44 protein-coding genes, 2 tRNA genes, 3 rRNA genes and 1 pseudogene (2 of these 50 only partly in view) are annotated in these 57,671 nt (G+C 63.5%); 17 read left to right on the top strand and 33 right to left on the bottom strand.

Going from position 1 to position 57,671, the window contains the following annotated elements; genetic code table 11:
- The 6 genes from AC2CQI_RS23990 to radA form a co-directional block, all read right to left on the bottom strand.
- Positions 1–116: the 5' portion of a type I secretion system permease/ATPase gene (locus AC2CQI_RS23990; RefSeq protein ID WP_484578089.1), read on the bottom strand. It extends 1,648 nt beyond the left edge of the window; 116 of the gene's 1,764 nt are visible here — the first part of the coding sequence; it begins with the start codon at positions 114–116; the stop codon falls past the left edge of the window.
- Between the two features lie 169 nt (positions 117–285).
- On the bottom strand, positions 286–888 hold the full coding sequence (locus AC2CQI_RS23985; protein WP_484578088.1) for a heme acquisition protein HasA: 603 nt from the start codon (positions 886–888) through the stop codon (positions 286–288).
- A gap of 87 nt (positions 889–975) precedes the next feature.
- Complete coding sequence (locus AC2CQI_RS23980) at positions 976–3,651, bottom strand: TonB-dependent receptor (protein WP_484580660.1); 2,676 nt, start codon at positions 3,649–3,651, stop codon at positions 976–978.
- A gap of 312 nt (positions 3,652–3,963) precedes the next feature.
- On the bottom strand, positions 3,964–4,965 hold the full coding sequence (locus AC2CQI_RS23975) for a FecR family protein (protein WP_484578087.1): 1,002 nt from the start codon (positions 4,963–4,965) through the stop codon (positions 3,964–3,966).
- A gap of 68 nt (positions 4,966–5,033) precedes the next feature.
- Positions 5,034–5,537, bottom strand: coding sequence for an RNA polymerase sigma factor (locus tag AC2CQI_RS23970; RefSeq protein ID WP_075801526.1), 504 nt, complete (start codon positions 5,535–5,537; stop codon positions 5,034–5,036).
- Positions 5,538–5,620: 83 nt separating this feature from the next.
- Complete coding sequence (gene radA, locus AC2CQI_RS23965; RefSeq protein ID WP_075801527.1) at positions 5,621–6,991, bottom strand: DNA repair protein RadA; 1,371 nt, start codon at positions 6,989–6,991, stop codon at positions 5,621–5,623.
- Positions 6,992–7,161: 170 nt separating this feature from the next.
- Between radA and mscL the strand changes: the two genes are divergently transcribed.
- Positions 7,162–7,575, top strand: coding sequence for a large-conductance mechanosensitive channel protein MscL (mscL, locus tag AC2CQI_RS23960; protein ID WP_075801528.1), 414 nt, complete (start codon positions 7,162–7,164; stop codon positions 7,573–7,575).
- A gap of 106 nt (positions 7,576–7,681) precedes the next feature.
- On the opposite strand, the gene AC2CQI_RS23955 is transcribed toward mscL, so the two are convergent.
- Positions 7,682–8,458, bottom strand: a complete 777-nt coding sequence (locus AC2CQI_RS23955) for a ferredoxin--NADP reductase (protein ID WP_484578086.1) — start codon at positions 8,456–8,458, stop codon at positions 7,682–7,684.
- Between the two features lie 248 nt (positions 8,459–8,706).
- On the opposite strand from AC2CQI_RS23955, the gene AC2CQI_RS23950 reads away from it, so the two are divergent.
- Positions 8,707–9,411: an autoinducer binding domain-containing protein gene (locus AC2CQI_RS23950; protein WP_075801530.1), complete on the top strand. Its 705-nt coding sequence runs from the start codon at positions 8,707–8,709 to the stop codon at positions 9,409–9,411.
- An 84-nt stretch (positions 9,412–9,495) separates the two neighbouring features.
- On the top strand, positions 9,496–10,620 hold the full coding sequence (locus tag AC2CQI_RS23945; RefSeq protein WP_484578085.1) for a methyltransferase: 1,125 nt from the start codon (positions 9,496–9,498) through the stop codon (positions 10,618–10,620).
- Positions 10,621–10,735: 115 nt separating this feature from the next.
- On the opposite strand, the gene AC2CQI_RS23940 is transcribed toward AC2CQI_RS23945, so the two are convergent.
- The 3 genes from AC2CQI_RS23940 to AC2CQI_RS23930 are packed head-to-tail and all read right to left on the bottom strand — an operon-like array spanning position 10,736 to position 13,355.
- Positions 10,736–10,891, bottom strand: coding sequence for a DUF2474 domain-containing protein (locus tag AC2CQI_RS23940; RefSeq protein ID WP_484578084.1), 156 nt, complete (start codon positions 10,889–10,891; stop codon positions 10,736–10,738).
- Between the two features lie 13 nt (positions 10,892–10,904).
- The gene (gene cydB, locus AC2CQI_RS23935; RefSeq protein WP_484578083.1) at positions 10,905–11,912 is read right to left on the bottom strand and encodes a cytochrome d ubiquinol oxidase subunit II; all 1,008 of its coding nucleotides are present in this window, start codon (positions 11,910–11,912) and stop codon (positions 10,905–10,907) included.
- Positions 11,913–11,915: 3 nt separating this feature from the next.
- On the bottom strand, positions 11,916–13,355 hold the full coding sequence (locus AC2CQI_RS23930; RefSeq protein WP_484578082.1) for a cytochrome ubiquinol oxidase subunit I: 1,440 nt from the start codon (positions 13,353–13,355) through the stop codon (positions 11,916–11,918).
- Between the two features lie 379 nt (positions 13,356–13,734).
- Between AC2CQI_RS23930 and AC2CQI_RS23925 the strand changes: the two genes are divergently transcribed.
- The 3 genes from AC2CQI_RS23925 to trmA all read left to right on the top strand — a co-directional run bounded on the left by AC2CQI_RS23925 (position 13,735) and on the right by trmA (position 17,628).
- Complete coding sequence (locus AC2CQI_RS23925) at positions 13,735–14,967, top strand: MFS transporter (RefSeq protein WP_484578081.1); 1,233 nt, start codon at positions 13,735–13,737, stop codon at positions 14,965–14,967.
- 283 nt (positions 14,968–15,250) lie between these two features.
- Entirely contained in the window at positions 15,251–16,546 is a 1,296-nt protein-coding gene (locus AC2CQI_RS23920; protein WP_075801535.1) for an NCS2 family permease, read from the top strand.
- A complete protein-coding gene (trmA, locus tag AC2CQI_RS23915) occupies positions 16,543–17,628 on the top strand; it encodes a tRNA (uridine(54)-C5)-methyltransferase TrmA (protein WP_484578080.1) in 1,086 nt (361 codons plus the stop codon). The genes AC2CQI_RS23920 and trmA overlap by 4 nt, the downstream gene beginning before the upstream one ends.
- A 97-nt stretch (positions 17,629–17,725) precedes the next feature.
- Here trmA and AC2CQI_RS23910 read toward each other — a convergent pair whose 3' ends face one another.
- Positions 17,726–18,880 carry an alkaline phosphatase family protein gene (locus AC2CQI_RS23910; RefSeq protein ID WP_484578079.1) on the bottom strand — a complete coding sequence of 385 codons (1,155 nt, stop codon included), beginning with the start codon at positions 18,878–18,880 and terminating at the stop codon, positions 17,726–17,728.
- A gap of 157 nt (positions 18,881–19,037) precedes the next feature.
- On the opposite strand from AC2CQI_RS23910, the gene AC2CQI_RS23905 reads away from it, so the two are divergent.
- Entirely contained in the window at positions 19,038–19,898 is an 861-nt protein-coding gene (locus AC2CQI_RS23905; RefSeq protein WP_484578078.1) for a shikimate dehydrogenase, read from the top strand.
- A 36-nt stretch (positions 19,899–19,934) separates the two neighbouring features.
- Here AC2CQI_RS23905 and AC2CQI_RS23900 read toward each other — a convergent pair whose 3' ends face one another.
- Complete coding sequence (locus tag AC2CQI_RS23900; RefSeq protein ID WP_075801537.1) at positions 19,935–20,603, bottom strand: TetR/AcrR family transcriptional regulator; 669 nt, start codon at positions 20,601–20,603, stop codon at positions 19,935–19,937.
- Between the two features lie 248 nt (positions 20,604–20,851).
- Positions 20,852–22,768 (bottom strand): 3-dehydroshikimate dehydratase QuiC, encoded by a 1,917-nt coding sequence (gene quiC / locus AC2CQI_RS23895; protein ID WP_484578077.1) that lies wholly within the window; start codon positions 22,766–22,768, stop codon positions 20,852–20,854.
- A 286-nt stretch (positions 22,769–23,054) separates the two neighbouring features.
- Between quiC and AC2CQI_RS23890 the strand changes: the two genes are divergently transcribed.
- Positions 23,055–24,395: an MFS transporter gene (locus AC2CQI_RS23890; RefSeq protein WP_075801539.1), complete on the top strand. Its 1,341-nt coding sequence runs from the start codon at positions 23,055–23,057 to the stop codon at positions 24,393–24,395.
- A 60-nt stretch (positions 24,396–24,455) separates the two neighbouring features.
- Here AC2CQI_RS23890 and AC2CQI_RS23885 read toward each other — a convergent pair whose 3' ends face one another.
- The 3 genes from AC2CQI_RS23885 to AC2CQI_RS23875 all read right to left on the bottom strand — a co-directional run bounded on the left by AC2CQI_RS23885 (position 24,456) and on the right by AC2CQI_RS23875 (position 27,204).
- Complete coding sequence (locus AC2CQI_RS23885) at positions 24,456–25,316, bottom strand: DMT family transporter (RefSeq protein WP_075801540.1); 861 nt, start codon at positions 25,314–25,316, stop codon at positions 24,456–24,458.
- 16 nt (positions 25,317–25,332) lie between these two features.
- Positions 25,333–26,148: a sugar phosphate isomerase/epimerase family protein gene (locus tag AC2CQI_RS23880; RefSeq protein WP_484578076.1), complete on the bottom strand. Its 816-nt coding sequence runs from the start codon at positions 26,146–26,148 to the stop codon at positions 25,333–25,335.
- A 279-nt stretch (positions 26,149–26,427) separates the two neighbouring features.
- Positions 26,428–27,204, bottom strand: a complete 777-nt coding sequence (locus AC2CQI_RS23875; RefSeq protein WP_484578075.1) for an IclR family transcriptional regulator — start codon at positions 27,202–27,204, stop codon at positions 26,428–26,430.
- Between the two features lie 162 nt (positions 27,205–27,366).
- Here AC2CQI_RS23875 and AC2CQI_RS23870 point away from each other — a divergent pair, with 162 nt between their 5' ends.
- The gene (locus AC2CQI_RS23870) at positions 27,367–29,082 is read left to right on the top strand and encodes an FAD-dependent oxidoreductase (RefSeq protein ID WP_484578074.1); all 1,716 of its coding nucleotides are present in this window, start codon (positions 27,367–27,369) and stop codon (positions 29,080–29,082) included.
- On the opposite strand, the gene AC2CQI_RS23865 is transcribed toward AC2CQI_RS23870, so the two are convergent.
- Positions 29,083–29,487 carry a VOC family protein gene (locus AC2CQI_RS23865; protein ID WP_484578073.1) on the bottom strand — a complete coding sequence of 135 codons (405 nt, stop codon included), beginning with the start codon at positions 29,485–29,487 and terminating at the stop codon, positions 29,083–29,085.
- A gap of 60 nt (positions 29,488–29,547) precedes the next feature.
- Here AC2CQI_RS23865 and AC2CQI_RS23860 point away from each other — a divergent pair, with 60 nt between their 5' ends.
- The gene (locus AC2CQI_RS23860) at positions 29,548–29,856 is read left to right on the top strand and encodes a putative quinol monooxygenase (protein WP_075801545.1); all 309 of its coding nucleotides are present in this window, start codon (positions 29,548–29,550) and stop codon (positions 29,854–29,856) included.
- Positions 29,857–29,988: 132 nt separating this feature from the next.
- On the opposite strand, the gene pcaG is transcribed toward AC2CQI_RS23860, so the two are convergent.
- Positions 29,989–30,594 carry a protocatechuate 3,4-dioxygenase subunit alpha gene (gene pcaG / locus AC2CQI_RS23855; protein WP_075801546.1) on the bottom strand — a complete coding sequence of 202 codons (606 nt, stop codon included), beginning with the start codon at positions 30,592–30,594 and terminating at the stop codon, positions 29,989–29,991.
- 11 nt (positions 30,595–30,605) lie between these two features.
- Positions 30,606–31,325, bottom strand: coding sequence for a protocatechuate 3,4-dioxygenase subunit beta (gene pcaH / locus AC2CQI_RS23850; protein WP_075801547.1), 720 nt, complete (start codon positions 31,323–31,325; stop codon positions 30,606–30,608).
- A 197-nt stretch (positions 31,326–31,522) separates the two neighbouring features.
- Here pcaH and ypfJ point away from each other — a divergent pair, with 197 nt between their 5' ends.
- The 3 genes and pseudogenes from ypfJ (at position 31,523) to AC2CQI_RS23835 (ending at position 34,630) form a co-directional block, all read left to right on the top strand.
- Positions 31,523–32,401, top strand: a complete 879-nt coding sequence (gene ypfJ, locus AC2CQI_RS23845) for a KPN_02809 family neutral zinc metallopeptidase (RefSeq protein WP_484578072.1) — start codon at positions 31,523–31,525, stop codon at positions 32,399–32,401.
- Positions 32,402–32,710: 309 nt separating this feature from the next.
- Positions 32,711–33,727: pseudogene (locus tag AC2CQI_RS23840) on the top strand (methyl-accepting chemotaxis protein); the annotation flags it as partial.
- Between the two features lie 39 nt (positions 33,728–33,766).
- A complete protein-coding gene (locus AC2CQI_RS23835; RefSeq protein WP_484580659.1) occupies positions 33,767–34,630 on the top strand; it encodes a methyl-accepting chemotaxis protein in 864 nt (287 codons plus the stop codon).
- A 118-nt stretch (positions 34,631–34,748) separates the two neighbouring features.
- Here the strand turns inward: AC2CQI_RS23835 and ggt are convergent, their stop codons facing one another.
- From ggt to mdaB, 3 genes are all read right to left on the bottom strand, one after another.
- Positions 34,749–36,416, bottom strand: a complete 1,668-nt coding sequence (ggt, locus tag AC2CQI_RS23830; RefSeq protein ID WP_484578071.1) for a gamma-glutamyltransferase — start codon at positions 36,414–36,416, stop codon at positions 34,749–34,751.
- Positions 36,417–36,497: 81 nt separating this feature from the next.
- Positions 36,498–37,394 (bottom strand): LysR substrate-binding domain-containing protein, encoded by an 897-nt coding sequence (locus AC2CQI_RS23825; protein WP_484578070.1) that lies wholly within the window; start codon positions 37,392–37,394, stop codon positions 36,498–36,500.
- 66 nt (positions 37,395–37,460) lie between these two features.
- The gene (mdaB, locus tag AC2CQI_RS23820; protein WP_484578069.1) at positions 37,461–38,051 is read right to left on the bottom strand and encodes an NADPH:quinone oxidoreductase MdaB; all 591 of its coding nucleotides are present in this window, start codon (positions 38,049–38,051) and stop codon (positions 37,461–37,463) included.
- A gap of 187 nt (positions 38,052–38,238) precedes the next feature.
- Between mdaB and AC2CQI_RS23815 the strand changes: the two genes are divergently transcribed.
- Entirely contained in the window at positions 38,239–38,553 is a 315-nt protein-coding gene (locus AC2CQI_RS23815; protein WP_075801553.1) for a putative quinol monooxygenase, read from the top strand.
- Here the strand turns inward: AC2CQI_RS23815 and AC2CQI_RS23810 are convergent.
- The gene (locus tag AC2CQI_RS23810) at positions 38,543–39,307 is read right to left on the bottom strand and encodes a sulfite exporter TauE/SafE family protein (RefSeq protein ID WP_484578068.1); all 765 of its coding nucleotides are present in this window, start codon (positions 39,305–39,307) and stop codon (positions 38,543–38,545) included. The genes AC2CQI_RS23815 and AC2CQI_RS23810 overlap by 11 nt on opposite strands.
- 115 nt (positions 39,308–39,422) lie before the next feature.
- Between AC2CQI_RS23810 and AC2CQI_RS23805 the strand changes: the two genes are divergently transcribed.
- Positions 39,423–40,310: a LysR family transcriptional regulator gene (locus tag AC2CQI_RS23805; protein WP_075801556.1), complete on the top strand. Its 888-nt coding sequence runs from the start codon at positions 39,423–39,425 to the stop codon at positions 40,308–40,310.
- 84 nt (positions 40,311–40,394) lie between these two features.
- Complete coding sequence (locus AC2CQI_RS23800; RefSeq protein WP_009397672.1) at positions 40,395–40,739, top strand: cupin domain-containing protein; 345 nt, start codon at positions 40,395–40,397, stop codon at positions 40,737–40,739.
- A 106-nt stretch (positions 40,740–40,845) separates the two neighbouring features.
- On the opposite strand, the gene mmsB is transcribed toward AC2CQI_RS23800, so the two are convergent.
- Positions 40,846–41,733 carry a 3-hydroxyisobutyrate dehydrogenase gene (mmsB, locus tag AC2CQI_RS23795; protein ID WP_484578067.1) on the bottom strand — a complete coding sequence of 296 codons (888 nt, stop codon included), beginning with the start codon at positions 41,731–41,733 and terminating at the stop codon, positions 40,846–40,848.
- 10 nt (positions 41,734–41,743) lie between these two features.
- A complete protein-coding gene (locus AC2CQI_RS23790; RefSeq protein WP_075801558.1) occupies positions 41,744–43,270 on the bottom strand; it encodes a CoA-acylating methylmalonate-semialdehyde dehydrogenase in 1,527 nt (508 codons plus the stop codon).
- A 130-nt stretch (positions 43,271–43,400) separates the two neighbouring features.
- Between AC2CQI_RS23790 and AC2CQI_RS23785 the strand changes: the two genes are divergently transcribed.
- On the top strand, positions 43,401–44,348 hold the full coding sequence (locus AC2CQI_RS23785; protein ID WP_484578066.1) for a LysR family transcriptional regulator: 948 nt from the start codon (positions 43,401–43,403) through the stop codon (positions 44,346–44,348).
- Positions 44,349–44,402: 54 nt separating this feature from the next.
- Here the strand turns inward: AC2CQI_RS23785 and recD are convergent, their stop codons facing one another.
- From recD to AC2CQI_RS23745, 8 genes are all read right to left on the bottom strand, one after another.
- Positions 44,403–46,484: an exodeoxyribonuclease V subunit alpha gene (recD, locus tag AC2CQI_RS23780; protein WP_484578065.1), complete on the bottom strand. Its 2,082-nt coding sequence runs from the start codon at positions 46,482–46,484 to the stop codon at positions 44,403–44,405.
- Complete coding sequence (recB, locus tag AC2CQI_RS23775) at positions 46,481–50,170, bottom strand: exodeoxyribonuclease V subunit beta (protein WP_484578064.1); 3,690 nt, start codon at positions 50,168–50,170, stop codon at positions 46,481–46,483. The genes recD and recB overlap by 4 nt, the downstream gene beginning before the upstream one ends.
- The gene (gene recC / locus AC2CQI_RS23770; protein WP_484578063.1) at positions 50,167–53,643 is read right to left on the bottom strand and encodes an exodeoxyribonuclease V subunit gamma; all 3,477 of its coding nucleotides are present in this window, start codon (positions 53,641–53,643) and stop codon (positions 50,167–50,169) included. Before recC ends, recB begins: the two co-directional genes overlap by 4 nt.
- 157 nt (positions 53,644–53,800) lie before the next feature.
- Positions 53,801–53,916: ribosomal RNA gene (rrf, locus tag AC2CQI_RS23765) — 5S ribosomal RNA — on the bottom strand.
- Positions 53,917–54,050: 134 nt separating this feature from the next.
- Positions 54,051–56,941, bottom strand: a 23S ribosomal RNA gene (locus AC2CQI_RS23760).
- Positions 56,942–57,173: 232 nt separating this feature from the next.
- Positions 57,174–57,249 (bottom strand) — tRNA-Ala (locus tag AC2CQI_RS23755).
- Positions 57,250–57,275: 26 nt separating this feature from the next.
- A tRNA-Ile gene (locus AC2CQI_RS23750) sits at positions 57,276–57,352 on the bottom strand.
- A 77-nt stretch (positions 57,353–57,429) separates the two neighbouring features.
- Positions 57,430–57,671: ribosomal RNA gene (locus AC2CQI_RS23745) — 16S ribosomal RNA — on the bottom strand; it runs 1,295 nt beyond the window's last position.
- Together the 16S, 23S and 5S rRNA genes with 2 tRNA genes alongside form the textbook arrangement of a ribosomal RNA operon.

The following is a 57,671-nucleotide window of genomic DNA, read 5'->3' as shown; positions in this document are numbered from 1 at the left end:
GGCGCCAGCATCAGCAGGTTGATCACCGCGGTGAACAGGCCGACATTGGCAAAGCCGGCGCGGCAGGCCTTGAGCGCCTGGCGCACTTCGTTGCCCGAAACGGGAGCGGTTCCCATTGCTTGGATTCCTCGCAGACGACGACGGCAGGCGATTGCAATCAGCCCACCCTCGCCACAGAATTCGCACCACCGCAGCCTGGGCCCGGCAAAGACACGGGCTGCGGGGTAAATGCAGCAGATCAGCGAATGCCAGGGTGACCTGCCATTCGCTTTTTATTGCCTGCTATCAGGCCGCCAGGGCCAGATCGTCGACCTGGGCCTGGACGCCGACGGCGGTGGCCGAGGCAGCGTTGATGGCCGCGGTGATTTCGGCGAAGGTGTTGTTGGTGGACACCTGGTAAGTGGCCAGCAGGCTGTCGAGCACGCCTTCCAGGGCGGAGGTGTTGCCCTGCATCAGGCCGAAAATGGTCTGGTGGACTTCGTTGCCGGTACGGCCGGCACCCAGCACGGCATCCAGGTCCAGACCGGCGAAGGTCACCACGTCCTGCTGCAGGGTGAAATCACTGCCCTGACCACCGCCCAGACCGTAGCCCAGCGATACCTCGTCCAGCGCGCCCCACAGGTAGTGGTTGAAGTTGCTGCCGGCCGGAACCCCTGGGGTGAATACGTAGTGCAGGCCATTGGCGGTATCGCTGCCGGCGACGAAGGCATACTCGGAGCCGTTGGCACCATGGGTGGCGTACTCGCTGCCGTCGAAGGTGCCGGTGTTGAAGCCACCCGTGTTGCTGGTGCCATGACCCGCAGTGAAGAAACCGGTGGACCACTCGGACAGGTACTCGTCAACGGTGTAGTTGGCGAAGACGGCATCGTATGAAACGGAAAGGCTCATAACTGTTCCTCTGAACGTTTTGGTGGTTTGACGAAGGCTCCTGCCTTCGTTTTTGTCCTGAAGGACAAAATCGTTGACTGCAAGAAATCAGAACTTGTATTCCAGCATCCCGCTCAAGGTGCGACCGCGCGCCAGGGACAGGTTGTTGACGTCACCCATGGCCACGAAATAGGCCTGATCGGTGGCGTTTTCCAGAGCCAGCGTCAGGTTGATCTGCGGGGTCATCCAGTAGCTGGCAAAGAGGTCATAGACCTTGTATTTCGGCCACATCGCCTGATCGAGGGTGGCGTAGGTCGGGGTGTCCAGATTCGCGCCGTTGCCCTTGCTGTAACGCAGGCGACCGCCGACATCGAGGGTGTTGTCGAGGAAGCGCATGCCCAGGGTCAGCGAGCCGCGATCGGCCGGCATGTAGGTGGCGTTGCCCATGATGTTGCCGCAGCTGATCTGGTTGCTCATGGCATCGTTGGGAACTGCCTGGTTGACCGCGAACTGGCGCATCACGATACGGTTGCCCACCTGGACCGGGCGGGTCACGGTGCCGACGCGCACGGGGGTTTTCGCGCCGCCCATATAGAACTGCTGCGAACAGAAGTCGTTGGTCCCGATCATGTGGGTGTAGGAAAGGCGGCCGTAGTAACTGCCGGCGTCATAGTCCAGGGCGTATTCGACACCTCGAAAGCGCGTGGTCTCTTCGTTGTTCTGGTAGGCCATGCGCCCCAGCCCGATACCCGAAGCGGTTTCGTCCGGCAGGCTGACGTTGACGTCGAGGAACGAGAAGTTGTCGATCCGCGTGTCGAAGTAGGCGACTTTCAAGCCGAAGCGGTCGCCATCGCGCAACAACGACTCTTTGAAGATATTGAAGCCGAGCTCCCAATCGTGAGAGGTCTCCGGCTTGAGATACGGGTTGGGGTAGACCATCTCGGCGCCACCACCGGCGTGCGGGCGACCGGTCATGAACACCTCGGTGACCGCCGACGCACGCCAGCCACGTCCCCAGCGGGTGTAGAGCTGCAGCCAGTCCACTCCGGGCTTGACGGCGATGCCGAAGGTTGGCGAGAAGCGGCCCTGCTCGGTGGTCTCATCGAAGATCAGGTGCTGCTCGCTCTTGGCCGGCCCGCCTGTCTCATAAGGGCCTTCGGGATACATCCAGAGCGTCATGCCGCTTTCGCCACTGAGTCGATAACGGTCATAGCGCAGACCGGCATCAAGGGTCAGCCAGTCGTCGTGTTCATACTGGGCCTGGGCAAAGAGGCTGGCCGTCAGCTTCTTGCCTTCCGGGGTCGCCCCCTGCACATACGGGTAGGCCTGCTCGTTGGTCGACGGGATCCGGTCGGTCGCCGGCTTGAACTCGTCCTGGAACAGCTCGGTGCCGTAGGACAGGGTCAGCTTGTCTGCGGCCCCCATGTAAAAGCGCGAGGTGTTCTGCAGTTGCAGGCCCCAGGTGTCGGTCTGGAAGCGGTCATTGTAGGGGGCGTACCAGTTGCCGCTACCAATGCTCGCGGTGCTGCCGGCGTTCCAGCGGTCCATGCGGGTGCGCACGAAATACACTTTCGCCTTCACATCGATCAGGTCGTTGTCTGGGCTGAAGCTGTAGTCGAGCGAGGCATTTTTCGCATTGAGGTCGGTGGCACCACTACGCTGGTAATAGAACGAGTCGTTCTCGACATCGAACCAGGTCCAGGCGTCCTTGCTGTCGGTGTCGGTCTCGAGGTAGTTGAACTGCAGGCGCTGGTCCTGTGGCAGGTTGACCCCAACCTTGAACAGGCGCGAACGGGTCACGCTGCCCATGTCGCCGACTTCGTCCTCCACCCAGTCGTTCCAGGCGTTCGGCCAGACTTCGCGGGCACGGATCTGGGTACCCAGGTTGTCCTTGTCGTTGGTACCGGCGCGGTAATCGCCGAAGTGGCGCTCGCTGACGCCGAACAGCAGGTCGCCTTTCTCGTTACCGAAGGCGAACAGCGCACTGCCGTTGAAATAAGTGCCATTCCCCAGCTCGCCGATCCCGTGGCCGGCACGGATACGACCACCGTACTCCTTGTCCGGCCCGAGAAACTCGCTGGCCTGCACGGTGTTGAAGCTGGCGATGCCGCCGAGCACACCGGCGCCGCCCATGCCCGATTGCGAGCCCTTCTCGATCTCCACCGAGCTGATGAACTCCGGGTCCACCACCATGATGCCGTTGCGCTGCTGGTGGCCGTTGACGTTGAAGTTCTGGCGCATGCCATCGATGTTCATGTTGACCCGGCCGTAGTCCTGCACGCCGCGGATATTCACCGACAGACCCTGATCGCGCTGGTTGACCGCGGTGTAGACGCCGGCGGTTTCTTCCAGCATGTCGGCGGCATGGCGTGGTGGACGCTTGTCGATCTGCTCGCGGGTGATCACCGCCACCGAGCGCGGTTCGCTGTAGACCCAATCACCATCACCGCGGGACTGGATGCGGGTGGCGCCCAGCTCGATGGACTTGCCATCGTCGGCCAGGCGCTCCAGGCCGACCTGGTCGTTGCCGGTGAAGCGGTAGCGCACCGGGTTGCCGCCGAGCAGCAGGGCCAGGGCTTCGCGGGAGGTGTGCTCGCCATGCAGGCCATCGCTGCGCAGGCCGGCCAGCTTGCGGCTGTCGAAGAACACCTGGACCTTGGCCTGCTCGGCGAAGGCCAGCACGGCGCTGTCCAGGGACTGGGCCGGGATGTCGAAGCGGATCAGGGCCGTGCGCTGGGTCGCGCTCGAGGTCGGCTCGGCGGCCTGCACCGCGCCGATCCCCATCGGCAGGGTGCAGACGCCCAGCAGCAGATTGCAGGCCAGGGCAATCCGGTTGAGGCGCAATGGTCGTTGGTTTGGAGTGGTCACTTCATGTGGCTCGCTGTGTTGGCATTTTCTAGTAATGAAAATCAATCTCAACAATCAGACGAGCGGGGTAGGAAAAGTCAGTAAATAAATTTTCGGGAAAATTTCTGCAGGGGATTTTTGTGGGGTATTCGAGGGCCCTATCGCTGGCAAGCCAGCTCCCACAGGGTTCGCATAACCTGTGGGAGCTGGCTTGCCAGCGATGAGGCCCGGGAGAGCAACGAAGAAGAATCAGTAGATCAAGGTCAGCCCAGGCAAATCGACCCGCTTCACCTTCAGCTCATCGGTCAGCATCACCAGCGCCTGGTCCAGGTTGTCCAGGCGGAACATCCCGCTGACCTCGCGCCGCGCCAGCGCCGAATCAGTGATGAGTACATGACCGCCGCGATAGCGGTTGATCTGCTCCGCCACCTGCGCCAGCGGCTCGCGTTCGAAGATCAGCAGCCCGCGCTGCCAGGCACTGGCGCGCCGCGGGTCCTGCTCCGGCCAGGCACGAATACCGTGCTGCGGGTCATAGCGCAGGCTCTGCCCCTCCTCCAGCACCCGCTCGGCGACCCCGCTGGCCGGCGGCTCGATCAGGCTGACCCGGGTACTGTGCTCGAGCATCCCGACCCAGCCACCCTGCCCTTCACCGCCAACCACGAAACGCGTGCCCAGCGCCCGGGTGGTCGCCCCGGCGTATTCGACGACGAAAGGCCGCGTCTCCTTGCCAGCGACTGGCGCCGCATCAAACACCGCATCCCCGGACAACAGCCGCACACGCCGCTCGCTATCGCTGTAGGCAAGGCTGATGGCACTGCCACTGTCGAGCTCGACCTTGCTGCCGTCGGGCAGGATGACCTGGCGGATCTCCCCGCGGCTGGTGACATAGTCGGCATTCAGACGCTGGACGATTTCCGGCCCACGATCCACGGCGAATACCGCCACCAGCAACATGGCCGCCGTGCTCGCCACCCAGCGCAGGCGCGACCGCCGACGCCGACCGCCAATCGGTCTTGGCACTTCAGGCAACGCCACAGGCACCGGCTGCGGCTCATCCAGATACCCCAGGCGTCCAAGATCGGCCCAGGTCGCCCGGGCGAACGCCAACGCCCGTTCATGACGCGGATCGCACTCACGCCATTCAGCCAAGGCCTGCATCTGTCCGGGACTCAGGCACCCGGCATCCAGCAATACCGCCCACTCGGCGGCCTGCTCGCGAATTGCTTGCTCTGGCGGGATCTGGCTGCTCACACGGTTCTCTCGAATTCTGCTTATGTAAGGGCTGACGTCTGAAGGCGCATTTCCCAGTAAACCGTTCGTCATCCCGGTTCCTGCAGACACTGCATGACATAGGCCAGGGCCTTGGACAGATGCTTCTGCACCGAGCTGTCGGAGATTTCCAGGCGCCGGGCGACCTCGGCGTGGGTCAGCCCTTCGAGGCGGTTGAGTCGGAAGATCTCCCGGGTCCGCGGCGGCAGTTCGTTCATTGCCGCGCGCAGGCGGCGCATATGCTGCTCGGCGGCGGTGCTGTCTTCAAGGCCGGGGCTGTCTTCGACGATGCCTTCGAGGGCTTCATGCGGTACCAGATCGGTCTTGCGCCGCTGTTGCTGGCGCAAGTGGTCGATCATCAGGTTGTGCGCCGTGCGGTAAAGGTAGGCCGGCGTATTGTCGATACGCTCGACGGACTGCTGCTCCGCCAGGCGCAGGAAACTTTCCTGCACCAGGTCGGCCGCCAACTGCGGATCGCGCACCTTGCGCGTGAGCAGGCCCTGCAGGCTTTTCGCGTGCTTGAGGAACAGGCGCTTGAGGTCGGACTCCGCCACGCGAACTCCAGGAGGCTATCGGAAGGGAGGCGCCATGCTACTCGTTAGTGAGAATCACTTGCAAGAAGTCCGCGCCGCCCGTCCTATTCCTCGAAGAGTGCGTCGAGGGCCTGTTCCAGGCGGGTGACCGCGATCACCTGAAGGCCCGCCGGCGCTTCCTTCGGCGCATTGCCCTTGGGCACGATGGCGCGCTTGAAGCCGTGCTTGGCCGCTTCCTTCAGGCGCTCCTGGCCGCTCGGCACCGGACGCACCTCGCCCGACAGGCCGATCTCGCCGAACACCAGCAAGCCCTGGGACAGCGGCCTGTTGCGCAGGCTGGACATCACGGCCGCGATCAGCGCCAGGTCGGACGCGGTCTCCAGCACCTTGACCCCACCGACCACGTTGAGGAACACGTCCTGGTCGTGGGTAGGAATCCCGCCATGCCGGTGCAGGACCGCCAGCAGCATGGCCAGGCGGTTCTGGTCGAGGCCGAGGGTCACCCGGCGCGGGTTGGCGAGATGGCTGTCGTCCACCAGGGCCTGGACTTCCACCAGCATCGGCCGGGTGCCTTCCCAGGTCGCCATGACCACGCTACCCGGAACTTCGTCCTGGGTGCGGGTGAGAAAGATCGCCGAAGGGTTGGAGACTTCCTTCAGGCCACGGTCGGTCATGCCGAACACGCCCAGTTCGTTGACCGCGCCGAAGCGGTTCTTCACCGCCCGCAGCAGGCGCAGGCGGCCGTCGGATTCGCCCTCGAAATACAGCACGGTGTCGACCATATGCTCCAGCACCCGCGGGCCGGCCAGGGCGCCTTCCTTGGTCACGTGGCCGACCAGGAAGATCGCCGTGCCGCTCTGCTTGGCGTAGCGCACCAGCAGCGCCGCGCTTTCACGCACCTGGGCAACGCCGCCGGGCGCCGATTGCAGTTGCTCGGTGAAGATGGTCTGGATCGAGTCGATCACCATGACCTTGGGTTTTTCGCTGCGGGCGGTGGCAATGATGCTTTCGATGCAGGTCTCGGTCATCACCCGCAACTGGTCCAGCGGCAGGCCCAGACGCCGGCCGCGCATGGCCACCTGCTGCTGGGACTCTTCGCCGGTGACGTACAGCGCCGGCATGCGCGCGGCGATATGGCAAAGGGTCTGCAGGAGGATGGTCGACTTGCCGATCCCGGGGTCGCCGCCGATCAGCACCACCGAACCGTCCACCAGGCCGCCGCCGAGCACCCGGTCGAGTTCGGCGCTGGCGGTGGAGAAGCGCGGGATCTCCTCGATGGAGACTTCGGCCAGGGTCTTGATCTGCGCCTGTTGCCCGGCCCAGCCGGTGCGGCCGCTGGGCGCTGCAGCGCCGCCACTCTCGATCATGGTCTCGGTCAGGGTGTTCCAGGCGCCGCATTCACTGCATTGGCCGGCCCACTTCGGGAAGGTCGCACCGCACTCGGTGCAGCCGTACAAGCGCTTGGCCTTGGCCATGGGCAATCTCCTGGAAAAAGTCGCCATGATAGCCGCCGCGCCGGGACGGGTGCCAATCGCAAGCAAACCATTGGCTATCAGCGGGGTCATTTGTAATCGACGCAACGCATGAAGCGCTTCGCTGAATTACACTGCGTCGACCCACCTTCAATTGTTACAAGGAATAAACCATGGGCATGATCAGTGAATTCAAAGCCTTTGCGGTCAAGGGCAATGTCGTCGACATGGCCGTCGGTATCATCATCGGCGCCGCCTTCGGCAAAATCGTTTCATCTTTCGTCGGCGACGTGGTGATGCCACCCCTGGGCCTGTTGATTGGCGGAGTGGATTTCAGTGACCTGGCGATCACCCTGAAAGCGGCGCAAGGGGATACGCCGGCGGTGGTAATGGCCTACGGCAAGTTCATCCAGACGGTGGTGGACTTCCTGATCGTGGCGTTCGCGATCTTCATGGGGGTGAAGGCGATCAACCGGTTGAAGCGTGAAGAGGCGGTTGCGCCGTCGGTGCCGCCTGCGCCGACGCCGCAGGAGACCTTGCTGACCGAGATCCGGGATTTGCTCAAGGCTCAGAACAACAAGCCCTGAAGGCTTGCACGATACCTGTGGGAGCTGGCTTGCCAGCGATAGCGGTAGTGAATTCACCATTGCAATCGCTGGCAAGCCAGCTCCCACAGGGTCCTGCGCAAGGCAGTTACCAATAGGTTTCGACCGCCACCTGCCCCGGCCGCCGGCTCAGGCTCAGGTTCAGCCCCCGCGCCTTGAGCACCTGCCGGGTGTCGTCGATCATCTGCGGATTGCCACACAGCATCACCCGCGAATGCTCGGGAATCAGCTCCAGCCCTGCAGCCCGCTCCAGCTCGCCATTCTCGATCAGCGTAGTGATCCGTCCGTTCAGCGCCCCCGGATGCTCCTCGCGGGTCACCACCGGAATGAACTGCAACTTGCCGGCATATTCCGCCAGGTACTCGCGCTGCTCCAGCCCGGCAATCAAATCCAGGTAGGCCAGCTCACGGGCTTCACGCACCGAATACACCAGCTTGATCGTCTCGAACCGCTCCCAGGCTTCGAAGTCCTGGAGGATCGACAGGAACGGCGCGATCCCGGTCCCGGTGGCCAGCAACCACAGATCACGACCGTCGACAAAGCGATCGAGGGTCAGGTAGCCGAACGCCTGGCGGTCGATCAGCAATTCGTCGCCCTCGCGCAGGCGGCTCAGTTCGCTGGTGAACTCACCACCCGGAACGACGATGGAATAGAAATCCAGGTGTTCGTCGAACGGCGACGACACCATCGAATAAGCCCGCCAGACCACGCTGCCATCTGCCTTGCTCACGCCCAGGCGGGCGAACTGGCCGGCGCGGAAACGGAAACCGGCATCGCGGGTGGTGCGCAGGCTGAACAGGCTGGGGGTCAGCGGCTGGACGTCGAGCAGGGTTTGGCGGGTGTATTTCTCCGCGCTGGCAGTCATGGTTCGCTCCACAAATCAGGTGCGCCCAGTTTCGCCCAAAGCCGTGGGAATAAACACCACCGGTTTGTAGTGGCATGCCGTGTTTGCGGAGCGAAATGCATACACATCGCGTTTACCCGAACTGAGCGTTGCCGACCATGATCTGAGTCAAGTTATAGCGAAAAAAACCAAATACCGTGTAGGACAATTCCTATACTCAGCAGACGTCAATCGCTAACTTGGATCCATGTACAGGGAGCAACACGCAAATGCCGCATTGGAAGCAGGAGCAGCTCGAAAGCCTGATCGCCGAACAGGACCCCGAGCGCATCTTCGAATCCGCCCTGTCTTTGGCGCAGCAACTGGACATGGAGTACCTGAGCCTGGTGGTACAAAGCCAGGCCACGGGGATGACCCCGCAGATCATCATGTTCAACAACTACTCCGCCGAATGGAACGCCCATTACCAGGCCAGCAACTACCTCGCCCAGGACCCGACCTTCCAGCACTGCCGCCACTCGCTGATCCCCCTGCTCTGGGAGGACGCGGTGTTCAGCGAAACGCCGCAACTGCGCGAGGATGCCCGGGCCCACGGCCTGAGTCATGGCTGGAGCCAGGCGGCCCACGATATCCGCGGCAACAACAGCGTGCTGAGCCTGGTACGCAGCACCGGCAGCATCGACATCGGCGAGTTTTATGACAAGACCGGCCAGGCCCTGTGGTTGTGCAATGTCATGCACACGGTGATGGTCGAGCGGATCAACCCGCTGCAACCCAACGGCTTCGGTCTGTCCGACCGCGAGCGCGAGGTGCTGAAATGGTCGGCCGCCGGCAAGACGGCCTCCGATATCGCCTGCATCCTGACCCTGTCGCAGAGCACGGTGAACTTCCATATCCGCAGCGTGATCACCAAGATGCACGCCAACAACAAGGCCGGCGCCGTGGCCATCGCCGCCATGCACGGCCTGCTCTGACCCCGCGACGCGGCAAAGCCCTGTAGAATCGGCGCCTGTCTGTCACTGCCGCGCAGTGCCACCCATGCCCCAGAGCCTCGTACCATGCCTTTGCTGACCAGCCCCTTCGCCACACTCGACCTGATCCGCCAGCCCGAATACGCAAACGATCCACTGCAGGCCTTCGATGCTGCGGACGAATACCTGCTTGAGCATCTGGCCGCCCAGGGTCTGCCCGCCGGCGCGCGGGTATTGGTGCTCAACGACAGCTTCGGCGGCCTGGCGATCAGCCTGCGCGGGCAGTTCACGGTGACCAGCAGCGGCGACTCCTTCCTCGCCCGCCTCGGCCTGGAAAAGAACCTGCCGCGCAACGACCAACCCTGGGACGGCGTGACCTTCGTCCCGGCCAGCGAGGCCTGGCAAGGGCCGTTCGACCATGTGCTGGTGCGGGTGCCGAAGACCCTGGCGCTGCTGGAGGAACAACTGATCCGCCTGCACGGGCATCTGGCGCCCGGCGCCAAGGTGGTCGCCGGCGCGATGATCAAGCACCTGCCGCGGGCAGCCGGTGACTTGCTGGAGCAATACATCGGGCCGATGCAGGCGTCCCTGGCGCAGAAAAAGGCGCGCTTGCTGGTCGCCACCTTCGAGGACAAGCCTCTCGCCGTATCGCCTTACCCGACCCGTTACCGGCTGGACAAACCGGCGCTGGAGCTGGTCAACCATGCCAACGTGTTCTGCCGTGAAGGGCTGGATATCGGCACGCGCGCATTCCTCCCCCACCTGCCGCGCAACCTGGGCAGCGCACGGGTGGCGGACCTGGGTTGTGGCAACGGTGTGTTGGCGATCGCCAGTGCGCTGGACAATCCGCAGGCGCAATACACCCTGGTGGACGAGTCGTACATGGCGGTGCAGTCGGCGGCGGAGAACTGGCGGGCGGCGCTGGGCGAGCGCGAGGTCGAAGTGCGGGCTGCCGACGGGCTGGCCGGGCAGGCGGAGCAATCGCTGGACGTGGTGCTGTGCAACCCGCCGTTCCACCAGCAGCAGGTGGTCGGCGACTTCCTGGCCTGGCGCATGTTCCAGCAGGCGCGGGAGGCACTGGTGGTCGGTGGGGCGCTGTATATCGTCGGGAACCGGCACCTGGGTTATCACACCAAGCTGGCGCGACTGTTCCGGGGTGTGGAACAGGTGGCGGCGACGCCGAAGTTCGTGGTGCTGAAAGCCCGGAAATAGGCGGTGGTCTTACTGGCCCTATCGCTGGCAAGCCAGCTCCCACAAGGATCGCGTGCACCGCTAAACCTGTGGGAGCTGGCTTGCCAGCGATGAGGCCATCAGCAACAACACAAGGTCAGTGGGTACTCAGCCCCGCCGCACTCATGAACATCCGCATCAACCACGCCACCACCGCCAGGCTGGCCACGCTCAGCGCCCAGATCAGCGCCAGCCAGCCCAGCCGTTGCCACAGCGGCTTTTTCTCCGGCTCGAAAGTGTCCTTGCCCGTCATGCGCTGAACCCTCCTAGTGATAGCCATGTTCGTGGGTCACCTTGCCGCGGAACACGTAGTAGCTCCAGAAGGTGTAGCCAAGGATGAACGGCAGGATGAACAGCGTCCCCACCAGCATGAAGCCCTGGCTCTGCGGCGGCGCGGCGGCATCCCAGATCGAGATGGACGGCGGGATGATGTTCGGCCACAGGCTGATGCCCAAGCCGCTGTAGCCGAGGAAGATCAGCACCAGGGTCAGCAGGAACGGCGTGTAGTGGGCATTGCGTTTCACCGCCTGGAGCAACCCGTAGAAAGTCACCAGCACCAGCAGCGGGACCGGCATGAACCAGAACAGGTTGGGCATGCTGAACCAGCGTTCGCCGATCTGCGGGTAGGCCAGCGGCGTCCACAGGCTGACGATGCCGATCACCAGCAACAACACCAGCGCCAGCGGCCGGCCGAGGTTGTGCATCTGCTCCTGGAGCTTGCCCTCGGTCTTCATGATCAGCCAGGTGCAGCCAAGCAACGCGTAGGCGACGATCAGGCCCAGCCCGCTGAACAGACTGAACGGCGTGAGCCAGTCCAGCGTGCCGCCGGCGTACTGGCGGTCGACCACCTTGAAGCCCTCGATGAACGCGCCCAGGGCCACACCCTGGAAGAAGGTGGCGGTCAATGAGCCCCAGATGAACGCCTTGTCCCAGAGATGACGTTTGTCGGCCTTGGCCTTGAAGCGGAACTCGAAGGCCACGCCGCGGAAGATCAGCCCGATCAGCATCAGCATCAGCGGCAGGTACAGCGCCGAGAGCACCACCGAGTAGGCCAGCGGGAAGGCGCCGAACAGCCCCGCGCCGCCAAGCACCAGCCAGGTCTCGTTGCCGTCCCAGACCGGCGCCACGGTGTTCATCATCACGTCACGGTCCTGCTCGCCCTTGACGAAGGGGAAGAGGATGCCGATGCCCAGGTCGAAACCGTCCATGACCACGTACATCATCACCCCGAAGATGATGATCACGGCCCAGATCAGCGGAAGATCGATTCCCATGATTCAGTGTCCTTCTTTGTTCAGACTGACGTCGCCAGTGTCGTGATCGTCCTTGGCCGCGGACATGGGCCGTGCCGGAGTGCGTGGCTGGCCAGGACCACCCGGGTTGACCTCGTCGCCTTCGCCAGTCTTCGGCCCCTTGCGCACCAGGCGCATCATGTAGCCCAGGCCCGCGCCGAACAGGGCGAAGTACACCACCACGAACATGATCAAGGTGAAGCCGAGCTGGGCGTAGCTGTGGTTGGACGCGCCGTCTGCCGTACGCATCAGGCCGTAGACCACCCACGGCTGGCGTCCCACTTCGGTGGTGAACCAGCCGGCAAGAATGGCGATCAGCCCGGACGGCCCCATCCACAGGGCCAGGTGCAGGAACGGCCGCGAGCTGTACAGGGTGCCGCGCTTGCGCAGCCACAGGCTCCACAGGCCGACGAAGATCATCAGCATGCCCAGCCCGACCATGATGCGGAACGACCAGAACACCACGGTGGAATTGGGCCGGTCCTCGGGCGGGAAGTCCTTCATCGCCGGGACCTGCTTGTCCAGGCTGTGGGTCAGGATCAGGCTGCCGAGGGCCGGTATCTCCAGTTTGAAGTGCGTGGTCTCGGCCTTCATGTCGGGGATGCCGAAGAGGATCAGCGGGGTCGGTTCGTTGCCGACGTTTTCCCAGTGGCCTTCGATAGCGGCGATTTTCACCGGCTGGTGCTTGAGGGTGTTGAGGCCGTGGAAGTCACCGATCACCGCCTGGATCGGCGCAACGATCAGGGCCATCCACATGGCCATCGAGAGCATCTTGCGGATCGCCGGGTTGTCGCGCCCGCGCAGCAGGTGCCAGGCCGCCGAGGCGCCGACGAAGAAGGCGGTGGCGACGAAGGCCGCCGTGGCCATGTGCATCAGGCGATAGGGGAAGGACGGGTTGAAGATCACCGCCAGCCAGTCCGTCGGGATCACCCGGCCGTCGATGATCTCGAAGCCCTGGGGCGTCTGCATCCAGCTGTTGGAGGCGAGGATCCAGAAGGTCGAGACCAGCGTGCCGAGGGCCACCATCACCGTGGAGAAGAAGTGCAGGCCGCGGCCCACGCGGTTCCAGCCGAAGAGCATGACGCCGAGGAAGCCGGCTTCGAGGAAGAACGCGGTGAGCACCTCGTAGGTCAGCAAGGGGCCGGTCACCGCGCCGGCGAAATCGGAGAAGCGGCTCCAGTTGGTGCCGAACTGGTAGGCCATGACCAGCCCGGAGACCACCCCCATGCCGAAGTTCACGGCAAAGATCTTCGACCAGAAATGGTAGAGGTCGCGGTAGACCGCTTCGTTGGTTTTCAGCCACAGGCCTTCGAGCACCGCAAGATAGCTGGCGAGGCCGATGGTGATGGCAGGGAAAATGATGTGAAAGGAAATGGTGAACGCAAACTGCATTCGGGCGAGATCGAGTGCCTCTGATCCGAACATGGTGCTTCCTCTGTCAGGTAAACCGGCGTCAGGGTCCGTTGCCTTGACGCCAACTTGCCCCCTTGGTGGTGGAGTGCGACCCGTTGGAATTGTTCTGTTTGATTTCCCACCGCAGGGATTGGCGGCCTGATGGCCTGGCGCCGATGATCAATCGTTGCAAATACAAGTATTGATACAGATCAACGTCAGGGAGAAAGGATAGTCCCGAAAGTCCCACGCGGTTCTGTGGTTGTTTGCCGCGTGACCGGTTGCCCCACCCCCTTTACGAAAGCGGCAATCGGTGCGCTGACCGCACGGGTTTTCATGTTTCCTGCAACCTTTTGTTACAGCCTGGTGTTACGCTGCACCACCCCTCCCCAGAATGAAGACCCCGCCCTCGATGTCTGCCCAGGCTCCGTTGTTGTTGCGTCATCACCGTCCTTTCCTGTCCTTCTGGCTGGCCCGGGTGTTTACCGCCAGCGGCTTCCAGATGCTCACCGTGGCCATCGGCTGGCACCTCTATCAACTGACCGGCAACGTGCTCGACCTCGGCCTGGTCGGCCTGGTGGAGTTCGCCCCGCGGGTGCTGTTCATGCTGCACACCGGGCATGTCGCCGACCGCTATGACCGGCGCCGCGTGGCCGCGCTGTGCCAAAGCCTGCAGGCGTTGATCGCCCTGTCCCTGGCGGTGGCCAGCAGCACGGATGCGGTGACCCGTGAGCTGATCTTCATCCTCGCCTTCCTCCTTGGTGCGGCGCGCTCCTTCGAGATGCCGGCGACCCAGGCGCTGCTGCCCAACGTGGTGCCTTCGCAGCTGTTCCCCCGGGCAGTAGCGGCCTCGGCCTCGGCAATGCAGTCGGCGACCATCGTCGCGCCGGCACTGGGCGGGTTTCTCTATGCCTTCGGCAGTGTCTGGGTATACGGCCCGACCGTGTGCCTGTACGTGATCGCCTGCTGCCTGACCCTGAGCCTGACGTCGCGGCAGACCCCGCTGGCCCAGGGCCGCGCCAGCCTCGAGTCGTTGATGGCGGGGATCCGCTTTATCCGCAGCCGCCCGGACATCCTCGGGGCGATCTCCCTCGACCTGTTCGCCGTGCTGCTGGGCGGTGCCACCGCGCTGCTGCCGGTGTTCGCCAAGGACATCCTGCTCACCGGCGCCTGGGGCCTGGGCCTGCTGCGCTCGGCGCCGGCGGTGGGGGCGTTGCTGATGTCGCTGTGGCTGGCGCGCTTCCCGGTGGAGCGCAAGGTCGGGCGGGTGATGTTCACCGCGGTGGGGATATTCGGCGTGGCGACCATCGCCTTCGGCCTGTCCACCTCGTTCTGGTTCTCCCTGGCGGTACTGGCGGTGCTGGGCGCGGCGGACATGATCAGCATGGTGATCCGCGGCGCCTTTGTGCAACTGGAGACGCCGGACGAGATGCGCGGGCGGGTCAGTGCGGTGAACGGCTTGTTCATCGGGGCTTCGAACCAGTTGGGCGAATTCGAGTCCGGGGTGACGGCGCACTGGTTCGGCACGGTGCCAGCAGTGGTACTGGGCGGAGTCGGCACGCTGGTGGTGACCGGGGTGTGGATCAAGCTGTTCCCGACGCTGGCGGGGCGGGATCATATGCATAGCCGGCGGTCGGACAGCTGACTTAAGGACCCTGCAAAACCCTGTGGGAGCTGGCTTGCCAGCGATAGGGCCCGACCTGACAACATCATTGCCCTTGCCGGCCTCATCGCTGGCAAGCCAGCTCCCACAGGGGCCAAGGTGTTCTCTTCTGCCCTGCCCGTTGGACGCATTACCCTCTGCCAGCCATGCTGGTATGATGCGCGGCTTTTTTCCGGCCCGGTCGAAACAGCGCCAAGCGGTACGCTTTGTGCTTTCCTGACCGGACCGACAATTTTCGGCGCGGGCGCGCCACGGGGAGCAGGACATGCTGGAAAGGCTGTTTCAACTGAAAGCACACGACACCAATGTGCGGACCGAGATCCTGGCGGGCGTGACCACGTTCCTGGCCATGGCCTACATTCTCTTCGTCAACCCGAGCATCCTCGGCGAGACCGGCATGGACAAGGGCGCGCTGTTCGTCGCCACCTGCCTGGCGGCGGCCATCGGCTCCGTGACCATGGGCATCATCGCCAACTACCCGATCGCCCTGGCGCCGGGCATGGGCCTGAACGCCTTCTTCACCTACACCGTGGTCCTGCACATGGGCCACACCTGGCAAGTGGCGCTGGGGGCGGTATTCATTTCGGCGGTGCTGTTCTTCCTGTTGTCGATCTTCCGCATCCGCGAGTGGATCGTGAACAGCATCCCGCTGCCGCTGCGCTCGGCCATCGCTGCCGGTATCGGCCTGTTCCTGGCGCTGATCGCCCTGCATAACGCAGGCATCGTCGTCGATAACCCGGCGACCCTGGTGGGCCTGGGCGACCTCAAGCAACCCGCTCCGATCCTCGCCACCCTGGGCTTCTTCCTGATCGTCGCGCTGGAGGCCATGAAAGTTCGTGGCGCCGTGCTGATCGGCATCCTCGCCGTGACCATCGCCTCCATCGCCCTCGGCGTCACGCCGTTCGGCGGCCTGGTGTCGATGCCGCCATCGCTGGCTCCGACCTTCCTGCAACTGGACATCAAGGGTGCCCTGGACGTCGGCCTGGTCAGCGTGATCTTCGCCTTCCTGTTCGTCGACCTGTTCGACAACTCCGGCACCCTGATCGGCGTCGCCAAGCGCGCCGGCCTGATGCGCAAGGACGGCCACATGCCGAAGATGGGCCGCGCCCTGATCGCCGACAGCACCGCAGCCATGGCCGGTTCGCTGCTGGGTACCTCGACCACCACCAGCTACATCGAATCGGCAGCGGGCGTCAGCGCCGGCGGCCGCACCGGCCTGACCGCCATCGTGGTTGCGATCCTGTTCCTCCTGGCGCTGTTCTTCGCGCCGCTGGCCGGTAGCGTGCCGGCCTTCGCCACGGCGCCAGCGCTGCTGTTCGTCGCCGTGCTGATGGCTTCGGGCCTGGCTGAAATCAACTGGGAAGACATCACCGAGGCCGCACCGGTGATGATCACCGCCCTGGCCATGCCGCTGACCTATTCGATCGCCAACGGCATCGCCTTCGGCTTCATCTCCTGGACCGCGATCAAGCTGCTCTCCGGCCGTCGCCAGGACCTGAACCCGGCGCTGGTGATCCTCTCCATCCTGTTCGTCATCAAGCTGGGCTGGTTCAACGCATGAGTGCTGTCTTCGACCCTTCCACCTACGACCAGCAACTCGCGGCCAAGGTCGAGCGCCTGCGCGAGCTGCTGGCGCCGTTCGACGCGCCGGAGCCGGCGGTATTCGACTCGCCGCGCGAGCACTACCGCCTGCGCGCCGAGTTCCGCCTGTGGCGCCAGGACGGCCAGCGCCACTACGCGATGTTCGCTCCGGGGGAAAAGAACTCGCCGATCCTGATCGACGATTTCCCCATCGCCAGCCAGCGCATCAATGAGCTGATGCCGCGCATGAAAAGCGCCTGGCAGGCCAGCGAGGCGCTGAGCAACAAGCTGTTCCAGGTGGAGTTCCTGACCACCCTGGCCGGCGATGCGATGGTCACCCTGTGCTACCACCGTCCGCTGGACGAGCAGTGGGAAGCCGAGGCGCGGCTGCTGTCTGCCGAGCTGGGCGCAAGCATCATCGGCCGCTCCAAGGGCAAGCGCCTGGTGATCGGCCGGGATTACGCGGTGGAAGAGCTGCAGGTGGCGGGACGGACCTTCCGTTATCGCCAGCCGGAAGGCGCCTTCACCCAGCCCAACGGCCAGGTCAACCAGAAGATGCTCGGCTGGGCCTATGACGCCCTGGGCCAGCGCGAGGACGACCTGCTGGAGCTGTATTGCGGCAACGGCAACTTCACCCTGCCCCTGGCCACCCGGGTGCGCAAGGTGCTGGCGACCGAGATCAGCAAGACTTCGGTGAATGCGGCCCTGCACAACCTCGATGACAATGCCGTGGATAACGTGCGGCTGGTGCGGCTGTCGGCGGAAGAGCTGACCGAAGCGCTGAATGAAGTGCGGCCGTTCCGCCGGCTGGAAGAGATCGACCTGAAGAGCTACGGGTTCGGCAGCGTGTTCGTCGATCCGCCACGTGCGGGGATGGACCCGGATACCTGCGAGCTGACCCGGCGCTTCGACAATATCCTGTACATCTCCTGCAACCCGGAGACGCTGGCGGCGAACATTGCCCAATTGCATGACACCCACCGGGTGGAGCGCTGTGCGTTGTTTGACCAGTTCCCGTATACCCACCATATGGAGAGTGGGGTTCTGCTGGTTCGGCGCTAGCCTCTCGGGCCTCATCGCTGGCAAGCCAGCTCCCACAGGGTTCTGCAGCGCCGCGGACACTGTGGGAGCTGGCTTGCCAGCGATGAGGCCCGAAAGATCAACACATCAGCAAAGGCACCACCTGATCGGCATCGGTCAACGCCCCATGATGCCCCTGCCAGCGACTCGCTGCCGGCTCCACCACACTGCGAATGATCCCCCCGCCGCCATTCGGCACCACGATCAGGTCCCCGACCCGCCCTTCCGCCTGGCTCAGCATCACATCGCCGAACAACCCGCCAGCGATCGCCTCGGCCTTGCTCAGCACGGTATACGAATCCCCCAGCCGATCCCGCCAGCGTTCCAGCACCCGGTCATGCCGCGCAGCATCGATATACACATGCCGCGCCCGGATATCCCCGGCCACGGCCAGCACACTCTCCTGCAACCCCGGCTCACGGTCGAAATCCACGACCTCGGCGCTGTCCAGACCAAGCATGCCGTGGTCGGCAGTGACCAGCAGCCGCGCGCCTTGCGGCAGTTGCTGGAAGATCGCCTCGGCCAGCTTGTCCGCAACCCGCAACTGCGCCAGCCAGGCTTCGGAGCCGGGGCCGAACAGATGCCCGGCGAAGTCCAGGTCGGCAAAATAAGCGAAGCAGTAGGCAGGCGCATTGACGCTCAGCGCCTCGCGCACCAGCTCCGGATAGGCGTAGTAGGACGGCGCACCGAGAATCTGCGAGCCGCGATAGATCGCCCGGGTGTACGCCGAGTCGGCATAGCGTGCCGGCATCACCGTGCTGATTCGCAGGCCCTGCTCGCTGGCCTGCTCCCAGGCGGTCTGCGGCACGATGAAGCGTTCCGGCGGCGGCGCAGAGGTAAACGCCTTGTCCACCAGGAACGGCGCACAGCTCCAGGTCAGCGGCGAGAATTCGCTATCGGCATCCAGGGCGAAACTGCACCCGACGATCCCGTGCGCCCCACTGCCCAGCCCCGAGGACAGGGCCGCCAGGCTCGCTGCGGTCGTAGCGGGAAAGCCGACGCGAAACACGCCTTCCGGGCGCAGCAACGCCGCCAGGAACGGCGCCTGCCCGGCGTGCTCCAGCAGCAATTCATGCCCCAGGCCATCGATCAGCAACAGGCAGGTGGCCGACGAAGGCGCCAGGTCGAAGGCATTGCGCAAGCCCACCGCGCCCAGCGCGGCGAGAATCGACTGGCTCAGGTTGGCCAGTCCAGGCCAGGTGTGCTGCTGGGTAACGTCCATTTTCACCGCCATGTGCGGCCCTCCTCCGTGTTCGAAGCACAAGGTGTAGCACGACCCTGTTCGATCAGCGAACACTAAAAGTCGCCGGCAGTTGATTACTTTTAACCAAACGGTACATTTTGTCGTAACTCCTTTTCCAATCGCCAAGAACAACAACGGAGTCTTACCGATGAATCTGGCCAAACCGCCCGGCGTTCTCGCCGGCCTGATCGGCGCGGGCATCCAGGCCTCGCGCACCCCGGCGCTGCACGAACACGAAGGCGCCGCCCAGGGCCTGAACTACCTGTACCGGCTGATCGACCTCGACCAGCTCAAGCTCGACAGCACCGCCCTCGAAGAACTGCTGACCGCCGCCCAGTACATGGGCTTCACCGGCCTGAACATCACCTTCCCGTGCAAGCAGGCGATCCTGCCGTTGCTCGACGACCTGTCGCCGGAAGCCCGGGGCATCGGCGCGGTGAATACCGTGGTGCTCAAGGATGGCCGGCGTGTCGGCCACAACACCGATTGCCTGGGCTTTGCCGAAGGCTTCCGCCGCGGCCTGACCGACGCCTCGCGCCAGCGCGTGGTGCAGATGGGTGCCGGTGGTGCAGGTGCCGCCGTGGCCCATGCCCTGCTCAGCGAAGGTGTGGAACAGCTGACCATTTTCGATGTGGAAAGCGAACGGGCCCAGGCCCTTGTGGATAACCTCAACCAGCACTTCGACGGGACCCGCGCCAAGGTCGGCCATGACCTCGACAGCGCCATGCAAGCCGCCTGCGGCCTGGTCAACACCACGCCCATGGGCATGGCCAAGCTGCCGGGCATGCCGGTGCCGAAGGCGCTGCTGCGCGCAGAATTGTGGGTGGCGGAGATCGTCTATTTCCCGCTGGAAACCGAACTGCTCAAGGAAGCCCGCGCCCTGGGCTGCCGCACCCTGAACGGCGCGACCATGGCGGTGTACCAGGCGGTCAAGGCGTTCGAGCTGTTCAGCGGCATCAGCCCGGATCCATCGCGGATGACCGAACACTTCCACAGCCTGGGCAACTGACGCAAAGCGCACCGCGGGGCAAGCCCGCGGTGTGGATCAAGCCTGCAGGTAACGCAGGACCGACTCGCAGATCATTTCCTTGTGCCGGGCCTTGACGGCCTGGTCTTCGAAATCGATCTGGAATATTTCGCCGAAGGTGTGGCGGTTGGACACCCGGTAGAAACAGAACGAGCTGATCAGCAAATGCACGTCCAGTGCATCCAGCCCCTTGCGGAACAGACCTTCGTCGGCGCCCCGGCGGAGGATCTCGTCCAGCGCCCGCAATACCGTGTTGTTCATCGAACGGATCGCCGTGGACTGCTTGACGAATTCGCCGTGGTGCATGTTCTCGTTGCACACGATGCGCACGAAATCGACGTTGCGGTCATGGTGGTCGAAGGTGAACTCGATCAGCCGGCGGATGCCGGTGCGCGGTTCCAGCTCGTCCAGGTGCAGGTTGCTTTCAGTGCTGCGGATATCGCCGTAGAGCTTCTCCAGCACCTCGACGTACAACTGCTCCTTGCTGTTGAAGTAGTAGTAGATCATCCGCTTGGAGGTCTGGGTGCGCTCGGCGATGGCGTCGACCCGCGCACCGGCCAGGCCTTGATGGACGAACTCGGTGATCGCCGCCTGGAGAATGTTCTCGCGGGTCTTTTCCGGATTGTTCTTGCGACCTTTGCGCGGCGTGGTGGCCGTCGCCTCGGCGAGTGCGGGGGTAGTCGTCATACGGGACTCGGTGGCCTTCGATTAACGGCGCAATTATGGGCCCCGGTTGCACCAGAAGAAAGCCTTGGGGCTTGTAGGGGGATAGACCTTGAGTTGTGAGGTGTTGCTGAGGGCCCTATCGCTGGCAAGCCAGCTCCCACAGAGTCCGCGGTGATCACCAGATCCCTGGCAAGCGCTGACTGCCACAGGGTTAGCGGTGCACGCTATCCCTGTGGGAGCTGGCTTGCCAGCGATGAGGCCCTCAAGCCTTACAACTTGGCGTGTCTCAGGCCACCACTGCGCGCCTTGGCCATCGCCGCCAGGCGCACCGCCACGTTCGCCGCCCCGTACCCGGCATAGCCATTGCGCCGCTGGATCACCTCGAAGAAGAAGCGATCCTCGAACGGCTCGGTGTACACATGGAACAGCTCGCCACCATTGGCATCGCGGTCATACAGCACGTTGTAGTACGCCAGTTCGCTGAGGAACTCGTCGTCGAAATCGAAGCGCGCCGCCAGGTCGTCGTAGTAGTTCAGCGGGATGTCCAGCAGGGCCACGCCCGCCTCCTTGGCCTTCTTCACCGCGGTGAAGATGTCCTCGCAATCGAAGGCGATGTGATGCACGCCCGAGCCACGGTAGTGCGACAGGGCATGGGAGATCGCCGTATTGCGGTTCTCCGAGATGTTCAGCGGCAGGCGGATGCTGCTGCACTGGCTGCGCAGCGCGCGGCTTTTCACCAGGCCGTAAGGGTCCGGCAGCACCACTTCGTCGTCGGCCTTGAAGTCCAGCAGGCTCTTGTAGAACAGCACCCAGGTGTCCAGGCCATCGGCCGGCAGGGCCATGGCCATGTGGTCGATGCGGGTCAGGCCGAGGCTGTTCGCGGCCTCGGCGCCCTTGAGACTGAAGTCGGTGTCGTAGATGGTCTGGCCATCGGCGCCCTGGTCCACCAGGTAGATCAGGCTGCCATCCGGCGCACGGACTGCCGCCAGCTCGCGTTCGTTCGGACCGACCAGGCCGCGATAGGGCTGGCCGTGATAACCCACGGCACGGGCCAGGGCCTTGGCGCTGTCCTTGACCCGCACAGCAGTGGCGCACAGCGACGGGCCGTGGCTTTCGAAGAAGTTGTGGGCGAAGGAGTACGGCTCGGCGTTGAGGATCAGGTTGATATCGCCCTGGCGCAGCAGGCTGACATTCTTCGAGCGATGCTGGCCGACCTTGGCGAAGCCAAGGCCTTGCAGCCAGCCACCGAGCTTGGCACCGGAGGCATCGTCCACGGCGAATTCGAGGAATTCGACGCCGTCATAGGTATCCGCCGCCGGCGGCGCGAACAGCAGGTCCGGTTCCGCGGCAACGGCCGGCGCGGTCTGCAGCAGGCGCTCGCGGGTCTTCTCCTCGAGGTACAGCAGCGAACGCAGGCCGTCGGCGGCATTGGCCCGAGGCGGCGCGGCGCGGAAGCCATCGTTGAAGATTTCCAGGGACAGCGGGCCGCGATAACCGGCCTTTAGGATCGGCGCGAGGAACGCCGGCAGGTCGAACTCGCCCTGGCCCGGGAAGCAGCGGAAATGCCGGCTCCACTCCAGCACGTCCATGGCCAGGATCGGCGCGTCGGCCATCTGCACGAAGAAGATCTTGTCGCCCGGTACCTCGGCGATCCCGCTCGGATCGCCTTTGATCGAGTAGGTGTGGAAGCTGTCGAGGATCATCCCCAGCGCCGGGTGGTTCGCCTCGCGAACGATGTCCCAGACCTGCTGCCACTGGTTGACGTGGCGGCCCCAGGCCAGCGCTTCATAGCCAATACGCAGGTTGCGCGCGCCGGCACGCTCGGCCAGCAGGCCCAGGTCATCGACGAGAATCTGCTTGTCGCCCAGGGCATCGGCGGCAACGTTGCTGCACACCAGCACCAAATCGGTGCCCAGTTCCTGCATCAGGTCGAACTTGCGCTCGGCGCGGTCGAGGTTGCGCGACAGACGGTCGCGACGGCAGCCTTCGAAGTCGCGGAACGGCTGGAACAGGGTGATATCCAGGCCCAGGTCGGCGCAGCGCTGGCGGATTTCACGGGGGCTGCCGTCGTAGTAGAGCAGGTCGTTTTCAAAGATCTCGACACCGTCGAAACCCGCGGCGGCTATGGCTTCGAGCTTTTCCGGCAGGGTGCCGCTCAGGGACACGGTGGCAATCGAACGCTGCATCTTCAGTCTCCTACGGGCAGGCAGTGCCCAAACTTGTGAGAATTATTGGCCGGGGCGAAAATCCGCTCAAGAAAAAGGTACGAACTGGTTAGTTTTGTGTGCGATTATCGCCCGAAATGCGTTGAGACGAATTGACCCTTTTTTGAGCAGTGGCGCACCATTTCCAACCATGAAGCAGGCTACTCGGCCAGACCGTTACGCCGATCCTGCCAAATAACCTGTAATGCCCGCTTTTCTTGCGTCACAAAGGCTTGACCCATAAACATAAAAATACGGGTAACCCACGATGATCCACAGCTCCAGCACTCCCGCTGCCCAGCCGCTGAGCAGCAACCCGCACGCAGGTATCGGCGACAAGATCCGCGGCGCCATGGCCGTCGGCAAGACCCGTTGGGTCATGTTAGCCCTGGTCTTCTTCGCTACCACCCTCAACTACATCGACCGCGCCGCCCTCGGCGTCATGCAGCCCATCCTCGCCAAGGAGATGAGCTGGACGGCGATGGACTACGCCAACATCAACTTCTGGTTCCAGGTCGGCTACGCGATCGGCTTCGTCCTGCAAGGCCGGCTGATCGACAAGGTCGGCGTCAAGCGCGTGTTCTTCTGCGCGGTACTGCTCTGGAGCCTGGCGACAGGTGCCCACGGCCTGGCCACCTCCGCGGTCGGTTTCATGGTCTGCCGCTTTATCCTCGGCCTGACCGAAGCCGCCAACTACCCGGCCTGCGTCAAGACCACCCGCCTGTGGTTCCCGGCCGGTGAGCGCGCCGTGGCCACCGGTATCTTCAACGCCGGCACCAACGTCGGTGCGATGTTCACCCCGATGCTGCTGCCGCTGATCCTCACCGTGTGGGGCTGGCAGGCCGCGTTCATGGCCATGGGCGCACTGGGCCTGGTCTGGGTGATCTTCTGGGGCCTGAAGTACTTCAACCCTGAAGACCATCCCAGCGTAACCGCCGCCGAACGTGCCTACGTGATGGGCGAAGCCGAACCCGAGCAGAAAGGCGTGCCGTTCTCGCGGATCCTGCGCATGCGTGGCACCTGGGCCTTCGCCCTGGCCTACTCGATCACCGCGCCGGTGTTCTGGTTCTACCTGTACTGGCTGCCGCCGTTCCTGAACCAGCAATACAGCCTGGGCATCAGCGTCACCCAGATGGGTATCCCGCTGATCGTGATCTACCTCAGCGCCGACTTCGGCAGCGTCGGTGGCGGCATCCTCTCGTCGTTCCTGATCGGCCGCGGTGTCAATCCGGTCAAGGCGCGCCTGATGTCGATGGCCCTGTTCGCCGCCACCATCATCGGCGTGATCTTCGCCGCCGGCGCCAGTAGCCTGTGGGTCGCGGTACTGGCGATCTCCCTGGCCATCGCCGCGCACCAGGCCTGGACCGCCAACATCTGGAGCCTGGTGATGGACTACACGCCCAAGCACATGATGAGCACCGTGTTCGGCTTCGGCGGCATGTGCGCAGCCATCGGCGGCATGTTCATGACCCAGATCGTCGGCTACGTGCTGACCACCACCAACAACAACTACACCGTGCTGTTCACCATGATCCCGGCGATGTACTTCATCGCCCTGACCTGGATGTACTTCATGGCGCCGCGCAAAGTGCCTAAAGTCGAAGACTGATCCGCACCTGCGTCACCCCGAACGGGGCCTGTCCTTCACCGGACAGGCCCCGTTTGCGTTTCAGCGCCGCCGTTGCAGCCAGGCCGCCGCCAGCCCGCTGAGGCAGACGATGGCGATGCCGATCACGCCCCACTGGTCCGGGCTCTGGCCGAACAGCACGATGCCCATCAACCCGGCGAAGACGATCTGGCAATAGCTGAACGGCGCCAGCATCGCCGGTGGCGCATTGCGGAAGGCCTGGGTCAGGAACAGGTGCGCGAGCATGCCGAAGGTGCCCAGGGCCAGGGTCATCAGGCCGTGGGTGAGGGTCGGGACGGTCCAGAAGAACGGCACCAGCGCGCTCATCACCAGGGTGTTGAACAGCCCGGTGAAGAAGTTGGTGGCGGTCGGGCTGTCCACCTGGCTCAGCTTGCGGGTGAGGATCTGGTAGAAGCAGAAACAGGTCGCCGAGCCGAACGGCAGCAGCACCGCCGGGGTGAACAGCGCGCCGCCCGGATGAACGATGATCAGCACCCCGACGAAGCTCGCCAGCACCGCGATCCATTGCCCCTTGCTCACCGACTCCTTCAGCAGCGGTACAGACAGCGCCGTCACCATCAGCGGGGCGAGGAAGTTCACCGCCGTCGCCTCGGCCAGCGGCAGGTACTGCAACGCCTTGGTGAACAGCAGGCTGCAGCCGAGCAGGCACAGCGCCCGTGCCGCCTGCAGCCGTGGCCGGCGGGTGTACAACCCGCGCAGCCCGGCCTGGGGCAGGAAGATGCCGAGCATCAGCAGGGTGTGAACCAGATAGCGCGCCCAGACCACCCAGACGATCGGATAGAACCCCGACAGGTACTTCGACATGGCGTCGTGGCTGGAAAACAGGAAGGTCGCGAGAACGACCAGGAGGATGCCTTTGAACGGTTGACTGACAGAGGGCATGGGCGCGGCTCGGGCGTTAGAGGTGGCTCAGTACGGAATGGGTCTTGTCCAGCGCCCACTGCGCCCGCTGCAGTGCGGACACGCCCTGCTCCAGCAGTTGCCGGGTGGGGATTTCCAGACTCAGGGGCATGTCGGGGGCAACGCTGGCGAGCAGCCCGCGCAGGTCGCAATCGCCGTCACCGGGGAAACGCCGCTCGTTGCGCGCCTGACGCAGGATCTCGGCCATGTCGTCCGGCCGTGGCCCGGCGACGTCGCAAAGTTGCAGGTAGCGCATGCGCGAGGCCGGGATCTGGCGCAGGTCTTCCAGGCGCGAGGCAGAGCGGTCGAAGTGGAAGGCATCAACCAGCACGCAGGCGTTTTCGCGGTCGGCGGCGCTGACGATGTCCCAGGCCTGGGTGAGGTTCTTCGCGTCGGTCCAGGGCATGAATTCCAGGTGCGGGTAGATGCCGTATTTCGCGGCCAGGTCGCAGAGGGCGGCGAGGTTGTCGGTCATGCGCGCCTGGTCCGGGTCGTTGCCGGCGACCAGCAGTTCGCTGGCACCGAACTCGGCACCGACCGCCAGTAGCGCATCGAAATCAGCGACCCGGGTGTCCGGCTTGAGCCGCAGGATCTCGATATCCAGCACCTTGATCCCGGTATCGCGCAGGCGCTCGGCGGTCTGTCGGCGCAGGTCGGCGTCGCGGACCAGGGGGAAGTGGTGTTCTTCGGGAGTGGCGGGTTCCAGGCGCAGGCCGACATGACTGTAGCCGGCACGGGCAGCGACCTCGACCATGTCCGGCGGGGACAGCTCGAGCACGGTCAGGGCGGCCAGGGATAAGATTCGTTGGCTCATGTTCGCGGGGGTCTCTTGGGGTTGTTGTTCTGACTGCAATTATTTAGAACTTGGTTCCAGTTTCATTGCAAGCAGAAAAACAGGGAGACCCTGGGATCAATGGGTTTCTGAAAATGATGTGCTGGTTTTGCGGGCCCTATCGCTGGCAAGCCAGCTCCCACAGTGTCCGCGGTGATCACCAAATCCTTGGCTGATTCTGAATGCCATAGGTTCAGCGGTGCACGCGATCCCTGTGGGAGCTGGCTTGCCAGCGATGAGGCCCGAGAGATCAAAGCAAAATTAGCTGAACAACTCGGAAGCCGGACTCGCCGCCGCCAGCTCCTGCACAGTCTCCAGCAGCACCGGCGCCAGCTCATGCATCCGCGCCTCACTCATCCGCGCCGTCGGCCCGGCAATGCTCACCACCCCGACCGCCCGGCCATCCTTCGGATCCGCGACAACCGCCGCCAGCGCGGACATCCCCACCGCCGAACTCTCCACCACCCAGGCATACCCGCGCTCCCGGGCCAGGCGCAGGCGCTCCAGCAGCTCGGCATTGGACTTCGGCGCATTCGGCCCGAAGTCTTCGGCCGGCCCCACGCCCTGGCGCTCCACCAGCAGCAACGCCTGGGCATCGCTCAGGCTGGCCAGCCACGCATGCCCCGAAGCGCTGTAGAACAACGGCGCATCCCGGCCCATGTCCGGGTCGTACTTGAGCCCGGAACGCGCGCCCTGGGACTTGGCGATCCAGGTCTGCCGCTCGCCCTCGATCACCCCGAGGCGCACCAGCTCGCCGCTCTTGCGCGCCAGCTCGTCGAGGATCGGCTGGACGATATCCGCGCCACTGTTGGCCAGGTATCGAAAGCCCATGGCCACCAGCCGGGTGCTCAGCAAGTAGCGGCTGTTCTCAGGGTTCTGCCGCACGTAGCCCAGGCGGATCAGCTCGGCGAGCATGCGGTGGGTCGCGCTTTTCGGGATGTCCAGTTGCTCGGCCAGGGTCTGCATCGGCAGCCCGCGAGGCTCGCGGGTAAGGCTTTCGATAAGGCTGAGTGCGCGTTCGATCTGACTGCCGGCCATGGTCATGGTCCTTGAAAATATGGGCGAATTCTAAAGAGCGCCGGACAAAGCGCAAACCACTGTTCGATCTTCGCCCAACTTTGCCAACGGCTCCTTGGCAGCGTCGGCGCGATTAGCGATTATGGAATCAAGTTCCAGAAAATAACATCCCGAGGATTGTCCATGACCGCTCTGCCCGCCCAATCCCGCACCGTCGAGTGCGATGTCCTGGTGATAGGTTCCGGCGCCGCCGGCCTCAGCGCGGCGGTCACGGCCGCGTGGCACGGGCAGAAGGTCATAGTGGTCGAGAAGGATCCGGTGTTCGGCGGTGCCACCGCCTGGTCCGGCGGCTGGGCCTGGGTGCCGTGCAATCCGCTGGCGCAGCGGGCCGGCATCATCGAGGAGCGTTCGGCACCGCGCACCTACCTGGAACATGAACTGGGCGAGCGCTTCAACGCGCCGCTGATCGACGCCTTCCTCGAAGCCGCGCCGAACATGGTCGGCTTCTTCGAAAAACATACCCGCCTGCAATTCGCCGACGGCAATGGCATCGCCGATATCCATGGCGATACCCCCGGCGCCGGTACCGGTGGCCGCTCGGTGATCGCCGCGCCCTACGACGCCCGCGAGACCGGCAAGCTGCTCAAGCGCCTGCGCCGGACCCTGCGCGAAACCGCGTTCTGGGGCATGCCGATCATGGCCGGCAAGGACCTCACCGCCTTCCTCACCCTGACCCGCTCGTGGCGCTCGCTGCTGCATGTGGGCAAGCGCATCACCCGCCACCTGGTCGGCCTGGCGACCCACGGCCGCGCGCTGCACCTGGTCAATGGCGTGGCCCTGGTGGCGCGGCTGGCGAAGTCGGCGGAAGACCTCGGCGTGCTGCTCTGGGAGTCGGCGCCGGCCCGTCGCCTGCTGCGGGATGATGGCAAGGTGGTTGGCGCCGTGGTGCAGACGGCCAAGGGCGACGTGACCATCAAGGCCCGCGCCGTGGTGCTGGCCGCTGGCGGCTTCCCCAACGATATCGAGCGACGCAAGGCGATGTTCCCGCGCACGCCCACCGGCCACGAGCACCTCGCCCTGCCGCCGCTCTCGGCCAATGGCGACGGCCTGCGGCTCGGTGAAAGCGCCGGCGGCAAGGTCGCCGACGACCTGCACAGCCCGGTGGCCTGGGCGCCGGTGTCGAAGGTGCCGTACAGCGACGGCAGCAGCGGTCATTTCCCGCACATCATCGAGCGCGGCAAGCCGGGGATCATCGGCGTGCTGAGCAACGGCCAGCGCTTCGTCAACGAAGCCGGTGGCTACTACGACTACGTCAGCGCCATGGTCGCGGCAGCGCCGGGGGAGAAGGTCGAGTCGTGGCTGATCTGCGACCACACTTTCCAGCGCCGCTATGGCCTCGGCATCGCCCGCCCCTTCCCCCTGCCGACCACCGCGCTGGTGCGCAACGGCTACCTCAAGCGCGCCGACAGCCTGCATGATCTGGCCAATCAATGCGGCATCGAAGCCCGTGGGCTGATCGATACGGTCACCGAATACAACCACCATGCCCGCCTTGGTGAAGACCCGCAGTTTGGTCGCGGCAGCACGCTCTACAACCGCAAGCAGGGCGATGCGCTGCACGGCCCGAACCCTTGCGTGGCGCCCATCGAGCAGGGGCCGTTCTATGCCGTGAAGGTCGAACCGGGCTGCTTCGGCACCTTCGCCGGCCTGCGTACCAACGAACATGCCCAGGTGCTCGACGGCGATCAGCAACCGATCGCCGGCCTGTATGCGGCAGGCTGCGACATGGCCAGCATCATGGGCGGCCACTACCCGGCGGGCGGGATCAACCTTGGGCCAGCGCTGACCTTCGGCTACATCGCCGCCCGCCATATCGCCGGGGCGACCGCCTACGAGTGATCAGTTGAAGCGTTGCCCGGAAATCGCCGGGTGATAGATCGGCTGGACCTTGTTCCCCGCAGGGTCCAGCAGGTGGAAGCTCCAGGTCCCGTCGCCATGGGCGAACGGCTTGTCCAGCAGGGTCACCCCGCACTCCTTCAGATAGGCATGCCAGGCGCGCAACTCGTCGAGGCTGTCGACCACGAACCCATAGTGATCCACCGCCTGCACGCCGCTGCTCGGGGCAAAGGAGCGACCGAGGGACAGGTTGTCGTTGCCGCAGGTCAGGTAGACCAGGTCCTCGTTGGCGCGGTGCAGCACTTCCATGCCCAGCACATCCACGTAGAAGCGCTCGCAGGCTTCGAGATTGGGCACCAGGATCGCGAGATGGCGCAGGCCATTGAGACGGCTTGGACGGACAGGCATGGTTTCGGCTCCGTTTTTGTATACAATTTTTCGCAAATATAAGACAAAAAGGAGTTCGACGTGTACAGCCTTCTACTCAAGACCCAATTGCAGCCCGGCAGCCTGGCGCGTTTCATGGAGGCGATGCGGGTCAATGCGGCCAGTTCGGTGAGGGATGAACCGGGGTGCCTGGTGTTCGATGTGATCCGTGATTTCAGTGAGCCGGATCTGGTGTGGTTGTACGAGGTGTACGAGAGCGAGGCGGCGTTCGAGGCGCATATGCTGACGGCGCATTTCCTCGCCAGCCGGCCGATGGTGGAGCCGTTGATCGTTCGGCAGGATGTGGTGGAGGGGGAGGTGCTGGCCTTCAATGGCAAGCGGGCAGGCTGATTTGTAGTGGATGTGAGGGCCTCATCGCTGGCAAGCCAGCTCCCACAGGGATCGCGTGCACCGCAAAACCTGTGGGAGCTGGCTTGCCAGCGATGAGGGCCTGGAGAGCAACAGAGCTGCCCAGGCCATGCATCAGAAGTCGAAGAACACCGTCTCCCCTTCCCCCTGGATGCGGATATCGAAGCGATACGCCGTCTTCCCATCCACTTCGCAACGCTTGGCCACCAGGGTCTCGCGGCGCTGTGGCTGCTCGATCAGGTTGAGCACCGGGTCCTTGGCATTGGCCTCGGCCTCGTCATCGAAGTAGATGCGGGTCTGCAGGTGGATGTTGATGCCCCGGGCAAACAGGCTGATGTTGATGTGCGGCGCCATCGGCACGCCCGCGGCGTTCTTCACCACGCCCGGCTTGATGGTCTGCATGGTCCACTCACCGGCATCGAAGGTGGTGGCGGTACGGCCGAAACCGTTGAAGGCGTTTTCCAGGTTGTAATCGGTCTGGTAGGCACCGTTGTGGTCGGCCTGCCAGAACTCGACGAAGGAGTCGCGCACCAGGTGGCCGTTGCCATCATAGACGTTGCCGATCACCAGGATGTGCTCGCCCGGCGCGCCGTCCTTGGCCATCTGGCTCCAGATTTCCTGGTCGCGGGTCGGGTTGCCGGCGGCTTCCAGGGCCAGGCCGATATGGACGTAGGGGCCGGCGGTCTGCGAAGGGGTTTCCGGCAGCAGTTCGATAGGCATGACGGAGCTCCTCAGCGGTTTTCGAAGTGGGTGGCGCGCTGGCCGCGCAGGACGATGTCGAAGCGGTACGCCAGGCAGTCCATCGGGTTGGCGTTGCTCATGTCCAGGCGGGCGATCAGCAGGTCGACCGCAGCCGGGTTGGCGATGCTCTTGACGATCGGGCACAGCGGGATCAGCGGATCACCTTCGAAGTACAGCTGGGTGATCAGGCGGGTCGAGATCGACGGGCCGCTGATGGAGAAGTGGATGTGCGCCGGACGCCAGTCGTTCGGGCCATTGCGCCATGGGTACGGGCCCGGCTTGATGGTGCGGAAGCTATAGCGGCCTTCGCTGTCGGTCAGGGCACGGCCGACACCACCGAAGTTCGGGTCCAGCGGCGCCAGGTAGCGGTCATTCTTGTGGCGATAGCGGCCGCCGGCGTTGGCTTGCCACATTTCCACCAGGGTATTGGGGATCGGCTTGCCGTACTGGTCGAAGACCCGGCCTGTGACCAGGATGCGCTCGCCAACGGGCAGGCCACCGTTGTTGAAGTTCAGCAGCAGGTCGTTGTCATGCTCGCCGAAGCGCAGGTGGGAAAAGTCCGGGCCGGTGCTTTCGCTGATCGACTGCGGGATGCTGACCAGCGCCTGGCGCGGGGAGCGGGCGATGGAGGTCTTGTAGTCGGGGGTGAAGGCTTTCGGGTGCCAGTTTCGATCACGGATAACGAAGCGACTGTTGTCTGTAGCAGACATTGCCGTTCTCCTGTTCTTGGATTTATGGAGAGCCCGATCAGGACGGGCGGGTGGTGCGGCAAAGTGTCTCCCGTCCAGAACCCGGGGAAAACTGAATTGTCCTACTCCATTCATAACCATATGGTTATGTGTAACCGTATGTCTCGTGACTGGACTAACCTTTAGGGCGACGACACCACCCTTGTGGAGAAACACCCATGCAATGGCGAAAAGGCAGACGCAGCGACAACGTGGTCGATGCCCGGGGCGAAGGCTCGGGCGGAATGCGCATGGGCGGCGGCAAGGGCCTGACCCTGGGCGCGGTGGTGCTGATCGTCGGCATCGGCCTGCTCACCGGGCAAGACCCGATGCAGATCCTCGGGCAACTGGCCGGGCAGATGCAGCAGGGCGCGCCGACCCAATCGCAGACTGCATCGCGTCCAGCGGCCAATGATGAAGGCAGCCAGTTCGTCGCCAGCATTCTGGGCGATACCGAGGACACCTGGCGGGCGATCTTTGCCCAGGCCAACTTGCAGTACAAGGACCCGAAGCTGGTGCTGTTCAGCGGCCAGGTGAATTCCGCCTGCGGCTTCGCCAGCTCGGCCACCGGGCCCTTCTATTGCCCGGCAGACCAGCGGGTATACCTGGACATGAGTTTCTTCCGCGAAATGGAACAGCGCTTCGCGGCGGCGGGCGACTTTGCCCAGGCCTATGTGATCGCCCATGAGGTCGGCCATCACGTGCAGACCCTGCTGGGGATCTCGGCCAAGGTCAACGATGCACGGCGCAGTGGCCAGCGGGTCGAGGGCGCGACCGGCCTGCTGGTGCGCCAGGAGTTGCAGGCGGACTGCTTTGCCGGGGTCTGGGCCTACCAGGCGCAGCAGCGGCACAACTGGCTGGAGCCGGGGGATGTGGAAGAGGCGCTGAATGCCGCCAATGCCATCGGTGACGACCGTTTGCAGCAGCAGGGCCAGGGCCGGGTGGTGCCGGACTCGTTTACCCATGGCACCTCGGCGCAGCGGGTGAAGTGGTTCAAGGCCGGGTTCGACAAGGGGGATATTAACCAGTGCGATACCTTCAAGGCCAAAGTGCTCTGATGGTGTTCTTGAGGGCCTCATCGCTGGCAAGCCAGCTCCCACAGGGTCCGAGTCGCCACAGAACCCTGAGGGAGCTGGCTTGCCAGCGATAGGGCCATCAGCCTCTCCACAAAACCTCAACCGCGAAACCATCTTGCAAGCCCCGCATTTGCGGGGCTTGTCACATCTTGTTGAGTATTTTTGTCGGTTTTTATGAAAAAGCGTTTCAGCTCGCCGTCTTTACGCCGATAAAGCCTCCTCAACGCCCGCTGGCCTCCAAGAAAAACAACCTTCAGCGACCGCCGATCACACCTTTCCTGGAGGGAACCCATGAACAGTTGGTTTGCCAACATCAGCGTCAATCTCAAGCTCGGCCTTGGCTTCGGCCTGGTCCTGGTGCTCACCGCCCTGCTCGCCCTGACCGGCTGGAACAGCCTGGGCAGCCTGATCCAGCGCAGCAACTGGATGAGCGATATCACCCGCCTGAACAGCGACCTGACCAACCTGCGGGTCGCCCGCCTGCAATACATGCTGGCCAACGGCGACGACGCCACCGCCAACAACGTGCAGGTCAAGCTCAACGAGTTCAACCAGCAGCAACAGATGCTGCTGAAGACCTTCAAGAGCCCGGAAAACCTCAAGCTGCTCAACGAGCAGGCGCAGATCATCGCCGCCTACCAGGTCACCCTCGACCGCATGCGCGCCACCTACAAGGCCAGCGCCGCCGCCCGTGCGGACCTGGAAACCACCGCCGCCGCCGCCCTGCAACTGATCGACAACATCAACCGCGATGTCCTCGGCCAGGGCGATAGCGATGCCGCACGCCTCGAGCAGTACCGTGCCGCCAGCGCGGCCAAGGAGCAGTTGCTGCAGGTGCGTTTCGAAGTCCGCGGCTATATCGCCGACAACTCCACCCAGAGCGAGCAGACCGCCCTGCGCCAGCTGGACAACGCCCTCGACTACGCGCGTCAGCTCGGCCAGACCCTGCCCAACGAGGCCGCGCGCATCCAGCAGTTCCAGGCAGCCGTGACCAGCTACCGCGACGCCCTGAACCGCTACAAGGGTGCCGTCGCCGACATCGCCGCCGCCCGTGCCGAAATGACCAAGCAGGGCTACGACATCGTCGAGCGCAGCGAAGCCCTGTACAAGATCCAGCTGGAACGCCGCGACGCCGAAAGCGCCCAGGCCCGCAGCCTGCAACTGATCGCCACGCTGCTGGCGCTGCTCGTCGGCATCGCCGCCGCACTGATCATCACCCGCCAGATCACCCGTCCACTGCGCGAAACCATGGCCGTGGTCGAGCGCATCGCCGCCGGTGACCTGACCCACGAACAGCGGGTCAGCCGCCGTGACGAACTGGGCGTGCTGCAACAGGGCATCCAGCGCATGGGCACCACCCTGCGCGAGCTGATCAGTGGCATTCGCGATGGCGTCACCCAGATCGCCAGCGCGGCCGAAGAGCTGTCCGCCGTGACCGAGCAGACCAGTGCCGGCGCCAACAACCAGAAGAGCGAGACCGACCAGGTCGCCACCGCCATGCATGAAATGGCGACCACGGTGCAGGAAGTCGCGCGCAACGCCGAGCATGCCTCGGAAGCCGCCACCGATGCCGACCGCCAGGCCCGTGCCGGTGACGAGGTGGTGTCCCAGGCCATCGCCCAGATCGAGAAGCTGGCGGGCGAAGTGCAGCGCTCCACCGAGGCCATGGCCGAGCTGCAGAAGGAAAGCCAGAAGATCGGCAGCGTCATGGACGTGATCAAGTCGGTGGCCGAGCAGACCAACCTGCTGGCGCTCAACGCGGCGATCGAAGCGGCCCGTGCCGGGGAAGCCGGGCGTGGGTTCGCGGTGGTCGCCGACGAGGTACGTGGATTGGCGCAACGGACGCAGAAGTCCACCGAAGAGATCGAAGAACTGGTCGCCGGCCTGCAGAGCGGCACCCAGCAGGTCGCCAATATCATGCTCGGCAGCCGCAGCCTGACCGACAGTGGAGTCGAGCTGACTCGCAAGGCCGGCACTTCACTGGAAAGCATCACCCGTGTGGTGTCGGACATCCAGTCGATGAACCAGCAGATCGCGGCGGCGGCGGAGCAGCAGAGTGCCGTGGCCGAGGAAATCAGCCGGAGCATCCTGAGTGTGCGGGATGTCTCGGAGCAGACCGCTTCGGCGAGTGAAGAGACAGCGGCGTCCAGTGTCGAACTGGCGCGGTTGGGGAATCAGTTGCAGATGATGGTCAGTCACTTCCGGGTCTGACCTGAAGGGCCAATCGCTGGCAACGCCAGCTCCCACAAGGTTCTCTGCCGGTCACAAAAATTGTGGTCGACACGATACCTGTGGGAGCTGGCGTTGCCAGCGATAGCGGTCTAAAGCCTTACTTGACTACCTGACCCACCCCTCTCCCCCGCGGATCCGAAGCCGTCTCCAGCTTCCCGCCAGTCACCCTGATCGCCTGCACATCCCCCATCTCCCAGCCCTGATCCTCCAGGGTATACCCCATCTTCTTCAGCTCCTGCGCCACCTCACCGGTCAACGGCGCATAGCCATCGAAGTAAATGGTGTCCTTGGGCAGCAACTGGTGATGAACCCGCTGCGCCGCAACGGCTTTCTCCAGCGGCAGGTCGTAGTCATACAAGTTGTTCAGCACCTGGAAGATCGAAGTGAAAATCCTCGACCCACCCGGTGTACCCAGCACCAAAGTAACCTGGCCATCGCGGGTCACCAGGCTCGGGCTCATGGACGACAACATGCGCTTGCCCGGCTCGATGGCATTGGCATCGCCACCCACCACGCCGAAGGCATTCGCCACCCCGGGCTTGGAACTGAAGTCATCCATCTCGTCGTTGAGCAGGAAGCCCGCGCCCTTGACCACCATGCCGCTGCCGTAGTCCCAGTTCAGGGTGTAGGTGTTGCTCACCGCATTGCCCTGCTTGTCGACGATGGAGAAGTGCGTGGTCTGGTGTGGCTCGAGGCCCGGACGGACCTTCTCGGTTTCCGAAATCGCCGTCGGATTGACCTCCTTCGCCCGCTTTGCCAGGTACTCCGGAGCCACCAGTTCGGCCACCGGCACCTTGGCGAAGGCCGGGTCACCGAGGTAATCGGCACGGTCGGCGAACACGCGCTTTTCGATCTCCGCCAACAGGTGGATATAGCGCGCCGAGTTCAGCTCGACGCCCTTGAAGTCAGCCGCACGCTGCTCCTTGATCCCCAGCAACTGGGCCAGCGCGATACCACCGGAGCTGGGCAGCGGCGCGGTGTAGACCACGTTGCCGCGCCAGTCGATGCGCATCGGCTCGCGCCAGAGCGCCTTGTAGTCCTTGAGATCGTCCTTGGTGATCAGGCCGTTGCTGGCCTGCATCTGCGCCACCAGCAGGTCGGCGGTCTTGCCTTGGTAGAACTCGCTGACGCCCTTGTCGGCGATGCGCTCCAGGGTTTGCGCCAGCTCCGGCTGCTTGAAGGTCTCGCCGATCTTCATTTGGCCGAAGTAGTCGTTGAAGTTGGTGCTGTCCTTGAACAAGCCCTGGGCATCTTCGCGGTACTGGTACTGTTTTTCGGCGACCTTGAAGCCGTTCTTCGCGTAGCCCACGGCCGGGGTCAGCAGTTCGGACCACGGCAGCTTGCCGAACTTTTTATGCGCCTCCCACAAGCCCATCACCGTGCCCGGCACACCCGCCGCACGGGCACCGACCAGGCTGAGGTTCTCGATAATCTCACCCTTGTCGTCGAGGTACATGTTGCGCGTGGCCGCCTTGGGCGCCACTTCGCGGTAGTCGAGGAAATACGCCTTGCCGTCCATGTACAGGGTCATGAACCCGCCGCCGCCGATATTGCCGGCTTCAGGGTAGGTCACGGCAAGGGTGAAGGCAGTGGCGACCGCGGCATCTACTGCGTTGCCGCCCTTCTTGAGGATGTCGGCGGCGACCTGTGCGCCATATTGATCGGGTGCGGCAACGGCGCCGCCTTCCAGCGTTACGGCAAAAGCTGTTGAGCTGGCGAGAATCGCCGCAGAAAAGCCCAAGGTTCGAAGCATCACTACGCGCATAAAACGTCCCTGGTGTTGTTTTCGTTGAACACTCATTAAGGCCCATGAAGGACGAGTTATCAAACGAGGTGGGACGTTTCGTCAGCAGGCGTAGGCAGAGAGCTTGTGCTGGATGAAATCGAGGAAGCACTGGATGCGCAAGGCCAGTTGCGAGTTGCGGTAGTACACCGCGTTGATCGGCTGGCGATAGCCGCTGTTGGCCTCGCCCAGGATGACCTTGAGGCGACCGCTGCGAATGTCCTCATGGGTCATGAAATGCGACAGGCAGACGATGCCCTCGCCGGCCAGGGCCAGGGCGCGCACGGTTTCGCCGCTGGAGGCGGTGAGCGTCGGGCGGATCAGCCAGCGATCACCCTCGGCATGGCGCAGCGGCCAGTGGTTGAGGGTTTCGGTCTGGGTGAAACCGATCAGGGTGTGCTGCGCCAGCTCCTCGATCCGGGTCGGGGTGCCGTGGCGTTCGAGATACTCGGGGCTGGCCAGCAGGTTCAGCGGACTGCAGCCGAGGGAGCGGGCATGCAGGCTGGAGTCGGCCAGGTCGCCGATGCGGATCGCCACGTCGGTACTCTGTTCCAGCAGGTCGATGATCAGGTCGTTGGTGTTCAACTCCAGCTGGATCTGCGGGTACAGCGCGCGGAACTCACCGACCCAGGGCACGATGGCGTGGAGCATGAACGGCAGCGCGGCATTGACCCGCAGGCGCCCGGACGGCGTCTGGTGATGCTGCGACAGATGCTCTTCGAGGTCTTCCATCTGCTGCAGGATCGCCTTGGCCCGCTCGAAGAAGAAGCGCCCTTCCTCGGTCAGGTCCATGCGCCGCGTGGTGCGGTTGATCAGCGTGGTGCCGAGCTTGCTTTCCAGGCGCGACAGGGTACGGCTGATCGCCGAGGGCGTCTGCCCGCCCTGCTCGGCAGCGGCGGAAATCGAACCGCACTCGATGACCGAGACGAACGCTTGCAACTCATCGGACCTGGCTTTCACGAAACGACCTCACGACTGGCGACGGGCAGAGTGATAGCCCGTCGCCGCGCGATACGCAAGGCGCGATCAGGCCTTGCTGCCGAATACCTGGGCGAGGTGCGCCTCGTAGGCGGCCACGGTGGCCGGCACGTCGGGGCGCTTCATCACGTCGGTGGCGAGGAAGGTCGGCAGGCGGCTCATGCCGAGGAACTCGTTGGCCTTGTGGAACGGGAAGTACACCGCGTCCACGCCCTTGCCCTCGAAGAACTGACCGGGCTCGTCGAACGCCTCCTGCGGTGCGTTCCAGGTCAGCGACAGCATGTACTGCTTGCCCTGGATCAGGCCGCCGCTGCCGTACTTCTTCGAACCGTCGGCGCGGGTACGGCCGTCGCTGGCGTAGAGGCTGCCGTGGCCGGCGGTGAAGATCTCGTCGAGGTACTGCTTGACGGTCCAGGGTGCGCCCATCCACCAGCCGGGCATCTGGTAGATGACCACGTCGGCCCAGAGGATCTTCTCGACTTCTTCCTGGTTGTCGTAGCCACCGTCGATATAGGTGGTCTTCACGTCGTAGCCGGCGCGGTCGAGGAAGGCCAGCGCGGTTTCATGCAGGGTTTCGTTCAGGCGGCCATCGGAGTGGGCAAATTGCTTGCCGCCGTTGAGCAACAGGATCTTTTTCATTGCACTGCCTCATCATTCGTTTGGGTCCGCATCGAGGGGGACCGGGATATCTGGATGGCGGCAGATTAAGCGGCAGCAGGCGAGGGAAAAACCGTCGCGCGGGCAAAATACTTTTGACCGTAAAGCACGAATTGGCGAGCGATTATTGAAATAGAATCAGCACCTCACTTCTTTGGAGAGCGATCCCATGAGCGAACCCTACGGCTTCATCCTCAAGGCCAAGACCCGTCCGGAACAGGCCGAGGCGTTTGAAAAGCTGTTCCGCGCCTACGTGGAGCCAAGCCGCGCCGAGCCGGGCTGCATCGAGTACCACATGCTGCGCGACAAGGAAGACCCGAGCCTGTTCGTCTTCTACGAAATCTGGGCCAGCAAGGCGGCGCTGGACGTGCATTCCGCCCTGCCGCACATGACTGAATTCTTCGAACGGCGCATGGACTACCTGGAGCGGGACTTCGATATCCAGTTGATCGAAATGCTCAGCGAGTCCTCAGCTAGCCGTTGATCATCAGGTGCGCGCCGAGCAGCGCCAGGCCGATGAAGAAGCAGCGCTTGAACACCTGGGCGCTGATGCGCTGGCGCAGCCACTGGCCGACGAACATCCCCAGCAGCGCCGGCGCCAGCACCAGCAATGACGCGCCCAGGGCCTCGCCGCCCAGCGCGTCCTGCCCGGCCAGGCCGATGGCCAGGGCAACGGTCGACACGGTGAAGGACAGGCCCAGTGCCTGGACCCGTTCATCGCGGTCCAGGTCCAGCGCGCCGAGGTAAGGTACTGCCGGGATCACGAAGACGCCGGTGGCGGCGGTGATCAGCCCGGTCAAGGCGCCACACAACGGTCCCAGCCACCTCTCCTGCCCCGGCTTCAGGCTGAACGGCGGCAACCACAATCCCACCAGTGCATACAGCAGCAACGCCGCGCCCAAGGCATGGGCCGCCCAGGCACCGCTGCTGATCCCCAGCCAGGCGCTGCCGGCCAGGGTGCCGAGGAAGATCATCAGCAGCATGGGCCACAGGCGTTTGACCAGGCCACGCAGATGCCCGCCGCTTGCCAGTTGCCAGATATTGGTAAGGGTCGAGGGGACGATCAGCAGCGCGGCTGCCTGCGCGGGAGGCATAGCCAGGCCGAGCAGGCCCATGGCGATGGTGGGCAGGCCGAGGCCGATCACACCCTTGACCGCGCCGGCCAGGAGGAAGGTGAGGATGACCAGCAGGGTCAGGGCTGGTCCGATTTGTTGGTAGAAGGCTAGGAAGGTGTTCATGTGGAAATAGTGCCCGGATCACGATCAATAGCCTATTCATGATTACAGCAGTCTGCCTATCGCCTGGACATAGGCTCACCTACACTCCGCTAGTCCATTCGCAGCGGCCGCACCCATGCACTTCGACCTCACTGACCTCCGCCTTTTCCTCCACACCGTGGAATGCGGCAACATCACCGCCGGCGCGCAGCGCAGTCATCTGTCGCTGCCCGCCGCCAGTGCGCGGATCCGGGCGATGGAGAGTTCGCTGGGCGTCGCCTTGCTGGAACGTAATCGCCGTGGCGTGCAACCCACTCCGGCGGGCCAGGCGCTGGTCACCCATGCCCGGCAGATCGGCCAGCAGGTGGAGCGTCTGCAATTCGACCTGGCCCAGTACGCCAGCGGCCTGCATGGCCAGGTTCGCCTGCTGTGCAATACCGCGGCGCTGACCGAGTACCTGCCGGAGTTGCTTGCCGGGTTCCTGCGCCAGCGGCCGCAGATCGATGTGGATATCCAGGAGCTGCCGAGCCTGCGCATCGTCCAGGCGCTCGGCCAGGGCATCGCCGACCTCGGTATCGTTTCCACCGCAGTGGCCACCGGCGACCTTCAGACCCGGCCATTTCGCGATGATCCCTTGGTGCTGATCATGGCGCCCGACCACCCGCTCGCGGCTGTGGATAACCCTGGCTTCCCCCGCTCCCTCGATCACGGTTACGTCGGCCTCGGCGCCAGCAGCGCCCTGGCCCTTCACCTGGAAGAACAGGCGCTGCACCTCGGCCGGCGCATGCAGGTACGGGTCCGCGCCGAGGGCTTCGACGGGGTGATCCGCATGGTCGCCCATGGCGCCGGGCTGGGCATCGTGCCGCTGGCGGCGGTGCGGCGCTGGCAAGGCGTGCTGCCGTTGCACAGCGTGGCCTTGCAGGAGGAGTGGGCGCAGCGCCGATTGCTGCTTTGCGCGCGGGATTTCGCCACCCTGCCAGGCCAGGCGCTGGCCCTGCTCGATGCCCTGGCGCCGCGTATTTAGACAACTGGACGTCGAGCACAGGCAATTGCCGGACGGACCGGCTCGCTAGGCTGCGGACTCTTTCAACTGTCTGACGGAGCCCTTATGAGCAAGCCAATCGTCGTCCTTCGCGATACCCATCCGCTGCCGGTACTCGACGCCTGCAAATGGGAAAAACTGGCGGGCGACCCGCATACCGTCAACCTCAACGCCTACACCAGCGAAGACGGCAGCAAGATCATGGGCACCTGGATCTGCACCCCGGGCAAATGGCGGGTGGCCTACGAGAAGTGGGAGTACTGCCATTTCCAGGAAGGCTACTGCGTGATCACCCCTGATGGCCAGGAGCCGATCCATCTGCGCGCCGGGGATATCTTCATCGTCGAACCGGGGATGAAGGGGACCTGGGAAGTGGTCGAGACGGTGCGCAAGTATTTCGTATTTGCCTGAGCCTTGAGGGCCCTATCGCTGGCAAGCCAGCTCCCACAAGGTCCGCGTGCGCCGCGAAACCTGTGGGAGCTGGCTTGCCAGCGATGAGGTCCTCAAGAACAACACATCATTCAGGCTTGCGGTAACTCTCCACAATCGCCGAGAAGTCCTTCCCGCCATCCCCACGCAAACTCATCGCCTGATACAGCTGCTGCGCCACCGCCCCGAGAATCACCGGCTGGTGCGCCTGCTTTGCCGCCTCGGTCGCCAGCCCCAGGTCCTTGAGCATCAGCTCCGCGCCAAAGCCACCGGTATACCCGCGCGCCGCCGGCGCCGTTTCGATGATCCCCGGCCATGGGTTGTAGGTATCGGAGCTCCAGCAGCGCCCGGTCGAGCTATTGATGATCCCGGCCAGCACCTGGGTGTCGATGCCCAGGGCATTGCCCAGGGCCATGGCCTCAGACACGCCGACCATGGAAATCCCCAGCAGCAGGTTGTTGCAGATCTTGGCGATCTGCCCGGTACCGACATCGCCGCAGTGCACGATATTGCGCCCCATCTGCGCCAGCACCGGCTGCAGCGTGGCGAACAGCTCATCGCTGCCACCGACCATGAAGGTCAGGGTGCCGGCCGCCGCACCACCGGTGCCACCCGATACCGGCGCATCGCCCATGTCCACGCCCTGCTTCTTCGCCGCAGCGGAGACATCACGGGCGGTCTGCGGGTCAATGGTGCTGCAGTCCACTACCGGAGTACCGGCACGCACGCCGGCCAGCACGCCGTTCTCGCCCTGATAAACGCTACGCACGTGAACCGCTGCCGGAAGCATGGTGATGACCAGTTCGGCATTGCTCGCCGCATCCCGTGGCGAGTCGCTGATATGTCCGCCCAGCTCCGCCAGTTCGGCGAGGACGGTGGTGTTGAGGTCGAACAGGTTGAGGCTGTGCCCGGCCTTGATCAGGTTGCGCGCCATCGGCGCGCCCATGTTGCCCAGTCCCACGAATGCGATACGCATGATCGACTCCTTAGCGCAGGCTGATGGTGGTGTTCACGCCGTCGTTGACGCTGTCGTCATCGAACCAGCGGGCAGTGACGGTCTTGGTCTGAGTGTAGAACTGCACCACCTGCTTGCCGTACGGGCCGAGGTCGCCGAGCTTGGAGCCGCGGGACCCGGTGAAGCTGAAGAACGGCACCGGTACCGGGATCGGGATGTTGATGCCGACCTGGCCGACATCGATCTCCGCCTGGAACTTGCGTGCCGCCGCGCCGCTCTGGGTGAACAGGCCGGTGCCGTTGCCGAAGGGGTTGCGGTTGACCAGGGCGATGGCTTCGTCGAGGGTGTCGACTTCCAGCACCACCAGCACCGGGCCGAAGATTTCCTGGGTGTAGATCTGCATCTCGGTGGTCACCCCGGAGAACAGGGTCGGGCCGACGAAGTTGCCGCTCTCGTAGCCAGGCACTTTCACGTCGCGACCGTCCAGTTCGAGCTTGGCGCCTTCGCGGATACCGCTCTCGATCAGCCCCAGCACACGCTCCTTGGCGCGCTTGGAGATCAGCGGGCCGACATCGGTGCCAGGCTCGTTGCCGGCATTCACTTTCAGCTTGGAGGCCAGGGCCTTGAGGTCCGGCAGCCACTCGCGGGACTTGCCCACCAGTACCGCCACCGAGGTCGCCATGCAGCGCTGGCCGGCCGCGCCGAACGCAGCACCCGCCAGGGCGTTGAGGGTTTGCTCGCGGTTGGCGTCAGGCAGGATCACCGCGTGGTTCTTCGCGCCCATCATCGATTGCACACGCTTGCCGTGCTGGCCGGCGAGGTTGTAGACGTGGGTGCCGACTTCGGTCGAGCCGACGAAGGAAATCGCCTTGATATCGGTGTGGGTGCACAGCCCATCCACCACCTGCTTGCCGCCGTGCACGACGTTGAGCACGCCGGCCGGTACACCGGCTTCGATCGCCAGCTCGACCAGCATCATGGTCGACAGCGGGTCCTGCTCGGAGGGCTTGAGAACGAAGGTGTTGCCGCAGACGATGGCCATCGGGAACATCCACAACGGAATCATCGCCGGGAAGTTGAACGGGGTGATGCCGGCGCACACGCCGATCGGCTGGCGCAGGGTGTAGGTGTCGACACCCCCGGCGACGTTCTCGGCGAACTCGCCCATCTGCAGGGTGCCGATGCTGCACGCATGCTCCACCACTTCCAGGCCGCGGAAGATATCGCCCTCGGCGTCAGCGATGGTCTTGCCCTGCTCGGCGCTGAGGGTCACGGCAATGCGCTTGGAGTGTTCGCGGATCAGCGCCTGCAGGCGCAGCATGATGCGCATGCGCGCGCCGATCGGGGTGTCTTTCCAGGTCTTGAAGGCGCGTTGGGCAGCGGCCACGGCGGCGTCCACTTCCTCGGCGGTGGCGAAGGGCACCCGCGCCAGCACTTCCTGGGTGGCCGGATTGACGATGTCACGCCATTCCGTGGTTTTCGACTCGACCCACTGGCCGTCGATCAGCAGGCGGACCTGGTCGACCTTGGTCTGGCCGGGCGTGAGGGATGCGTTCATGGGGCTTCTCCTGGACATTATTGTTAGCGAGAGAATCGGCCGCGCCGCTGCTAGGCGCTTGGGGCCTGGGGTGTTTTCGAGTATAGATGTGCAAAACTCCAACAAAAACGCACATAAAAGCCGGTCCAACATGCAAAAAAACATCACCTCCCTGGGTTCGCTGAACTGGGATGACCTGAAGTTCTTTCTCGAAGTGGCCCGCACGCGCAAGGCCAGCAGCGCGGCCAAGCGCTTGAATGTGGACTACACGACGGTATCGCGGCGGATCAATTCGCTGGAGCAGGCGCTGGGTACCTTGCTATTCGAGAAGTCGCGGACCAATGGCTTCGTGCTGACCGCCGAAGGGCAGCGGCTGCTGACTTATGCGGAGTCCATCGAAAGCACATTGCATATGGCTTGCGAGCAGGTTTCGGGCTCCGGCGTGGCCTTGTCCGGGCATGTACGGATGGGTTGTACCGAGGGCTTCGGCAGCTTCTTCATCACCCCGCAGCTCAGTCACTTCGTCGATACCTGGCCGGCGATCTCGGTGGACATCCTGCCGCTGCCGCACTTCATCAGCCTGTCCAAGCGCGAGGCGGATATCGTCATCGCCCTGGAGCGGCCGGAGCATGGGCCCTATGTGTGCTGCAAGCTGTGCGATTACCGGCTGCGGCTGTATGCGACCCAGGATTATCTCGACCGGCATGCGCCGATCCGCCAGGTCAGCGATCTGGCGGAGCATCCCTTCATCAGTTATGTGGACGACCTGGCGTTCAGTTCGGAGCTGCTGTACCTGAACAATTTGCTGCCCAATGCCAGTGCGCACCTGCGCAGTACCAGTGTGATCGCCCAGTACGTGGCGGCGCAGCAGGGACGCGGGCTGGCGATCCTGCCATGCTTCCTGGCGGTGCAGGATCCAAGGCTGGTGGCGGTGTTGCCGGAGGAAGTGGAGATTACCCGGCAGTTCTGGATGTATTGCCGGGAGGATCTGCGCAAGCTCAAGCGGATTACCTTGTTGTGGGATTACATCCGGGAAGTGACCGAGAAAAATGGCGGGTTGTTGATGGGAGAGTCGAGAGAAATGGTATTTCCGGGGTAATACACAGGCCCCTGTGGGAGCTGGCTTGCCAGCTCCCACAGGGGACGGCGGTGTCTACACCCTTTCCAGCATCAACCCCGAAATCCGCTTCACCTTGCGCTCCACCGCCTCTTCCAGCACGCCCTTGCGCGGTTCGATCAGGCTGAACCAGTCCTTGGCCCGGGTGATGCCGGTGTAGATCAGTTCCTTGGTGAGGACCGGATTGAGCGCGTCCGGCAGCACCAACGCGGTGTGGGCGAACTCCGAGCCCTGGGACTTGTGTACGGTCATGGCATACACAGTCTCGACTTCGCTCAAGCGGCTGGGCAGGACGAACCGCACGCCGCCGCGTCCATCGTTGCGCGGGAAGGCCACCCGCAGCGGCGCCACCTCGGACTGGCCATCCGGTATGCGCAGGGCAATGCCGATATCGCCGTTCATCAGGTTCAGCCCGTAGTCGTTGCGGGTCACCAGCACGGGTCGGCCTTCGTACCAGGGCAGATCACCTTCGATCAGCCCGGCCTGGGTGAGCACGCGGGTCACTCGCTGGTTCAGCCCCTCGACACCCCAGGGCCCCTTGCGCACGGCACAGAGCAGCTGGAAGCACTCGAACGTCTTGAGCACCGTCAGCGCCCAGTCACTCCAGCATGGATCATCCACCGAACGATCGGCGCAAGGGCGACCCTGGCGAATCGCATGAAGGTAATCGCGGTATCCCAACGGGCCCTTCGGTCCGCGCTCCAGGCCATCCAGCACCAGGCGGTCGAGCGATCGATCCTGCTCGCCGCGCAGGGCCAGGCCGAAGACGTCGGTGTAGTCACCCTTCTGCAATAGCGCACGCGCCTCGCCAGCTAGCTGGCGATTGACCAGCCGCGCCAGTTGGCCGATGCCGCTGCCCTCGCCGAAACGCCGCGAGCGCCGCAACATCACCACCTGCTGGGCCAGCGGGTAACGCTCGGCATCACCGCTGTCCAGGCCACTGGCCGCCAGCGATTCACCACTGACCTGTTCCAGCCACGCCTGGGTTTCCGGGCTGTAGCGACCCTCCTCGGCATCCCGGCACAAATCGCCGAGCACCGCGCCGGCCTCAACCGAGGCCAACTGGTCCTTGTCGCCGAGCAGGATCAGTCGGGCATCGTCCGGCATGGCTGCCAGCAGGTTGGCCATCATCTCCAGGTCGATCATCGAGGCTTCGTCCACCACCAGTACATCCAGTGGCAGCGGATTGCCGGCGTGATGACGGAAGTGCCGGGAGTTGGGACGACTGCCGAGCAGGCGGTGCACGGTGGAGACGTCGCAGGGAATCTGCTCGCGGATTTCGGCACTGACCTTGAGGCGCTCGACCTGCTGGCCGATGGACTCGGTCAGGCGCGCTGCAGCCTTGCCGGTAGGCGCCGCCAGACGAATACGTAATGGTCGCCCCGCCTCCACCGCCGGCGCCTGAAGCAGGGCCAGCAGGCGCACCACCGTGGTGGTTTTACCGGTACCCGGGCCACCGGTGATGATGCTGAAGCCGCTGCGGGTTGCGAGCGCGCAGGCGAGTTTCTGCCAGTCGACATGGCCAGGCTCGGCGCCTTCCTTGAACAGGTTGTCGAGGCGCGCACGCAGGTCGGCAGGCGTTGGCTCGTCCTGCGACAGACGCTGGCGCAGGGCGCTGTCGATCTGTCGCTCATAGGTCCAGTAGCGGCGCAGGTACAGCCGGCCCTCGCTGAGGACCAACGGGCGGGAAGCATGCTCGGGGGCATCACCCGCCGCCACCAGGGCACTGGCCTGCAGACGCTGCAACCAGGTGTCGCCGGTCAGACGCTCCAGCAGTTGCGATGGCAACAACGAAGGACCGGCCAGCGCATCCCCTTCAGGCGGCAGGGACAAGGCGAAGTCCGGTTCGGCGAGGGTCTTCTGCAGGTCGAGACAGACATGACCGTGCCCCAGTTGATGACTCGCCAGCGCCGCCGCCAGCAGCACCAGCGGATCGCCCTGGGGCTCGCGATCCCGCAGGAAGGCGACGAAGGCACGGTCCAGCGCACGCAGCCAGGCACGCTCGACCCAGCGGTCGAGCAGGGCCAGCAGGTCACTGCTGTCGGTGAGCGGCGTGAGGGCCGCGAGGTGTTCGGCATCCAGCGGAGTGGGCAGCAGGTCGTCGAAGGTACGGATCATGGGACGTCTCCAAACAGGTCCTGTTGCTGCACAGGCTGGGCACCACGGAACAGCGCATCGAGTTGTTCGATCAGGGTGCGCGGCGGCTTGACGAAATACACGCCCTGGCTCGGCGAATGGGCACCGCGCAGGAAGATATACACAGCGCCACCGACGTGCAGGTCGTAGTCGTAGTCGGGCAGGCGCGCGCGCAACTGACGATGAAGGGCCAGCAGGTAGAGGACGTATTGCAGGTCATAGCGGTGTTCAAGGATCGCCGCTTCCATGGCCAGCTCGCTATAGGCCAGGTCATCGGGGCCGAGCCAGTTGGACTTGTAGTCGGCCACGTAGTAGCGACCGTCATGCTCGAAGACCAGGTCGATGAAGCCCTTGAACATGCCGTTGAGCAAGGCCGCCTGCGCCGCCGGCCGCGAAGCGCCCTGGTGGGTGTGCTGGGCGACCAGGCGGTCCAGGTGCTGGACGTCGACGCGGTGGCTGGCGAACCAGAATTCCATTTCGATCTGGTACTGGTTCAAGCCGCCAAGGGCGACCGGCCTGATGTCTGCATCCAGGTGCAAGGGTACCGACAACAGATGCATCAACCAGGCGTCGAGGGTAGTGATCCACCCCTTCCAGTCGCGCCGGATGCAACGCTGGGCAACGACGTCGTGCAGTGCCTGAGAAGCCGCCACCGCACGCTCGAAGCCCTCCTGCCCCGCCCATTCCAGCAAGCCATGGAGGAAAGTCCCGGGATTGGGACCTCGGGGGAATCGGTGGATATCACCCGCCGTCGCCATCACCTCGCGCAGGGCATTCGGATCGGGGCGCTCGTCATCCATCAGTTGCTGGGCCTGGGCCACATCGGCGTCCAGCTCGAGGGCTTCCTCACCGATGCGCAGCGCACTGTAGGAGGCGATCCACCAGTTTTCCGCGGCACGGCGTTTCGGTTCGCGTACGGCCAGCAACTCGGCCGTCTGCCGGGGCGGAATGTAGACCTGGTCATCGGCCTCTGGCGGCGGCAGGCTGCTGATGGCATCGCAGTGTTCCTTCAGCCCATCGAGCCAGCCGGCCAGTGCGGCAGAGTCGCCCAATGGCTGGCCACCGCCAAGCAGATAGCCGAGGGCACTGCGGTGCAGCAACGATTCCTTGCCGGTGCCGCGCTTGAGATCGGCGACACCCAGCCAGCACCCGTGCTTGGCCCGGGTCAGGGCCACGTAGAACAGACGCAGGTCCTCGGCCAGACGCTCGTCATCGGCCAGGGCGATCTGCTCGTCGGTGGGGCTCAGGGTCAGGTGCGAGGCGCCGCTTTCATCGTGCCACCCCAGTGGCAGGCGCTTGCCGTCCACCGGTTTCGCCGTGCTGATGAATGGCAGGAACACCAGTTCGTATTCCAGGCCTTTGGACTTGTGGATGGTCACCACCTTGACCAGTTGCTCGTCGCTTTCCAGGCGCAGGATCTGCTCCTCACCTGCTTGCCCGGACGCCGCCAGGTGCTCGCCGAGATGGCGGATCAGCGCCTGCTCGCCATCCAGCTCGGTGGCCGCCTGTTGCAGCAGTTCCGCCAGGTGCAGCAGGTTGGTCAGCACCCGCTCGCCATCGCTGCGGCCGATCAACAGCACAGGCAGCTCGAAGTCGTGAAGCAGGTGGCGCAGCATCGGCAGCACGCCCTGGATGCGCCAGATCACCCGGTACTGGCGGAACTGCATGACGCGGTTTTCCCAGAGCATCTCGTCTTCGTTGAGACGGGCCAGGGCACTCAGCGGCTGGCCAAGCGTGGTACTGGCCAGTGCAGCCTTTAGCAGGCGCTCGTTGTCCGGCTCGGCACAGGCCTTGAGCCAGGCCAGCAGGTCATGAGCCTCCTGGGCGGCGAACACCGAATCCTTGTCGGAGAGGTAAACGCTGCGCACGCCCCGGGCCGCGAGCTCGGCGCGCACCAGCTGCGCTTCACGACCGTCGCGTACAAGGATGGCAATGTCCGAGGGCATGCAGCCGCGCAGGCTGCCATCGTTCTGAACGAAGCCGGCACTGCCCTGCTGACCACCGTTGAGCAGATGGACGATCTGCGTCGCGCAACTGATCGCCATCTGCTGGCGGTACAGGGTGTTGGAGATCGGCGCATCGCTGGCCTGCAGCCACAGGTTCAACGCAGCAACCGGCAGGCCATCGACCTGCAGGCGTTCCTTGTGGCCCCGTGCGTTCACGGCAATGAACGGCACCGGGTTCTCGCCTTGCTGGTCTCGGAACAGGAAGGCTGCCCGCCCCTCCTCTCGCTGCTCGGCCTGGAGGAAGACATGGTTGACCGCCGTCACCATCGGCTGGGTCGAGCGGAAGTTGGTGTCCAGGCTATGCAGGCGCCCGGCCGTGGCGCGACGGGCGCCGAGGTAGGTGAAGATGTCGGCGCCGCGGAAAGCGTAGATCGCCTGCTTGGGGTCGCCGATCAGGAACAGGCCGGTGTCCCGTGCATTGTCCTCGATGCGGTAGATACACTCGAAGATGCGGTACTGCACCGGGTCGGTGTCCTGGAATTCGTCGATCAGGGCCACCGGGAACTGCTCGCGGATCAGGCCGGCCAGGCGCTCGCCGGCGGGACCGGCCAGGGCATGGTCGAGGCGCTGGAGCATGTCGTCGAAGCCCATTTCCGCACGGCGGCGCTTCTCTTGCTCGAAGCGTTGCGACACCCAGGCGGCAGCATGTTCGAGCAACTGCGCATCCGGGGTCGGCAAGGCCTGCAACTGTTCGCGCAGGCTGACCATCGCTTCCAGTGCGGGGTGGCTCGGGGGCTCGGTTTTCCAGGCCGCGGCGACACCGTCCGGGGTAAGCCGGGTGAAGCCGGTGCCGATATCCAGCGCCTGGGCCTGCTCGTCCTGCGCCCAGGCCAGGAGCTTGTCGCACCAGGGCTTGAAGTAGCGTTCCTGGATCATGCTGCCGTTGACGGCCTTGGCCTTGACCGCCTCGCGGAAGATCTCCAGGAGTTCCTGCGACCACTGTGCCCAGGGGGCTTTCAAGGTCTGCAGTTGCTCACCACGGCGGCGCAGGACGTCATTGATGACGGCTTGCGGCTCTTCGCCTTGCCCATCCCCGGAATGCCGGCCAAACAGGGCGCGGACCCGTGGCAGCAGATCGTCCGGGCTGTGCCAGTGCTCACGCACCCAGTTCAGGGCCTCGCCCTGCATGCCGTAGCAGAAGCGCCGCCAGTAATCGCGCATGACCTGGCCAAGCAACTCGCTGTGGTCGGTTTCCAGGGTCTGGGTGAACAGGCTGCCGCTGTCGAAGGCGTGCTCGCGGAGCATGCGCTGGCACCAGCTGTGGATGGTCGAGACCGCAGCCTCGTCCATCCACTGTGCCGCGACTTCCAGGCGATTGGCGCAGGCTGGCCAGAGGTCGGCGGGATAGTCGTCGCGCAGTTGCGTCAGTAGCGGATCGGCCTCGGCCAGGTCACCACGGAAGAAGCGCGCCGCTTCGGCGAGACGGGTGCGAATGCGTTCGCGCAGTTCCTTGGTGGCGGCATCGGTGAAGGTCACCACGAGGATCTGCGGTGGCAGCAGCTCGCGACCAAAGCCCTGCTCGCCACCATGGCCAAGCACCAGGCGCAGGTACAGGGCGGAAATGGTGAAGGTCTTGCCGGTACCGGCACTGGCTTCGATCAGTTGGCTGCCATGCAGCGGGAACGTCAGCGCCAGGGGCGCCTGCTTGACTGCTTCGTTCATGGGCGCGCCTCCTCTGCGGCCAGGGTCTGCCATTTGGCTTCGTACATGGGTTTGTACAGCGCCTCGCACCAGCCTTCGAACTCCTCGCTGGCGGTCAGCGCGGCGAAGTCGCCGAACTGGCGGGCCAGGGCCACGCTTTCGCCGCGCTCGCCACCACGTTGGCCATCGCCGTCGTAGGCCTTGGCGGCATCTATCAGGGCCTTGTCCGGATCCTTGCCGGCCAGCCAGGCGAAGGCTGTCTTGATCGCGACCGGCAGCGGCGCATTCATGCCGGCCTGGCGGGAGATCAGCAGGTTGCCCAACTGTTCGCTGGCGTCAGCCTGGTCGAGTGGGGCCAGCATCAGGGTGATATCGGTGGCGACTACCGCACTGTGCAACCTGTGGCCGACGGCGCAGGCAGCCAGGTGCATGACCCAGGTGGTGGTCAGTCGATGCCACTTCAGCGTGCGACCGCTGCTGATGCCGTTGGGCAGGATGGTGATGCTCAGCAGCGCCTGGTCCGCGCGCTGCTGGACACGGCCGAGCCAGCCTTCAAGCTTGAGCACGCCCACCTCGAAACGGATCGGCAGGGCGCTGTCGATACGGGTCGGCCATTCCTGCAGCAGACGGCGATGGCGTTGCAACAGGTCGGGCAAGGGGTCGATCAGCTCTTCACGCAGGCAGTCGCCGAAACCGGCCAGGGGCAGCAGGCCGCTGCCTTGCAGGCGACGCGCTTCGCTGCCCAGGGCGGCCTCGCTCTGCATCGGGTCGAGCAGGGCCGCGCCGAGCAGGCTTTCGCTCAGGCTGTAGCGTTGCAGGGCGTCGAGAACGAAGGGCTCGTCATCGGCCAGCGGCGCCTGCGCCGATTCGAAGAAGACTTTCAGGCGCTGGCTGAAAAAGTGCCGGACGGGATGACGGAGGAAGTCCTGGAGCAGCGCCAGGGTCAGCGGTTCGTCGCTCTGGTAGCGTTCCAGGCGCTCTTCCTCGGGCAGCGCCTGCTCGCCAGGCTGGTGCAGGCTGCGCCACTCCCGGGCATAGCTGAACAGATCGCCGCCACGGTGGAAGTAACGGGCGCTGAAGGGTTGCAGCGGGTGTTCGGTGGTGAGCTTGTGCAGCAATTGCTCGCCGGCATCCTGGTTGCCATCGCTGGCCGCCCCCTTGAGTCGCCAGCCGGCTGCGATATGGTCGCGCAACTGGCCGATCAGCACCGAGGCCGGACGATCGCTGTTGTCGCGGATGCTGCGCCCGACCCAACTGACGTAGAGCTGGGCGCGGGCGGACAGCAAGGCTTCCAGCAGCAGGTAACGGTCGTCCTCGCGGCGCGAACGGTCACCGGGACGGTAATCGCTGCCCATCAGGTCGAAGTCCAGCGGTGGCTGTGCGCGAGGGTAGTCGCCGTCGTTCATGCCGAGCAGGCAGACCACCTTGAACGGGATCGCACGCATGGGCATCAGGGTACAGAAGTTGACCGAGCCTGCGAGGAAACGCTGGGATAGCTTGCCCTGGTCCAGGCCGGCGAGCCAGGCTTCACGGACCACGGTGAGCGGCAGCAGATCCTGCAGGCCGACGGCTTCGCAGGTTTGCAACCAGTCATCGCCAAGGGTCTGCAGTTGTACCAGCAGGTAGTCGTCATGCTCGCTTTCGGCGAGGAAGAAGACCTGCAGCAAGGCGTTGAGGCGTTCACCCCAACGGGTTGCGCAGGCCGGTTGGGACAGCTCGGCGTGAGCCACTTCGAGGGCGTCGAGCAAGGCCACGAGCGGACCGATCAGCGCGGCATCGAGGCCGCCGATCTCGTCGTAGGGCACGATGCCGTCACAGCTTTCACCCGCGCCGACCGCGTAGCCCAGGAGCATGCGACGCAGGCCGAAACGCCAGCTGTTCTGCTCCAGTTCATCCGGCAGACCGAGGCTTGCCCGCTGCTCGGCATTGAGGCCCCAGCGCACGCCGGCGCCTTCGATCCAGCGATGCAGGGTCGGCAGGTCGCTTTCCTTGATGGCAAAGCGTGCACGCAAGGCCGGGACGTCGAGCAGGTCGAGGATTTCACTGACCGGGAAGCGGCTGTCGGGCAGCTTGAGCAGGTGCTCGAGGGCGATCAGCAGCGGGTCGCGGCCGCGCTGGCCCTGGTCGGTCAGGGTGAAGGGGATGAAACGGCTGTCGCTGCGATCGAGCTGGCCGAACACCGCGCGAATATGTGGGGCGTAGGTGTTGACGTCCGGAACCATGACGATCACGTCCCGGGGGCGCAGTTTCGGGTCGGCGCTGAAGCGGACGAGCAACTGGTCGTGGAGGATCTCCACTTCGCGCTGGGCGCTGTGGGCGATGTGGAAACGTACCGACGGATCCTTTCTCGGATCGACCTCGGGCCACAGCTCGCGGGTTTCGTTCAGCGGGCGCAGTTCAAGGATGTCGTCCTGGAGCTGGCCGAGCAGGTGCACGGGTTCTTCTTCGCTGAACAGGTCAATGCGGCCATCGCTGAACGCCGTACGGTAGCTGGCAGGATCATCATAGCTGTCGAGCAGGTTGATGTAGTCGCGGCCCTGCTTGCCCCAGGCGGCGAGCAGCGGGTGGGCATGCTGGTGCAGGCTTTCGGCATCGATGGGGCCGGCCATGCCCTGCTTGCGTTGCTGGCGTTTGTATTGGTGACGCAGCAGGTCCTTGTCGGCAACGATATCCGCCCAGTGGTGACGGCAGGGGTTGTGCACGCAAAGCAGCACCTGGCTGAAACGGGCGAGCCCGGCCAGGGCTTCCAGGGCCTGTGCCGGCAGCGAGGAAATGCCGAAGACGATTACACGGGACGGCAAGCCGGACGGCGCCTGTTCCAGGGTGTTGATACGCTCGATGAAGCGCTGGTGCACGCCGGCACGGCTCTGGGCCATGCCCTCCTCGCCAACGTCCAGCAGCAAGGCACGCCACAACTCGGCCTGCCAGCAATTGGCAGGGGACAATGGCTTGGCTTCGCCACGGGCATTGATCACCACATGCCGGCCGGCGGCCCACTCTCCCAGCCAGTCGGCGCGATAGACCTGATACTGGTCGAACAGGTCAGCCAGGCGCTCGGCCAGTTGGTAGCGCTTGCGCAGATCGCTGTCATCCAGGAGGAAACGTTGCAGCGGCTCGAAATGCGGCCTGTGGATAAGTTCGGGGAGCAGGCGCATCAGGCGCCAGGTCAGCGGGGCCTTGTCGAGGAGCGAAGTTTCCGGGATTTCTTCGCGGCCCAGCACCTTGCGGTACAACTGCCACATGAAGCTGCCGGGCAGTTGGACCTCGATCGCGGCGGCAATGCCGACGCCGCCCATATCCTCGTCTTCAGGGTCCTCTGCCAAGGCCAGCTTCAGCCATTGGGCGATGCCGTTGCTCTGCACCAGGACGATCTCGTTCTCCAGCGGGGCCAGGGGATAGCGGCGCATCCAGCTCACCACCAGGCTGCGCAGTTCATCCAGACGGTTGCCGTGAACGACCATGAATCCCGGAAGAAGCGTGCTGGTGTGCGACATGAGGCGTCCCTGGGCAGTCGAGAAAGAGAGGGGAACATAGCATGGAGGCAGTTCCCCGGGTCAGGCAGGATCTGGTCGATTTATTTCGACACTGATTTCGAAACCGGAAAAGACAAAACCCCTACCTGCATTCGCAGATAGGGGTTTCGGAATTGAATCTTGACGATGACCTACTCTCACATGGAGAAGCTCCACACTACCATCGGCGATGCATCGTTTCACTGCTGAGTTCGGGATGGGATCAGGTGGTTCCAATGCTCTATGGTCGTCAAGAAATTCTGTGTGCCAAATCGTCTTTCGACGCTTCAGCAAATCGGGTATGTGACATTTGTGGTTTGCACGAACTTTCGGTTCATTGCGTCTTCACCACCACAATTCGGCTTACGCGCAAATTGCTTGGGTGTTATATGGTCAAGCCTCACGGGCAATTAGTATTGGTTAGCTCAACGCCTCACAGCGCTTACACACCCAACCTATCAACGTCGTAGTCTTCGACGGCCCTTCAGGGAACTCAAGGTTCCAGTGAGATCTCATCTTGAGGCAAGTTTCCCGCTTAGATGCTTTCAGCGGTTATCTCTTCCGAACATAGCTACCCGGCAATGCCACTGGCGTGACAACCGGAACACCAGAGGTTCGTCCACTCCGGTCCTCTCGTACTAGGAGCAGCCCCTCTCAAATCTCAAACGTCCACGGCAGATAGGGACCGAACTGTCTCACGACGTTCTAAACCCAGCTCGCGTACCACTTTAAATGGCGAACAGCCATACCCTTGGGACCGGCTTCAGCCCCAGGATGTGATGAGCCGACATCGAGGTGCCAAACACCGCCGTCGATATGAACTCTTGGGCGGTATCAGCCTGTTATCCCCGGAGTACCTTTTATCCGTTGAGCGATGGCCCTTCCATACAGAACCACCGGATCACTAAGACCTACTTTCGTACCTGCTCGACGTGTCTGTCTCGCAGTCAAGCGCGCTTTTGCCTTTATACTCTACGACCGATTTCCGACCGGTCTGAGCGCACCTTCGTACTCCTCCGTTACTCTTTAGGAGGAGACCGCCCCAGTCAAACTACCCACCATACACTGTCCTCGATCCGGATAACGGACCTGAGTTAGAACCTCAAAGTTGCCAGGGTGGTATTTCAAGGATGGCTCCACGCGAACTGGCGTCCACGCTTCAAAGCCTCCCACCTATCCTACACAAGCAAATTCAAAGTCCAGTGCAAAGCTATAGTAAAGGTTCACGGGGTCTTTCCGTCTAGCCGCGGATACACTGCATCTTCACAGCGATTTCAATTTCACTGAGTCTCGGGTGGAGACAGCGCCGCCATCGTTACGCCATTCGTGCAGGTCGGAACTTACCCGACAAGGAATTTCGCTACCTTAGGACCGTTATAGTTACGGCCGCCGTTTACCGGGGCTTCGATCAAGAGCTTCGCGTTAGCTAACCCCATCAATTAACCTTCCGGCACCGGGCAGGCGTCACACCCTATACGTCCACTTTCGTGTTTGCAGAGTGCTGTGTTTTTAATAAACAGTCGCAGCGGCCTGGTATCTTCGACCGGCATGGGCTTACGGAGCAAGTCCTTCACCCTCGCCGGCGCACCTTCTCCCGAAGTTACGGTGCCATTTTGCCTAGTTCCTTCACCCGAGTTCTCTCAAGCGCCTTGGTATTCTCTACCCAACCACCTGTGTCGGTTTGGGGTACGGTTCCCGGTTATCTGAAGCTTAGAAGCTTTTCTTGGAAGCATGGCATCAACCACTTCGTCGCCTAAAGGCAACTCGTCATCAGCTCTCGGCCTTGAAATCCCGGATTTACCTAAGATCCCAGCCTACCACCTTAAACTTGGACAACCAACGCCAAGCTGGCCTAGCCTTCTCCGTCCCTCCATCGCAATAACCGGAAGTACAGGAATATTAACCTGTTTTCCATCGACTACGCTTTTCAGCCTCGCCTTAGGGACCGACTAACCCTGCGTCGATTAACGTTGCGCAGGAAACCTTGGTCTTTCGGCGTGGGAGTTTTTCACTCCCATTGTCGTTACTCATGTCAGCATTCGCACTTCTGATACCTCCAGCAAGCTTCTCAACTCACCTTCACAGGCTTACAGAACGCTCCTCTACCGCATCACCTAAGTGATACCCGTAGCTTCGGTGCATGGTTTGAGCCCCGTTACATCTTCCGCGCAGGCCGACTCGACTAGTGAGCTATTACGCTTTCTTTAAAGGGTGGCTGCTTCTAAGCCAACCTCCTAGCTGTCTAAGCCTTCCCACATCGTTTCCCACTTAACCATGACTTTGGGACCTTAGCTGACGGTCTGGGTTGTTTCCCTTTTCACGACGGACGTTAGCACCCGCCGTGTGTCTCCCATGCTCGGCACTTCCAGGTATTCGGAGTTTGCATCGGTTTGGTAAGTCGGGATGACCCCCTAGCCGAAACAGTGCTCTACCCCCTGGAGTGATACATGAGGCGCTACCTAAATAGCTTTCGAGGAGAACCAGCTATCTCCGAGCTTGATTAGCCTTTCACTCCGATCCACAGGTCATCCGCTAACTTTTCAACGGTAGTCGGTTCGGTCCTCCAGTCAGTGTTACCTAACCTTCAACCTGCCCATGGATAGATCGCCCGGTTTCGGGTCTATACCCAGCGACTAAACGCCCTATTAAGACTCGCTTTCGCTACGCCTCCCCTATTCGGTTAAGCTCGCCACTGAATATAAGTCGCTGACCCATTATACAAAAGGTACGCAGTCACCTAACAAAGTAGGCTCCCACTGCTTGTACGCATACGGTTTCAGGTTCTATTTCACTCCCCTCTCCGGGGTTCTTTTCGCCTTTCCCTCACGGTACTGGTTCACTATCGGTCAGTCAGTAGTATTTAGCCTTGGAGGATGGTCCCCCCATATTCAGACAAAGTTTCTCGTGCTCCGTCCTACTCGATTTCATTGACAAGAGATTTTCGTGTACGGGGCTATCACCCACTATGGCGGCACTTTCCAGAGCCTTCCACTAATCTCAAATCAACTTAAGGGCTAGTCCCCGTTCGCTCGCCACTACTAAGGGAATCTCGGTTGATTTCTTTTCCTCAGGGTACTTAGATGTTTCAGTTCCCCTGGTTCGCCTCTTGCACCTATGTATTCAGTGCAAGATACTCAGCTTGTGCTGAGTGGGTTCCCCCATTCAGAGATCTCTGGATCACAGTCTGTTTGCCGACTCCCCAAAGCTTATCGCAGGCTACCACGTCTTTCATCGCCTCTGACTGCCAAGGCATCCACCGTATGCGCTTCTTCACTTGACCATATAACCCCAAGCAATCTGGTTATACTGTGAAGACGACATTCGCCGAAAATTCATGACAAAAACTCACAAATTTTACCTTAGCCTGAATCAACACCAGTGAAAGTGTCGTTCAGTCTATTTCTATCACATACCCAAATTTTTAAAGAACGGACCAGTCAACAAAGACTAGAAATCAACATTCGATGCGAATGCTCATTTCTAAGCTTTAATCAGGCGTTTCAAGCAGATTATGGTGGAGCCAAGCGGGATCGAACCGCTGACCTCCTGCGTGCAAGGCAGGCGCTCTCCCAGCTGAGCTATGGCCCCAGACTGAGGCTAACGTGTAACTTAATTGGTGGGTCTGGGCAGATTCGAACTGCCGACCTCACCCTTATCAGGGGTGCGCTCTAACCAACTGAGCTACAGACCCAATAAGCTGCTTTTCCGTCTTCTTCAATGAATCAAGCAATTCGTGTGGGAGCTCATGATACGGCTGATGTCGTCGATTAAGGAGGTGATCCAGCCGCAGGTTCCCCTACGGCTACCTTGTTACGACTTCACCCCAGTCATGAATCACACCGTGGTAACCGTCCTCCCGAAGGTTAGACTAGCTACTTCTGGTGCAACCCACTCCCATGGTGTGACGGGCGGTGTGTACAAGGCCCGGGAACGTATTCACCGCGACATTCTGATTCGCGATTACTAGCGATTCCGACTTCACGCAGTCGAGTTGCAGACTGCGATCCGGA

The organism is Pseudomonas sp. P2S-1, from assembly GCF_057197725.1.
Note: the sequence above shows the minus strand (reverse complement) of the source record. Positions and strands in the feature narration are given on the sequence as shown.

Excerpts from the sequence above, each read along its gene's own strand:
- AC2CQI_RS23790 (WP_075801558.1), bottom strand. The coding sequence starts at position 43,270 with ATGAACGCATCCCTCACGCCCGGCCAGACCAAGGTCGACCAGGTCCGC.
- radA (WP_075801527.1), bottom strand. The coding sequence starts at position 6,991 with ATGGCCAAGGCCAAGCGCTTGTACGGCTGCACCGAGTGCGGTGCGACC.
- ggt (WP_484578071.1), bottom strand. The coding sequence starts at position 36,416 with ATGCGCGTAGTGATGCTTCGAACCTTGGGCTTTTCTGCGGCGATTCTC.
- AC2CQI_RS23815 (WP_075801553.1), top strand. The coding sequence starts at position 38,239 with ATGAGCGAACCCTACGGCTTCATCCTCAAGGCCAAGACCCGTCCGGAA.
- quiC (WP_484578077.1), bottom strand. The coding sequence starts at position 22,768 with ATGCAGCGTTCGATTGCCACCGTGTCCCTGAGCGGCACCCTGCCGGAA.
- trmA (WP_484578080.1), top strand. The coding sequence starts at position 16,543 with ATGAGTGCTGTCTTCGACCCTTCCACCTACGACCAGCAACTCGCGGCC.
- AC2CQI_RS23885 (WP_075801540.1), bottom strand. The coding sequence starts at position 25,316 with ATGCCCTCTGTCAGTCAACCGTTCAAAGGCATCCTCCTGGTCGTTCTC.
- AC2CQI_RS23940 (WP_484578084.1), bottom strand. The coding sequence starts at position 10,891 with ATGACGGGCAAGGACACTTTCGAGCCGGAGAAAAAGCCGCTGTGGCAA.
- AC2CQI_RS23920 (WP_075801535.1), top strand. The coding sequence starts at position 15,251 with ATGCTGGAAAGGCTGTTTCAACTGAAAGCACACGACACCAATGTGCGG.
- pcaH (WP_075801547.1), bottom strand. The coding sequence starts at position 31,325 with ATGTCTGCTACAGACAACAGTCGCTTCGTTATCCGTGATCGAAACTGG.
- AC2CQI_RS23785 (WP_484578066.1), top strand. The coding sequence starts at position 43,401 with ATGCAAAAAAACATCACCTCCCTGGGTTCGCTGAACTGGGATGACCTG.
- AC2CQI_RS23930 (WP_484578082.1), bottom strand. The coding sequence starts at position 13,355 with ATGTTCGGATCAGAGGCACTCGATCTCGCCCGAATGCAGTTTGCGTTC.
- ypfJ (WP_484578072.1), top strand. The coding sequence starts at position 31,523 with ATGCAATGGCGAAAAGGCAGACGCAGCGACAACGTGGTCGATGCCCGG.
- AC2CQI_RS23910 (WP_484578079.1), bottom strand. The coding sequence starts at position 18,880 with ATGGCGGTGAAAATGGACGTTACCCAGCAGCACACCTGGCCTGGACTG.
- AC2CQI_RS23880 (WP_484578076.1), bottom strand. The coding sequence starts at position 26,148 with ATGAGCCAACGAATCTTATCCCTGGCCGCCCTGACCGTGCTCGAGCTG.
- AC2CQI_RS23890 (WP_075801539.1), top strand. The coding sequence starts at position 23,055 with ATGATCCACAGCTCCAGCACTCCCGCTGCCCAGCCGCTGAGCAGCAAC.
- AC2CQI_RS23905 (WP_484578078.1), top strand. The coding sequence starts at position 19,038 with ATGAATCTGGCCAAACCGCCCGGCGTTCTCGCCGGCCTGATCGGCGCG.
- AC2CQI_RS23870 (WP_484578074.1), top strand. The coding sequence starts at position 27,367 with ATGACCGCTCTGCCCGCCCAATCCCGCACCGTCGAGTGCGATGTCCTG.
- AC2CQI_RS23875 (WP_484578075.1), bottom strand. The coding sequence starts at position 27,204 with ATGGCCGGCAGTCAGATCGAACGCGCACTCAGCCTTATCGAAAGCCTT.
- recC (WP_484578063.1), bottom strand. The coding sequence starts at position 53,643 with ATGTCGCACACCAGCACGCTTCTTCCGGGATTCATGGTCGTTCACGGC.
- mdaB (WP_484578069.1), bottom strand. The coding sequence starts at position 38,051 with ATGAAAAAGATCCTGTTGCTCAACGGCGGCAAGCAATTTGCCCACTCC.
- AC2CQI_RS23925 (WP_484578081.1), top strand. The coding sequence starts at position 13,735 with ATGTCTGCCCAGGCTCCGTTGTTGTTGCGTCATCACCGTCCTTTCCTG.
- AC2CQI_RS23810 (WP_484578068.1), bottom strand. The coding sequence starts at position 39,307 with ATGAACACCTTCCTAGCCTTCTACCAACAAATCGGACCAGCCCTGACC.
- AC2CQI_RS23980 (WP_484580660.1), bottom strand. The coding sequence starts at position 3,651 with ATGGGGATCGGCGCGGTGCAGGCCGCCGAGCCGACCTCGAGCGCGACC.
- pcaG (WP_075801546.1), bottom strand. The coding sequence starts at position 30,594 with ATGCCTATCGAACTGCTGCCGGAAACCCCTTCGCAGACCGCCGGCCCC.
- AC2CQI_RS23805 (WP_075801556.1), top strand. The coding sequence starts at position 39,423 with ATGCACTTCGACCTCACTGACCTCCGCCTTTTCCTCCACACCGTGGAA.
- mscL (WP_075801528.1), top strand. The coding sequence starts at position 7,162 with ATGGGCATGATCAGTGAATTCAAAGCCTTTGCGGTCAAGGGCAATGTC.
- AC2CQI_RS23835 (WP_484580659.1), top strand. The coding sequence starts at position 33,767 with ATGGGCACCACCCTGCGCGAGCTGATCAGTGGCATTCGCGATGGCGTC.
- recB (WP_484578064.1), bottom strand. The coding sequence starts at position 50,170 with ATGAACGAAGCAGTCAAGCAGGCGCCCCTGGCGCTGACGTTCCCGCTG.
- AC2CQI_RS23950 (WP_075801530.1), top strand. The coding sequence starts at position 8,707 with ATGCCGCATTGGAAGCAGGAGCAGCTCGAAAGCCTGATCGCCGAACAG.
- AC2CQI_RS23800 (WP_009397672.1), top strand. The coding sequence starts at position 40,395 with ATGAGCAAGCCAATCGTCGTCCTTCGCGATACCCATCCGCTGCCGGTA.
- AC2CQI_RS23985 (WP_484578088.1), bottom strand. The coding sequence starts at position 888 with ATGAGCCTTTCCGTTTCATACGATGCCGTCTTCGCCAACTACACCGTT.
- AC2CQI_RS23955 (WP_484578086.1), bottom strand. The coding sequence starts at position 8,458 with ATGACTGCCAGCGCGGAGAAATACACCCGCCAAACCCTGCTCGACGTC.
- mmsB (WP_484578067.1), bottom strand. The coding sequence starts at position 41,733 with ATGCGTATCGCATTCGTGGGACTGGGCAACATGGGCGCGCCGATGGCG.
- AC2CQI_RS23945 (WP_484578085.1), top strand. The coding sequence starts at position 9,496 with ATGCCTTTGCTGACCAGCCCCTTCGCCACACTCGACCTGATCCGCCAG.
- AC2CQI_RS23900 (WP_075801537.1), bottom strand. The coding sequence starts at position 20,603 with ATGACGACTACCCCCGCACTCGCCGAGGCGACGGCCACCACGCCGCGC.
- AC2CQI_RS23865 (WP_484578073.1), bottom strand. The coding sequence starts at position 29,487 with ATGCCTGTCCGTCCAAGCCGTCTCAATGGCCTGCGCCATCTCGCGATC.
- recD (WP_484578065.1), bottom strand. The coding sequence starts at position 46,484 with ATGATCCGTACCTTCGACGACCTGCTGCCCACTCCGCTGGATGCCGAA.
- cydB (WP_484578083.1), bottom strand. The coding sequence starts at position 11,912 with ATGGGAATCGATCTTCCGCTGATCTGGGCCGTGATCATCATCTTCGGG.